At 71.1% G+C, this 55,576-nt stretch carries 60 protein-coding genes (2 of these 60 running past the window's edge); 23 read left to right on the top strand and 37 right to left on the bottom strand.

Annotation, left to right across the window (positions count from 1 at the left end; translation table 11 throughout):
- On the top strand, positions 1–750 hold the end of the coding sequence (locus PKF00_RS21205; RefSeq protein WP_271219323.1) for a bis-aminopropyl spermidine synthase family protein. It extends 807 nt beyond the left edge of the window; only the last 750 of its 1,557 coding nucleotides appear in the window; its start codon lies off the left edge, out of view; its stop codon occupies positions 748–750.
- Here the strand turns inward: PKF00_RS21205 and PKF00_RS21200 are convergent.
- The 15 genes from PKF00_RS21200 to PKF00_RS21130 form a co-directional block, all read right to left on the bottom strand.
- Positions 725–1,345, bottom strand: a complete 621-nt coding sequence (locus PKF00_RS21200; protein WP_271219322.1) for a hypothetical protein — start codon at positions 1,343–1,345, stop codon at positions 725–727. The two genes, PKF00_RS21205 and PKF00_RS21200, sit on opposite strands and share 26 nt — an antisense overlap.
- A 177-nt stretch (positions 1,346–1,522) precedes the next feature.
- On the bottom strand, positions 1,523–2,359 hold the full coding sequence (locus tag PKF00_RS21195) for a hypothetical protein (protein ID WP_271219321.1): 837 nt from the start codon (positions 2,357–2,359) through the stop codon (positions 1,523–1,525).
- Positions 2,356–3,075 (bottom strand): VIT1/CCC1 transporter family protein, encoded by a 720-nt coding sequence (locus tag PKF00_RS21190; protein ID WP_271219320.1) that lies wholly within the window; start codon positions 3,073–3,075, stop codon positions 2,356–2,358. The genes PKF00_RS21195 and PKF00_RS21190 overlap by 4 nt, the downstream gene beginning before the upstream one ends.
- Before the next feature lie 54 nt (positions 3,076–3,129).
- A complete protein-coding gene (gene lgt / locus PKF00_RS21185) occupies positions 3,130–4,194 on the bottom strand; it encodes a prolipoprotein diacylglyceryl transferase (protein ID WP_271219319.1) in 1,065 nt (354 codons plus the stop codon).
- A gap of 26 nt (positions 4,195–4,220) precedes the next feature.
- The gene (locus PKF00_RS21180; RefSeq protein WP_271219318.1) at positions 4,221–4,985 is read right to left on the bottom strand and encodes a DsbA family protein; all 765 of its coding nucleotides are present in this window, start codon (positions 4,983–4,985) and stop codon (positions 4,221–4,223) included.
- Positions 4,985–5,560: a DoxX family protein gene (locus PKF00_RS21175; protein WP_271219317.1), complete on the bottom strand. Its 576-nt coding sequence runs from the start codon at positions 5,558–5,560 to the stop codon at positions 4,985–4,987. Before PKF00_RS21175 ends, PKF00_RS21180 begins: the two co-directional genes overlap by 1 nt.
- 546 nt (positions 5,561–6,106) lie before the next feature.
- A complete protein-coding gene (gene trpA, locus PKF00_RS21170; RefSeq protein WP_271219316.1) occupies positions 6,107–6,901 on the bottom strand; it encodes a tryptophan synthase subunit alpha in 795 nt (264 codons plus the stop codon).
- A 68-nt stretch (positions 6,902–6,969) separates the two neighbouring features.
- Positions 6,970–8,190, bottom strand: coding sequence for a tryptophan synthase subunit beta (trpB, locus tag PKF00_RS21165; protein ID WP_271219446.1), 1,221 nt, complete (start codon positions 8,188–8,190; stop codon positions 6,970–6,972).
- A gap of 27 nt (positions 8,191–8,217) precedes the next feature.
- Positions 8,218–9,027, bottom strand: coding sequence for an indole-3-glycerol phosphate synthase TrpC (trpC, locus tag PKF00_RS21160; RefSeq protein WP_271219315.1), 810 nt, complete (start codon positions 9,025–9,027; stop codon positions 8,218–8,220).
- Between the two features lie 169 nt (positions 9,028–9,196).
- Entirely contained in the window at positions 9,197–9,637 is a 441-nt protein-coding gene (locus PKF00_RS21155; RefSeq protein ID WP_271219314.1) for a DUF2752 domain-containing protein, read from the bottom strand.
- A gap of 125 nt (positions 9,638–9,762) precedes the next feature.
- Positions 9,763–10,155: a DUF4190 domain-containing protein gene (locus PKF00_RS21150; RefSeq protein WP_271219313.1), complete on the bottom strand. Its 393-nt coding sequence runs from the start codon at positions 10,153–10,155 to the stop codon at positions 9,763–9,765.
- A gap of 136 nt (positions 10,156–10,291) precedes the next feature.
- Positions 10,292–10,951, bottom strand: coding sequence for a Trp biosynthesis-associated membrane protein (locus PKF00_RS21145; RefSeq protein WP_271219312.1), 660 nt, complete (start codon positions 10,949–10,951; stop codon positions 10,292–10,294).
- Positions 10,948–11,295 (bottom strand): phosphoribosyl-AMP cyclohydrolase, encoded by a 348-nt coding sequence (hisI, locus tag PKF00_RS21140; RefSeq protein ID WP_271219311.1) that lies wholly within the window; start codon positions 11,293–11,295, stop codon positions 10,948–10,950. The genes PKF00_RS21145 and hisI overlap by 4 nt, the downstream gene beginning before the upstream one ends.
- Before the next feature lie 130 nt (positions 11,296–11,425).
- Entirely contained in the window at positions 11,426–12,385 is a 960-nt protein-coding gene (ppk2, locus tag PKF00_RS21135) for a polyphosphate kinase 2 (RefSeq protein ID WP_271219310.1), read from the bottom strand.
- A gap of 140 nt (positions 12,386–12,525) precedes the next feature.
- On the bottom strand, positions 12,526–12,765 hold the full coding sequence (locus PKF00_RS21130) for a hypothetical protein (RefSeq protein WP_271219309.1): 240 nt from the start codon (positions 12,763–12,765) through the stop codon (positions 12,526–12,528).
- Here PKF00_RS21130 and PKF00_RS21125 point away from each other — a divergent pair.
- The 5 genes from PKF00_RS21125 (at position 12,764) to PKF00_RS21105 (ending at position 17,173) form a co-directional block, all read left to right on the top strand.
- Complete coding sequence (locus PKF00_RS21125) at positions 12,764–13,906, top strand: LLM class flavin-dependent oxidoreductase (protein WP_271219308.1); 1,143 nt, start codon at positions 12,764–12,766, stop codon at positions 13,904–13,906. The genes PKF00_RS21130 and PKF00_RS21125 overlap by 2 nt on opposite strands.
- Positions 13,903–14,826 (top strand): amino acid ABC transporter permease, encoded by a 924-nt coding sequence (locus PKF00_RS21120; protein ID WP_271219307.1) that lies wholly within the window; start codon positions 13,903–13,905, stop codon positions 14,824–14,826. Before PKF00_RS21125 ends, PKF00_RS21120 begins: the two co-directional genes overlap by 4 nt.
- 8 nt (positions 14,827–14,834) lie before the next feature.
- Entirely contained in the window at positions 14,835–15,587 is a 753-nt protein-coding gene (locus tag PKF00_RS21115; RefSeq protein ID WP_309298424.1) for an amino acid ABC transporter ATP-binding protein, read from the top strand.
- Positions 15,588–15,659: 72 nt separating this feature from the next.
- Positions 15,660–16,679: an ABC transporter substrate-binding protein gene (locus PKF00_RS21110; RefSeq protein WP_271219305.1), complete on the top strand. Its 1,020-nt coding sequence runs from the start codon at positions 15,660–15,662 to the stop codon at positions 16,677–16,679.
- Positions 16,676–17,173 carry a GNAT family N-acetyltransferase gene (locus PKF00_RS21105; protein ID WP_271219304.1) on the top strand — a complete coding sequence of 166 codons (498 nt, stop codon included), beginning with the start codon at positions 16,676–16,678 and terminating at the stop codon, positions 17,171–17,173. Before PKF00_RS21110 ends, PKF00_RS21105 begins: the two co-directional genes overlap by 4 nt.
- Positions 17,174–17,324: 151 nt before the next feature.
- On the opposite strand, the gene PKF00_RS21100 is transcribed toward PKF00_RS21105, so the two are convergent.
- Complete coding sequence (locus PKF00_RS21100) at positions 17,325–19,097, bottom strand: ABC transporter ATP-binding protein (RefSeq protein WP_271219303.1); 1,773 nt, start codon at positions 19,095–19,097, stop codon at positions 17,325–17,327.
- Positions 19,094–20,875 carry an ABC transporter ATP-binding protein gene (locus tag PKF00_RS21095; protein WP_271219445.1) on the bottom strand — a complete coding sequence of 594 codons (1,782 nt, stop codon included), beginning with the start codon at positions 20,873–20,875 and terminating at the stop codon, positions 19,094–19,096. Before PKF00_RS21095 ends, PKF00_RS21100 begins: the two co-directional genes overlap by 4 nt.
- A gap of 232 nt (positions 20,876–21,107) precedes the next feature.
- Between PKF00_RS21095 and PKF00_RS21090 the strand changes: the two genes are divergently transcribed.
- Positions 21,108–21,740, top strand: a complete 633-nt coding sequence (locus PKF00_RS21090) for a TIGR03085 family metal-binding protein (RefSeq protein ID WP_271219302.1) — start codon at positions 21,108–21,110, stop codon at positions 21,738–21,740.
- A gap of 73 nt (positions 21,741–21,813) precedes the next feature.
- Here PKF00_RS21090 and PKF00_RS21085 read toward each other — a convergent pair whose 3' ends face one another.
- Both PKF00_RS21085 and PKF00_RS21080 read right to left on the bottom strand, forming a co-directional pair.
- A complete protein-coding gene (locus PKF00_RS21085; protein WP_271219301.1) occupies positions 21,814–22,836 on the bottom strand; it encodes a hypothetical protein in 1,023 nt (340 codons plus the stop codon).
- A gap of 802 nt (positions 22,837–23,638) precedes the next feature.
- On the bottom strand, positions 23,639–24,352 hold the full coding sequence (locus PKF00_RS21080) for a MerR family transcriptional regulator (protein ID WP_271219300.1): 714 nt from the start codon (positions 24,350–24,352) through the stop codon (positions 23,639–23,641).
- A gap of 87 nt (positions 24,353–24,439) precedes the next feature.
- On the opposite strand from PKF00_RS21080, the gene PKF00_RS21075 reads away from it, so the two are divergent.
- The 4 genes from PKF00_RS21075 (at position 24,440) to PKF00_RS21060 (ending at position 27,698) form a co-directional block, all read left to right on the top strand.
- The gene (locus PKF00_RS21075) at positions 24,440–25,417 is read left to right on the top strand and encodes a hypothetical protein (protein ID WP_271219299.1); all 978 of its coding nucleotides are present in this window, start codon (positions 24,440–24,442) and stop codon (positions 25,415–25,417) included.
- Entirely contained in the window at positions 25,417–25,857 is a 441-nt protein-coding gene (locus PKF00_RS21070) for an ABA4-like family protein (RefSeq protein WP_271219298.1), read from the top strand. The genes PKF00_RS21075 and PKF00_RS21070 overlap by 1 nt, the downstream gene beginning before the upstream one ends.
- Before the next feature lie 144 nt (positions 25,858–26,001).
- Positions 26,002–26,163 carry a hypothetical protein gene (locus PKF00_RS21065; protein WP_184714415.1) on the top strand — a complete coding sequence of 54 codons (162 nt, stop codon included), beginning with the start codon at positions 26,002–26,004 and terminating at the stop codon, positions 26,161–26,163.
- A gap of 140 nt (positions 26,164–26,303) precedes the next feature.
- Positions 26,304–27,698 (top strand): glutamine synthetase family protein, encoded by a 1,395-nt coding sequence (locus PKF00_RS21060; RefSeq protein WP_271219297.1) that lies wholly within the window; start codon positions 26,304–26,306, stop codon positions 27,696–27,698.
- Positions 27,699–27,751: 53 nt separating this feature from the next.
- Here the strand turns inward: PKF00_RS21060 and PKF00_RS21055 are convergent, their stop codons facing one another.
- Together PKF00_RS21055 and PKF00_RS21050 are read right to left on the bottom strand one after the other, a co-directional pair.
- Positions 27,752–28,240, bottom strand: coding sequence for a MarR family winged helix-turn-helix transcriptional regulator (locus tag PKF00_RS21055; RefSeq protein WP_271219296.1), 489 nt, complete (start codon positions 28,238–28,240; stop codon positions 27,752–27,754).
- Between the two features lie 50 nt (positions 28,241–28,290).
- Entirely contained in the window at positions 28,291–28,683 is a 393-nt protein-coding gene (locus tag PKF00_RS21050) for an ArsR/SmtB family transcription factor (protein WP_271219295.1), read from the bottom strand.
- 76 nt (positions 28,684–28,759) lie between these two features.
- Between PKF00_RS21050 and PKF00_RS21045 the strand changes: the two genes are divergently transcribed.
- The 6 genes from PKF00_RS21045 (at position 28,760) to PKF00_RS21020 (ending at position 34,147) form a co-directional block, all read left to right on the top strand.
- Positions 28,760–29,917: an MFS transporter gene (locus PKF00_RS21045; protein WP_271219294.1), complete on the top strand. Its 1,158-nt coding sequence runs from the start codon at positions 28,760–28,762 to the stop codon at positions 29,915–29,917.
- Positions 29,918–30,391: 474 nt separating this feature from the next.
- A complete protein-coding gene (locus PKF00_RS21040; RefSeq protein ID WP_271219293.1) occupies positions 30,392–30,601 on the top strand; it encodes a hypothetical protein in 210 nt (69 codons plus the stop codon).
- A gap of 98 nt (positions 30,602–30,699) precedes the next feature.
- The gene (locus PKF00_RS21035) at positions 30,700–31,218 is read left to right on the top strand and encodes a MauE/DoxX family redox-associated membrane protein (protein WP_271219292.1); all 519 of its coding nucleotides are present in this window, start codon (positions 30,700–30,702) and stop codon (positions 31,216–31,218) included.
- 36 nt (positions 31,219–31,254) lie between these two features.
- A complete protein-coding gene (locus PKF00_RS21030; RefSeq protein ID WP_271219291.1) occupies positions 31,255–31,812 on the top strand; it encodes a TlpA family protein disulfide reductase in 558 nt (185 codons plus the stop codon).
- Entirely contained in the window at positions 31,809–33,683 is a 1,875-nt protein-coding gene (locus PKF00_RS21025) for an ABC transporter ATP-binding protein (protein WP_271219290.1), read from the top strand. Before PKF00_RS21030 ends, PKF00_RS21025 begins: the two co-directional genes overlap by 4 nt.
- Positions 33,680–34,147: a S26 family signal peptidase gene (locus PKF00_RS21020; protein ID WP_271219289.1), complete on the top strand. Its 468-nt coding sequence runs from the start codon at positions 33,680–33,682 to the stop codon at positions 34,145–34,147. The genes PKF00_RS21025 and PKF00_RS21020 overlap by 4 nt, the downstream gene beginning before the upstream one ends.
- Positions 34,148–34,213: 66 nt before the next feature.
- Here PKF00_RS21020 and PKF00_RS21015 read toward each other — a convergent pair whose 3' ends face one another.
- Positions 34,214–34,726: a DUF6010 family protein gene (locus PKF00_RS21015; protein WP_271219288.1), complete on the bottom strand. Its 513-nt coding sequence runs from the start codon at positions 34,724–34,726 to the stop codon at positions 34,214–34,216.
- Positions 34,727–35,214: 488 nt separating this feature from the next.
- Between PKF00_RS21015 and PKF00_RS21010 the strand changes: the two genes are divergently transcribed.
- On the top strand, positions 35,215–35,691 hold the full coding sequence (locus PKF00_RS21010) for a lamin tail domain-containing protein (RefSeq protein WP_271219287.1): 477 nt from the start codon (positions 35,215–35,217) through the stop codon (positions 35,689–35,691).
- 177 nt (positions 35,692–35,868) lie between these two features.
- On the opposite strand, the gene hisF is transcribed toward PKF00_RS21010, so the two are convergent.
- From hisF to hisD, 9 genes are all read right to left on the bottom strand, one after another.
- A complete protein-coding gene (hisF, locus tag PKF00_RS21005; protein WP_271219286.1) occupies positions 35,869–36,639 on the bottom strand; it encodes an imidazole glycerol phosphate synthase subunit HisF in 771 nt (256 codons plus the stop codon).
- A gap of 10 nt (positions 36,640–36,649) precedes the next feature.
- Positions 36,650–37,078, bottom strand: coding sequence for a RidA family protein (locus PKF00_RS21000; RefSeq protein WP_271219285.1), 429 nt, complete (start codon positions 37,076–37,078; stop codon positions 36,650–36,652).
- A gap of 26 nt (positions 37,079–37,104) precedes the next feature.
- A complete protein-coding gene (gene priA / locus PKF00_RS20995; protein ID WP_271219284.1) occupies positions 37,105–37,827 on the bottom strand; it encodes a bifunctional 1-(5-phosphoribosyl)-5-((5-phosphoribosylamino)methylideneamino)imidazole-4-carboxamide isomerase/phosphoribosylanthranilate isomerase PriA in 723 nt (240 codons plus the stop codon).
- A 4-nt stretch (positions 37,828–37,831) separates the two neighbouring features.
- Entirely contained in the window at positions 37,832–38,173 is a 342-nt protein-coding gene (locus PKF00_RS20990) for a hypothetical protein (RefSeq protein WP_271219283.1), read from the bottom strand.
- A 78-nt stretch (positions 38,174–38,251) separates the two neighbouring features.
- On the bottom strand, positions 38,252–38,887 hold the full coding sequence (gene hisH / locus PKF00_RS20985) for an imidazole glycerol phosphate synthase subunit HisH (RefSeq protein ID WP_271219444.1): 636 nt from the start codon (positions 38,885–38,887) through the stop codon (positions 38,252–38,254).
- Positions 38,878–39,033: a CG2302 family histidine operon protein gene (locus tag PKF00_RS20980; protein WP_271219282.1), complete on the bottom strand. Its 156-nt coding sequence runs from the start codon at positions 39,031–39,033 to the stop codon at positions 38,878–38,880. Before PKF00_RS20980 ends, hisH begins: the two co-directional genes overlap by 10 nt.
- Before the next feature lie 40 nt (positions 39,034–39,073).
- Complete coding sequence (hisB, locus tag PKF00_RS20975; RefSeq protein WP_271219281.1) at positions 39,074–39,694, bottom strand: imidazoleglycerol-phosphate dehydratase HisB; 621 nt, start codon at positions 39,692–39,694, stop codon at positions 39,074–39,076.
- On the bottom strand, positions 39,691–40,761 hold the full coding sequence (locus tag PKF00_RS20970) for a histidinol-phosphate transaminase (RefSeq protein ID WP_271219280.1): 1,071 nt from the start codon (positions 40,759–40,761) through the stop codon (positions 39,691–39,693). Before PKF00_RS20970 ends, hisB begins: the two co-directional genes overlap by 4 nt.
- A complete protein-coding gene (hisD, locus tag PKF00_RS20965) occupies positions 40,758–42,065 on the bottom strand; it encodes a histidinol dehydrogenase (protein WP_271219279.1) in 1,308 nt (435 codons plus the stop codon). Before hisD ends, PKF00_RS20970 begins: the two co-directional genes overlap by 4 nt.
- A 99-nt stretch (positions 42,066–42,164) precedes the next feature.
- Between hisD and ybaK the strand changes: the two genes are divergently transcribed.
- The 3 genes from ybaK to PKF00_RS20950 all read left to right on the top strand — a co-directional run bounded on the left by ybaK (position 42,165) and on the right by PKF00_RS20950 (position 44,631).
- Entirely contained in the window at positions 42,165–42,665 is a 501-nt protein-coding gene (gene ybaK, locus PKF00_RS20960) for a Cys-tRNA(Pro) deacylase (protein WP_271219278.1), read from the top strand.
- A gap of 94 nt (positions 42,666–42,759) precedes the next feature.
- On the top strand, positions 42,760–44,151 hold the full coding sequence (locus PKF00_RS20955) for an amidase (RefSeq protein WP_271219277.1): 1,392 nt from the start codon (positions 42,760–42,762) through the stop codon (positions 44,149–44,151).
- A 204-nt stretch (positions 44,152–44,355) separates the two neighbouring features.
- Positions 44,356–44,631, top strand: a complete 276-nt coding sequence (locus tag PKF00_RS20950; protein ID WP_271219276.1) for a hypothetical protein — start codon at positions 44,356–44,358, stop codon at positions 44,629–44,631.
- 53 nt (positions 44,632–44,684) lie between these two features.
- Here PKF00_RS20950 and PKF00_RS20945 read toward each other — a convergent pair whose 3' ends face one another.
- Positions 44,685–45,233: a hypothetical protein gene (locus PKF00_RS20945; RefSeq protein WP_271219275.1), complete on the bottom strand. Its 549-nt coding sequence runs from the start codon at positions 45,231–45,233 to the stop codon at positions 44,685–44,687.
- Between the two features lie 107 nt (positions 45,234–45,340).
- Between PKF00_RS20945 and murA the strand changes: the two genes are divergently transcribed.
- Positions 45,341–46,657, top strand: a complete 1,317-nt coding sequence (gene murA / locus PKF00_RS20940; protein ID WP_271219274.1) for a UDP-N-acetylglucosamine 1-carboxyvinyltransferase — start codon at positions 45,341–45,343, stop codon at positions 46,655–46,657.
- A gap of 52 nt (positions 46,658–46,709) precedes the next feature.
- Positions 46,710–48,977: a transglycosylase domain-containing protein gene (locus PKF00_RS20935; RefSeq protein WP_271219273.1), complete on the top strand. Its 2,268-nt coding sequence runs from the start codon at positions 46,710–46,712 to the stop codon at positions 48,975–48,977.
- Between the two features lie 47 nt (positions 48,978–49,024).
- On the opposite strand, the gene PKF00_RS20930 is transcribed toward PKF00_RS20935, so the two are convergent.
- The 5 genes from PKF00_RS20930 to dnaE form a co-directional block, all read right to left on the bottom strand.
- Positions 49,025–50,359, bottom strand: coding sequence for a serine hydrolase domain-containing protein (locus PKF00_RS20930; RefSeq protein WP_271219272.1), 1,335 nt, complete (start codon positions 50,357–50,359; stop codon positions 49,025–49,027).
- A 156-nt stretch (positions 50,360–50,515) separates the two neighbouring features.
- A complete protein-coding gene (locus tag PKF00_RS20925; protein WP_271219271.1) occupies positions 50,516–51,523 on the bottom strand; it encodes a TolB family protein in 1,008 nt (335 codons plus the stop codon).
- Between the two features lie 61 nt (positions 51,524–51,584).
- Positions 51,585–52,808, bottom strand: a complete 1,224-nt coding sequence (locus PKF00_RS20920; protein ID WP_271219270.1) for an MFS transporter — start codon at positions 52,806–52,808, stop codon at positions 51,585–51,587.
- On the bottom strand, positions 52,809–54,188 hold the full coding sequence (locus PKF00_RS20915; protein ID WP_271219269.1) for a galactose-binding domain-containing protein: 1,380 nt from the start codon (positions 54,186–54,188) through the stop codon (positions 52,809–52,811). It abuts the gene before it with no gap.
- Positions 54,189–54,677: 489 nt separating this feature from the next.
- Positions 54,678–55,576, bottom strand: partial view of a DNA polymerase III subunit alpha gene (dnaE, locus tag PKF00_RS20910; protein WP_271219268.1) — the end only. The gene runs 2,623 nt beyond the window's last position; only the last 899 of its 3,522 coding nucleotides appear in the window; its start codon lies beyond the right edge, outside the window — the gene reads right to left on this strand; it ends in the stop codon at positions 54,678–54,680.

The following is a 55,576-nucleotide window of genomic DNA, read 5'->3' as shown; positions in this document are numbered from 1 at the left end:
GCGATCTACCCGGACTTCAACCGCTACCTCGGAGCCGAGGCCATCGGGTCGGCCGCCGACCTGTACGTCCTACGACCCACGACGAAGACCTGGCCCGCCCTGAGCAGGCAGGCCGCCCGCGCCGACGGCCTGAACGCCGCCATCTACACCCAGGGCCCCCAGGCGGTCGAGTCGGCCGCCTCGGCCGAACCGGTCACCGCCCCCGGCGGCTCCCCGGAGGTGCTGGTCGGCGACTGGCCGAAGGAGGTGCTCCCCAGGACGCCGAGGGCCCGCCTGTCGACCTGGCTCGCCAAGCCCTACGCCAGCGACCCCGGCGAGGTCGCGATCGCCGTGCCCGCCGGGCTCGAGGCCGCACTCCCCCGGCTGCTGCTGGCCACCCGCGCCCGGCGCGTCCAGGTCACGCTGGCCGCCCCGCCGGCGAGCCTTCCCGCCGAGCCGCTCTCCTCGGTCTACGAGCTGACCGCCGAGGGGCGGACCGTGCACGCCGTACGGCTCCCGCTCCCCGAGACCGACGAGGCGCGGATCCTGCGCCGCATCCTGGACAACGCGCACGGCAAGGTCGCCAACACCTGGCGTGAGGCGCTCATCGGCGTCAGGGGAGACCTGACCAAGAAGCAGGCCAGGGCGGTCGTCTCCGCCGTCGCCCCCTGGGCGGACGACGTGACGGTCCTGGAGCTGCCCGCGGGCCGCCTCGGGCAGCTGGGGGAGGCTGTGGCGAGGTCCCTCAGCGCACCAGTCGCCGCTGGATGAGCAGGCTGGGGCTGTCGACGGCCAGCTGCGGGTAGGTGAGGTCCGTCGCGCCCCCGTCGCGGACCGGGCCGACCCAGCTGACGGTCACGTAGTGGCCGAGGGCACGGGCCTGCGCCCACCCTCGGGAGCCGTCGAAGTTCTCGGGGGTGCCGGGGGCGGGCCGTACGAACCCGCCGTCGCCGAGGGCCGTCACGAGCTTGTCGGCGGCGGCCGAGTCGGGCAGGTTGAAGATGACGAACTGGCCGAGGACCTTGCCGTCCCCGGTCGCGTAACGGGCGCGCAGCGCCTGGGTGCACCCGGCGACCGCCTGCTCGGCGCTCCCCCACACCGCGGAGGCGCAGTCGGTGAGCGCCTCGGTCCCCTGGCCGGCGAGCGTGACGCCGCCCGCGGTCACCGAACCCCTGGGGAACATCTCGGCGACGGTCAGGGGGGCGGGGTCGACGGCCCTGCTGGCGATCGGGGCGTAGTGCGCCGTGGTCGGCTCGGCTCTGAAGGTGGCGGGCCGCGGATTCTCCGCGCCGCCCCGCGACCACAGGAACGCCGCTGCCCCCACGACGACGAGGAGCACTGCGGCGACGACGATCCACTTGCGCATGACCGATGAGCCTACTGCGACCTGAGACTCCCGCGGGTCAGGGCGGGCGACACCGTCGCATCGCGACACCGTGACGCCGTGGCCTCGCGACACCGTGACGCCGTGACGCCGCGAGGCACGGCGGGCGTCAGGACGCGGGCCGGGGGCGGGACGGGTCTTGCGGGACGCGGGGCGGGGTCAGGACGCGGGGGCCGCGGAGGAGCCCGCCGCCACGACACGGCGGAAGACGGCCTTCTCCGCGCCGCGGACCGCCAGCGACAGGGAGACGAAGTCGTCCTTCTGGCCGGGCTCCGCGCCGTCCGCGCGGCCGATCCAGACCAGGCCGACATAGTGTCCCATGGCGTGGCCGCTGGCCTCGCTGTGACCGCCAGAGGGGAAGAGCCTCGCCGCGGAGTCCAGCACCTGGACCCAGCTGCCCCGGTGGGCGGCGGTCAGGGACTGCACGAGCCCGTCCGCCGAGGCGGTGTCGCGCAGGTTGAGCAGGGTGTACTGGGCGACGTAGCGGCCGTCGGCGCTGAGGTAGGCGGCCCGCAGGGCCTGGGTGCAGCCCGCCTGGGCGATCCGGTCGGCCAGTTCCTGCCCCCAGACCACCGTCGAGCAGTCGGCGTCCAGCTTGGGAGCCGTCAGCTTCAGCGTGATCCTGCCCTCCTTGAGGGTCTTTTCGGCGAAGACCTCCTTGAGGGTGAGCGGCGTGGGGTCGGCCTTGCTCTCCGCGATGGGCGCGAACAGCTTCGGCGAGATCCAGCCCCGGTAGGCGTCGGGCCTCGGCTGGGTGGCGACGGCCGCGGCCGTGGCGCGCTCGGGCACGAAGTCGTTGCCGATCGCGGAGATCGCGAAGGCGATGGCGACCGCGGCGACCAGCACGCCCGCCACGGCCCCGATGATCACCAGCAGCCGCTGCTGGACCTGGCTCAGCCCCCACGCCTCCAGCCTGTCGCTCTTCAGGGTCTGCGTTCTGGTGGGGGTACGGCGGCGCTTGCGGCCCGACAGGGACGGAGGGGACGGAGGGGTCACAGGGCGCCCCCTCCCAGCAGGTGGCCGAGGCCGAAGGTCAGACCCGCCGCGACCACCCCGACGAGGAGCTGGCGCAGCCCGCTGTACCACCAGCTGCGGGCGGTGACCCTGGAGACCAGCGCGCCCGCGCCGAACAGCGCCAGGCAGGACACGATCGCCGAGCCGACCAGGCTGGTGACCCCCAGGAGGTACGGCAGGAGCGGCAGGACCGCCCCCACGCTGAACGACAGGAACGAGGAGACCGCGGCGATCTTGGGCGAGGGCAGGTCCTGCATGGTGACGCCGAGCTCGGCCCTCGAGTGCACCTCGAGCGCCTTGTCGGGGTTCAGGGAGATCTGCCTGGCCACCTCGGCCGCCACGTCGGGCTGGACGCCGCGCGACTCGTAGAGCTGGGCGAGCTCCCGCTGTTCGGCCTCCGGGTGGCGTTCGAGCTCGCGCCGCTCGACGTCGATCTCGGCGATCGCGAGCTCCCTCTGGCTGGCCACGGAGACGTACTCGCCGCCCGCCATGGAGAACGCGCCCGCCGCCAGGCCCGCCATCCCGGCGAGCACGACGACCCTGGTGCTGGATGTGCCGCCCGCGACACCGGCGATCAGGGCGAAGTTCGAGACAAGCCCGTCCATCGCCCCGAACACCGAAGGTCGCAGCCACCCGCCGTTGACGTCACGGTGGGCATGGTGGATCTCGGCGCGCCCTTCGGCTCCGCCCTCACTCATCGTTTCTCTTTCTTCTCCGCGTTCACGGCCGGCGCCGCTTCCCCTCGGCACGGCTCACGCCGTGCCGTCCTCCCCGGGGGCTCCGCGCTCGCCCTTCACCGCGCTCCTGCCCGCACCCGCCTCGGCCTCGTCGGCCTGGTCGGACGAGTGCGCCGGGTCGATCGCCCCGTCGCCGTCTGGGACGAGTGCGGACACGACCGCTGTCTCCCCATCCTGCCCCTCGGACTCGTCGGCCTGGTCGGAAGGGTGCGCCGGGTCGGCCGCTTCCTCGACTTCCTCGACGTCGAGGACGGGCTCGGGAGTCACCCCCACCGACTCCTCGCCGGTCTTGTTCCTGGCGTACCAGAAGTAGGCGATCGCCGCGACGAAAAGCACGATCGAGGTCCACTGGTTGAGCCGCAGGCCCAGGATGTGGTGGGCGGTGTCGACCCGCAGGCCCTCGATCCAGAACCGGCCCACGGTGTAGCCGGCGACGTAGAGCGCGAAGACCCTGCCGTGCCGGAGCGCGAACCTGCGCCCCGCCCAGATCAGGAAGAGAGCCAGGCCAAGGTCCCAGATCGATTCGTACAGGAACGTGGGGTGGTAGGTGGACTCGCCCGGCACCGTCCCCGGCTTGTCCGGGTCGATCTCCAGGCCCCACGGCAGATCGGTCGGGCTGCCGAACAGCTCCTGGTTGAAGTAGTTGCCCCAGCGGCCGATGGCCTGGGCGACCGCGATGCCGGGGGCGACGGTGTCGGCGACCGCCGTCAGGGAGATCCCCCGGTTGCGGCAGCCGAACCACACGCCCAGGGCGCCCAGGGCGACCGCCCCCCAGATGCCCAGTCCCCCGTTCCAGATGTACAGCGCCTCGATCGGCGTGTGGGGGGCGTCAGGCCCGAAGTAGAGCTGCCAGTCGGTGATGACGTGGTAGAGGCGCCCGCCGACCAGGCCGAACGGCACGGCCCACACGGCGAGGTCCACGATCGTGCCCGGTGCGCCGCCGCGGGCGCGCCAGCGGCGTTCCCCGATGACGACGGCGACGACGACGCCGAGCACGATGCACAGTGCGTAAGCCCTGATGGGGATTACGCCGAGGTACCACACCCCCTGGGAGGGGCTGGGAATCGAGGCGAGGGGCATGTCAGGTGACGTTACCGTGTCACGGGCTACTTGGCGGCATTAAGCACGGCCTTGCGAAGCTCCGCCGGCTTGAACGCGACGTCGTTGCCGATCTCCGTGCCGTTGAGCTTGAGCGTCGGGGTGCCGCTGAGCTGGGCGCCCTGCAGGATCTTCGTGCTGTAGTCGACCTGCTCGGAAGCCTTCTGCTGACCGGTCACACAGGTCTCGAACCCCGCGCTCGTGACCCCCGCCTCCTTGCCCCAGGCGACCAGGTCCTCCAGCTTGAAGCCTTCGACGGTCTCCGCAGGCTGCTCCTTGAAGAGCCTGTCGTGGAACTTGACCCACGGAGTGCCTCCGGGGATGCAGCGGGAGGCGGCGCCCGCGCGCAGGGAGTTGGCCCGGGTGACGCCGCCGTTCACCTCCTGCGAGAAGATCGTGATCGGGTGGTAGACCACCTTGACCTTGCCCTCGGCGGCGAGGTTCTTGATGGTGGCCCCGCTGGTCTCCTCCATCGCCTTGCAGGCGGGGCACTGGAAGTCCTCGTAGACGTCCAGCACTGGCTTCTCGACGCCCGCCACGGACATCACGACGGAGCCGTCGGGCGAGGCGGTGACCGGCGCGAGCGCCTGGGTGACCTCCTCGGGCTTGCTGCCGTTGGCGGCGTACCACCAGCCCGCCCCGATGGCGCCGAGTGCGACGACCACCGCGGCCGTGATCGTCGCGACGCGCCTGAGCCGCTCCCTGTGCTGTTGCTCCTCGCGCTGTGCCTTGATCCGGTCACGCACCGACTGGTCCCGTGCGGCCTTGCCCATCAGTGGTTCTCCTGTTCCTGTGGCTCCCCGTCGTCGCCCTCGATGTCGTCGTGCGACTCCCGCTCGGGCGCCAGCCCGAGCGCGGAGTCCAGTGCGAGCCGTCCCGGACCGAACCAGGCGATGACCACGCCGAGGACGAAGAGGCCTGAGTCCCGCAGGATGTCGATGAGGTAGTCGGGCTCGACCCCCGGCTTGAGCTGTCCGCCCCCGCCGAAGCAACCGCAGTCGATTCGCAGTCCGCGCGCCCACACCGAGGCGATGCCGATGACGAACGCCAGCATGAGCAGCGCGGAGATGGCACCCGCGGCACGGGTGAGCAGCCCGACAATCAGCAACACCCCTATGACGATCTCCAGGATGGGCAGGCCGTAGCCGACCACCGTGGCAAGCGAGTCTGGAAGCAGTTTGTATGCCTTGACCGACTGGACGGAAAGCACAGGAGTGCCGATCTTGCCCCAACCCGCGACAATGAGCACGCACGCAAGCACCAATCGTGAGACGGTCGTCACCCAGGGTAGCGCCGAACCGGAGGTGCGCGACCTCGGGGGGGCCTGCTTTTCAGAAGTCACGAGCATCATCGTCTCCCATTCCGGGCCTCCGTCACGGCCGGCCTCAACGGATACGCGCGTTCCCAGGGGGAACCCCATCACGTGCTGGATAAGCGTCGAATAAGGCAGTCGACGGCACGGGATCCGCGAAGGCGCCCATCCGCCGCGCGCTCTCCGGCTCCGGCGACCGCCTCGACTCCGTCCATGGCCTCCCACCTGCGTGATCGGCCGGATCACGGCCTGCACGGCGTTCTCAGATCGGCGGGGGAACGGCGGACCTGACGGGATGGGGCGCCGCATGCCTCGGAAAGCGGCGCGCCCGTCTCACCAGGCGCTTGTCTCAGAGTACGCCTGCCCGCGGTGACGGTATCGGTCGCGGACGCCGCGCGTCACGGATTCGGCCACGTTCGCGCCCGGCGCACGCGGAGGCGGGCGGGATCACGCGCCCGCGAAAGCCACGAATCCGGGCGGATCATGGCGGAAAGCACAGATGCGGCCGCCCTACAGGACGACCGCATCTGGAATGGTTCGCGGAGAAACTCCGAAGGAGCGAAAGAAGACCGGGCGGGACGGTCAGCCGCGCACGCCCGCCGCCAGCTCCGCGCCCAGTTCGCGGACCGACGCCAGCCCCGAGGCCTCGTCCGGGGCGTCCAGCAGGCGGCGGATGAACGCCGAGCCCACGATGACGCCGTCGGCGTAGCGGGCCACCTCCGCGGCCTGCTTGCCGGTGCCGACCCCGAGGCCGACGCAGACCGGCAGCTTGGTCTGCGTGCGGGTCCGCTCGACCAGGCCCTCCGCCGCCTCGCCGACCGACTCGCGGGCGCCGGTGACGCCCATCAGCGAGGCGGCGTACACGAAGCCGGTGCAGCACTCGGCGACGGCCTTGATGCGGCTCTCCGGGGAGCTCGGCGCGACCAGGAAGACGGTGTCGATCCCGGCCGCGGCGCTGGCCTCACGCCAGGTCCCCGACTCCTCGGGAGTCAGGTCGGGGGTGATGGTGCCGACCCCGCCCGCGCCGGCCAGGTCGCGGGCGAACCGCTCCGCGCCGTAACGGTCGATCGGGTTCCAGTAGGTCATGACCAGGGTCGCGGCGCCCGTCTTGGCCACGCCCTCGACCGTGCGCAGCACGTCGGCGATGCGGGTGCCGTTGGTCAGCGACCGGTGCACGGCGTCCTGGATGGTCGGGCCGTCCATGAGCGGATCGGAGTACGGCAGGCCGATCTCGATCACATCGCAGCCCGCCTCGACCATGGCGGTGGCGGCCGCGATCGCGCCGTCCTTCGTGGGGAATCCGGCGGGAAGGTATCCGATGAGGGCGGCGCGATCGTCCGCCTTCGCCTTGGCGAACACCGTCTGAAGAGTCGTCATCGTGGGTTTCCGTTGCGGTTCGTGGCCTCCGTCCCCTCCGGCGGGCCGGAGGGGAAGCAAGTCGGTCGTCAGAGGTTGAAGTACTTCATGGCGGTGCCCATGTCCTTGTCGCCCCGGCCCGAGAGGTTGACCAGGATGGTCGCCTCAGGGCCGAGCTCGCGGCCGAGCTTGAGCGCTCCGGCGAGCGCGTGCGAGGACTCGATCGCCGGGATGATGCCCTCGGTGCGGGCGAGCAGCGCGAAGGCGTCCATGGCCTCGGCGTCGGTGATGCCGTGGTAGGTGGCGCGCCCGGTGTCCTTGAGCCAGGCGTGCTCGGGGCCGACACCGGGGTAGTCGAGGCCCGCGGAGATCGAGTGGGACTCGATCGTCTGGCCCTCGTCGTCCTGCAGGACGTAGGTGCGCGAGCCGTGCAGGACCCCGATGGAGCCCTCGGTGAGGGTCAGGGCGTGCTCGCCGGTCTCCACTCCCCGGCCGCCGGCCTCGTAGCCGTGGAGCTGGACGTCCTGGTCCTCGATGAAGGCGTGGAAGATGCCGATCGCGTTGGAGCCGCCGCCGACCGCCGCGGCCACCGCGTCGGGAAGCCTGCCGGTGAGCTCCAGCATCTGGCGGCGCGCCTCGACCCCGATGATCCGGGCGAAGTCACGGACGATCTCCGGGAACGGGTGCGGCCCCGCGATGGTGCCGAACAGGTAGTGCGTGCGGTCGACGTTGGCCACCCAGTCGCGGAAGGCCTCGTTGATGGCGTCCTTGAGGGTCTGACTGCCGTTGGTCACCGGGACGACGGTGGCGCCGAGCAGCTTCATGCGGGCCACGTTGAGCGCCTGGCGCTCGCAGTCGACGGCCCCCATGTAGATCACGCACTCCAGGCCCATCAGGGCCGCCGCCGTCGCGGTCGCGACGCCGTGCTGGCCCGCGCCCGTCTCGGCGATCACCCGGTTCTTGCCCAGGCGCTTGGTGAGCAGGGCCTGGCCGAGCACATTGTTGATCTTGTGTGCCCCGGTGTGGGTCAGGTCCTCGCGCTTCAGCACGATCCGGGCGCCGCCCGCCTGCTCGGAGAAGCGCGGCACCTCGGTGAGCGTGGTCGGCCGCCCGGCGTAGGTGCGCAGCAGGTGGTCGAACTCGCGCAGGAACGCGACGTCGTTCCTGGCCTTCTCGTACTCGGCCGCCACCTCGTCCAGCGCCGGGATGAGGGCCTCGGGCACGTAGCGGCCGCCGAAGACGCCGAACTTGCCGTGGACGTCCGGGTCGTCGCCGTGGACGCCGTTGCCCGCGAGGTCGGCGGGGGTCAGAAGGATGCCGTCTGTCGCTGTCACTGCTTACTGCCCCTCAGGTCGGGATGCGGGGTGGGCGCCGGCGGTGACGAGGTCGACCACTGCGGCCCTGGGGTCCTTGCCGGTGACCAGGCTCTCGCCGACCAGGACCGCGTCCGCGCCCGCCCTGGCGTAGGCGAGCAGGTCGTGCGGGCCGCGCACGCCGGACTCGGCGATCTTTATGATGCCCTCGGGGATCTTCGGGGCCAGCTTGGCGAACACGTCGCGGTCGACCTCGAGGGTCTTGAGGTTGCGCGCGTTGATGCCGATGATCTTCGCTCCGGCGGCCAGCGCGCGGTCGAGCTCCTCCTCGGTGTGCACCTCGACCAGCGGGGTCAGACCGATCGACTCGGCCCGCTCGATGAGCGAGACCAGGGCGTTCTGCTCCAGCGCGGCCACGATCAGCAGCACGAGGTCGGCGCCGTAGGCGCGGGCCTCCCACAGCTGGTAGGAGGTGACGACGAAGTCCTTGCGCAGCACCGGGATGTCGACGACGGCGCGCACCGCGGCCAGGTCGTCGAGGCTGCCGCCGAAGCGGCGCCGCTCGGTCAGCACGCTGATGACGTGGGCGCCGCCGGACTCGTAGTCACCGGCGAGCGCGGCGGGGTCGGCGATCGCGGCCAGCGCCCCCTTCGAGGGACTGGAACGCTTCACCTCCGCGATGACCGCCACCTGGTCGCCGCCGAGGGCGGCGTAGGCGTCGCGGGGCGCGGGCGCCCGCTCCGCGCGCTCCTTGAGCTCCGCCAGCGACACCGCCTGCTGCCTGTCGGCCAGGTCGGCGCGGACGCCTTCGAGGATCTCCTCCAGCACGCTCACTTGTCCTCCTCGCGAAACTCGGAGGTCACGTTCGCGAACACTGCCACACGCATGGTCCGCTCGCTCCACTCGCTCACGAGTAAGGCCCCTCCCGATCGATTGCCCTTGTCTCGCCGATGCTATCGGCCTTGCCGAGGTCACCCCGCCACCGGGTGACGCCTATAGGTGACTATGGGGCCAAGAATTCCCCAAATGGAACATTTCGCACTATCCAAAAAACGATCATTAAACCAAGAAATGTCCATACATAGGCAGGATGCATGCCTTTTCCGGCAAATCGCCTGCCCTGCCAGGACCTCAGCGCCCAGCGCCCCCACAGGAGGACGGCGACGGGGATCAGCACCACGACGAACGGGTTGAGCCCGAGCGCCGTGACGGGATCACCGTGGACGAGCGCGTGCACGGCCCGCAGGCCTCCGCACCCCGGGCAGTAGAGCCCGGTGAGCGCGAGGAACGGGCACGTGGGGTAGTGCCCCGGCTCGTTGGGGTCGACCAGTCCGACGAAGGCGGTCGCGGCGCCGGCCGCCAGGGCGACGGCGAGCGGCGCGAGCACGGCCCGCGTCCGCGACGCCCGTGGCCCCCGTGCCTCCACGGCCCTGTCGGTCACCATCGGCCCGCCCGAACCTCTCCACCGGCGACGACTGTCACCAGCCACGATACTCAAGACGACCCGTGAGGCCCGGCGACACCCCGTCTCGGCGGCCTGTCGCCGGGCGAACGGCTCGCGCCCCCGGTCTACCCCGAATAGCTTGTCGCCGGGACCGAACTCGCCAGGACGCCGATCGCGATCAGCCAGACCACCAGCACGATCAGCCAGCACAGGACGCCGAAGTAGGACAGCACCAGGCCGGCGATCGCCATGCCCCGTCCCTCCTCGCCCGTGCGCCTGATCTGGCCCAGCGAGATGTGGCCGAGCACGATGCCCACGATCGAGGTGACGCCGCACACGGCGAGCCCGGCGATGCCCAGGATCAGGGAGGCGATCGCCATGCCGTTGTTGCCGCGGGGCGGCTGCGCGCCGTAGCCGTAGGGGTCGTACCCGCCGCCGGGCGGCGTGCCGTAGCCGCCCGGGGGCCCGTAGCCGCCCTGCGGCGGTCCGTACCCACCGGACTGGTTGCCATAGCTCATGGATGACTCCCCTTTGAACGTGCTGCGGGCGAAATCCTAGCGAAACCAGATCATTCCCGAAGGTCGGCTCCGGCTCCGTGGGCAAGTTGTGACCGGAGAAGCCAGGCCGTGCCCCGGAGGGGGCGCGGCTCCACCGTCAACGCCCGCCGTCGTCCCCGTCGGGCCTGGCCCGCGGGGACTCGCCCTCGGTCTCGCCCTCGGGGTCGGCCGTGGGGTCGGCCGTGGGGTCGGCGCCGAGGTCGATGGCATCCCACAGGGCCCTGTCCGTCGGGGCGCCCCGGGCGGGAGCGCGGCCCGCGGCCTCCGCCCCGTGCCCGTGCCGGTCGTACCGCTCCGACATGCCGGGCCAGCGACCGCCCACGACCGCGGCGACCACTCCGCCCGCCAGCAGCAGCAGCCCGCCGGCCCCGGCGGTCAGCGGCCAGGCCAGGGCGTTGGCGATCCGCACCACGTCGGTCGTCCCCGCGGCCATGGGAGCGTGCTCGGCCGCGACGGCCAGCCCCGCGCCCGGCCTGCCGCCGCTCCAGGCGCCGACGATCACTCCCACGCCGCACAGCGCCATCACGACGCCGACGATCCTGCGCCACACTCCCCTGGTCGCGAGCACCGCGACCACCGCGGCCAGCGCCGCCCACGCCGCCGGGCCGAGCGCGGGCGCCAGTTCCGCCGCAGGGACGGGCACGGCGCGCGTGCCGTACGTCACGGTGGCCCAGTCGCGCCCCGCGGCGAGCAGCACGAGCCCCGCGCCCGCCCCGCACACGGCCACCCAGGTCCACAGCGCCCGCCCCGCCGTCACGCGGAGGTCACCGCCAGCTGGTCGGCGTCGAAGCAGGTCCGGTCCCCGGTGTGGCAGGCGGCCCCCACCTGGTCGACCTTGAGCAGGATCGTGTCGCCGTCGCAGTCGAGGGCGACGGACCTGACGTGCTGGGCGTGGCCGGAGGTCTCGCCCTTCACCCAGTAGGCCCTGCGGCTGCGCGACCAGTAGGTGGCACGCCCCGTGGTGAGCGTGCGGTGCAGCGCCTCGTCGTCCATCCAGGCGAGCATCAGCACCTCGCCGGTGTCGTGCTGCTGGACCACGGCGGGCACCAGCCCGTCGGCGGTGCGCTTCAGTCGGGCCGCGATGGCGGGGTCAAGGGACATGCGGCAATTGTGCCGCAACCAGGTGGAGGGGTGGCCTCCGGCATGCCCCGGCGCGCGTGGCGGGCCCGAGTGCGGCGGCAGGTCGTGGCTCCCGGAAGGGGGACGGGCCCTCCCCCGCGGCGGGACGGGTTCAGCGCGTGCGGTCGTCGTCGAACAGGTCGGCCGCGTGGACGACGATCCTGGGGTCGGGCTCGCCGACGATCTCACGGTCCTTGTTGGTGTAGTCGAACTGGCTGAGGAGGTGGCGCATCGCCTCGACCCTGGCCCGTTTCTTGTCGTTGCTCTTGATCACCGTCCACGGCGCCTCCTCCGTGTCGGTGTGCAGGAACATGTCCTCCTTGGCCTGGGTGTAGTCGTCCCACTTGTCCAGCGACTCCAGGTCCATGGGCGACAGCTTCCACTGCCGGACCGGGTCGACCTGGCGGATGATGAAGCGGGTGCGCTGCTCGGAGCGGGACACGGAGAACCAGAACTTCACCAGATGGATGCCGTCGCGGACGAGCATGCGCTCGAAGGCGGGGGCCTGCTCCATGAACTCCATGTACTCCTCGGGCGTGGCGAAGCCCATCACGCGCTCGACCCCGGCGCGGTTGTACCAGGAGCGGTCGAAGAAGACCATCTCCCCTGCGGCGGGCAGGTGGGAGACGTACCGCTGGAAGTACCACTGGGTGCTCTCGCGCTCGCTCGGCTTCTCCAGCGCGACCACGGTGGCCCCCCGGGGGTTGAGGTGCTCCATGAAGCGCTTGATCGTGCCGCCCTTGCCCGCCGCGTCACGTCCCTCGAACAGGACCAGGAGCCGCCCGCCGGTGTCCTTCATCCAGTACTGCAGCTTGAGCAGCTCGATCTGGAGCAGCCGTTTGGTCCGGTCGTACTCCGCGCGGTCCATCCGCTCCCCGTAGGGATACTTCTCCCGCCAGGTGTCCACCGGGGTTCCGTCGAGGCGCACCAGGACGGGATCGTCGTCGTCATCGTCGAGGACGCGCAGATTGGGCAGATCCTCGAGCAGATCACTGTGGGCCACGGCGGAGCGCACGTCGAGCACGGGATACTGCCGCCCGCGCATGGGCTCCTCTCCCAGTAGACCGGTCATGAACGTCCTTCCCCCCGGGGACGGATACCTCAACCCCTGCGACTGCCCTCTACCTCTATGTGAGCACGTTAATCCCCTCCAGAGGACCTCCGACAGCCCTTGTCATGACATGTCGACCAGTGTTCACTCCCTCACTGCGATCATGACAAAAACCTACTAAACCAGTAGGTCTTGACGGAATTGGTCTCCTGTGTTGAAGTGAAGGCCATGCAGGCCGAGTTCCCTTCGGCGATTCGCGGCCACATCGCGCCGTGCCGCGCGTCGTCCCCTTCGTGTCGCCACTGACCCAGCGCACCCGTGGCGGCGCGCTCGCCGCGCCGCCGTCCCCATGACCGGACGGCCTCCTCGCCCAGACGACCTGCCAGAAAGGCTTCAGCCATGCCCGTCGAGTTCTTAGGCATCGGTGCCACAAACGACGGATCGGAGACGAGACCCCGATCCGGGCCCGCGTTCGACAGACAGTTCACGCTACGGCTGGCTCGAGCGCACCAGGAGCACGGCTGGGACCGGGTCCTGTTCGCCTACGGCTCGGGCTCCGCGGACCCCGCGCAGGTGGCGGCCTTCGTCGCGGGGCAGGTCGAGCAGTTGCAGATCCTGCTGGCCCACCGGCCGAACGTCTCCTACCCGACGTTCGCCCTGAAGACCTTCGCGACGCTCGACCAGATCAGTGACGGCAGGCTGACCGTGCACTTCATCACCGGCGGCAACGGCCACGAGCAGGCCCGCGAGGGCGACTTCCTGAGCAAGGACCAGCGCTACTCGCGCACCAAGGAGTACATCCAGATCGTCAAGAAGGGCTGGACGTCCACGACCCCCTTCTCCCACGAGGGGGAGCACTACCGGTTCGAGGACTTCCTGGCCGACGTCTTCCCCGTGCAGCGGCCCCGGCCCCGTGTCTCCTTCGGCGGCTCCTCCCCCGCGGCGTACGCGGCGGGCGGCGCGGAGGCCGACATCTACTGCCTGTGGGGCGAGCCGCTGGCCCAGACCGCCGAGCAGATCGCGGCGGTCAGGGGAGCGGCGCTCGCGGCGGGGCGGGGCGACCTGCCCAGGTTCCAGGTGGCGTTCCGGCCCATCATCGCGCCGACGGAGGAACTGGCCTGGGAGAAGGCGGCCCGCACGCTGGAGGCCATCAAGGCCGTCAAGGCCGTCAAGCCCTCGGCGCGGCGTCTGCCCGCAGGCAGGGCGCCCGAGAACTCCGGCTCCCAGCGGCTCATCGCGGTCGCCGCCAAGGGCGACAGGTACGACCGCGCGCTGTGGACGCCGACGGCGGCGGCCACCGGCGGCGCGGGCAACTCCACCGCCCTGGTCGGCACGCCGGAGACCGTGGCCCAGGCCCTGCTCGACTACTACGACCTCGGTGTGGAGATCCTCTCGGCGCGCGGCTACGACCTGCTGGAGGACGCCGTCGACTTCGGCCGCCACGTCATCCCCATCGTCCGCGAGGAGGTGGCCAAGCGAGATCGCGAACGCGAGGCCTCCGAGACCCCGCAGCGGCCCGTCACCAGCCTGGCGGGACGATGAACCGCCCCGCCGTCAAGGCGCCCGCCGACGAGACGCCCGCCGTCAGGACCGAGACCCTCGAGGGCCCCGGCGGCCACGCGGGCGACGCCGCCCCGGCGCACGCGCTGAAGGTCGTCACCACCAAGCATCCCGGACGGTGGGCCGCCGCCGCCGTCGTCGGCGTGCTGCTCGCCATGGCGGCAAGCGCGCTGATCACCAACCCCGCCTGGGACTGGGACGTGGTCGGGGAGTACCTGTTCGCGCCCTCGGTGCTGCACGCGGTCCTGTTCACCCTGCAGCTGACCGCGCTGGGCATCGGCATCGGCTTCCTGCTCGGCACCGTGCTCGCGATCATGCGGCTGTCGAGGAACCCGCTGCTGTCCTCGGTCGCCTGGGGATACGTCGCACTGTTCCGGTCGATCCCGCTCATCCTGCAGCTGCTGTTCTGGTACAACCTGGCGCTGCTGTACCAGCGGATCTCCTTCGGCGTCCCGTTCGGCCCCTCGTTCTTCGACATCGGGACCATGGACCTGATCAGCCCGGTCACCGCCGCCGTGCTCGGGCTCGGGCTGCACCAGGCCGCCTACTGCTCCGAGATCGTCAGGGCGGGGCTGCTGTCGGTCGACCCCGGCCAGCGCGAGGCCGCCGCCGCGCTCGGCATCCCCTGGCGCAGGCAGCTGTTCAAAATCGTCCTCCCGCAGGCGATGCGGTCGATCGTGCCCACCGCGGGCAACGAGATCATCGGCCTGGTCAAGGGCACCTCGGTGGTCTACATCATGGCCCTGCCGGAGCTCTTCTACCAGATCCAGGTGATCTACAGCCGCAACGGCAGGGTCATCGCGCTGCTGCTGGTCGCCACCGTCTGGTACCTGCTCATCACCTCCGTGCTGTCCGTCGCGCAGTACTACGTCGAACGCCACTACGCGAAGGGCCGCAAATGAGCACCGCGATGGTCGATCTCCGGGACGTGCACAAGAGCTTCGGCTCGCTCGAGGTCCTGCGCGGCGTCGACCTGCGGGTCGCCCGCGGCGAGGTCACGGTGATCCTCGGCCCGTCCGGCTCCGGCAAGTCGACCCTGCTGCGCACCGTCAACCACCTGGAGAAGGTGGACAGCGGATCGGTGCGCGTCGACGGCGAACTGGTCGGATATCGGCAGTCCGGCGACAAACTGTACGAGCTGCGCGAGCGCGAGATCCTCAGACAGCGGACCAGGATCGGGTTCGTCTTCCAGAGCTTCAACCTCTTCCCGCACCTGACGGCGCTGGAGAACGTCGTCGAGGCGCCGGTCTCGGCGCAGCGAAGGCCGAAGGAGGAGGTGCGGGAGCTGGCCCTGCGGCTGCTCGACCGGGTCGGCCTCTCCGAGAAGAAGGACGCCTACCCCAGGCAGCTGTCCGGCGGCCAGCAGCAGCGGGTCGCCATCGCCCGCGCGCTCGCCCTCGAGCCGAAGGTCATCCTCTTCGACGAGCCGACCTCGGCGCTGGACCCCGAACTGGTCGGCGAGGTGCTCGACGTGGTGAAGGACCTCGCCAGGAGCGGCACCACCATGATCGTCGTCACCCATGAGATCGGGTTCGCCCGCGAGGTGGCGGACACCGTCGTCTTCATGGACGACGGGCGCGTCGTCGAGCAGGGACCGCCCTCCCAGGTGCTCGACTCCCCCAGGCACGAGCGGACTCGCGCCTTCCTCAGCAAGGTCCTCTGACAGGGCCCCGTGAAAACCCCGAGCAGGACTCCCAGAACCCCTCGCAAGGCTCCTTCGGAAACTAGGACTGAAATGTCGCTCCTCTCCAGGCTCACGCCTGCCCTCGTCGCCGCACCGCTCCTGCTCGCCGCCGCCTGCGGGTCGACCGGAACCTCCTCGACCACGTCAGAGGCCAGCACGAAACCCGCGGAGAAGACCGCCGCTCCCGCGGGGAACGCGGAGTCCGGCGCAGCGAAGATCAACACCTCTCCCGAGCAGAACCGCATCAAGGCCGACAAGGTGGACGCGATCGCCGCCCAGGTGCCCGAGGCGATCCGTACGAAGGGCGAGCTCGTCGTCGCCTTCAGCGGCGAGGGCGCGCCGCCGCTGGCCTTTCTCGCCGACGACGACAGCACCGTCATCGGCGTGGAGACCGACCTCGCCCACATCGTCGCCGACACCCTCGGCCTGAAGGTCAAGGAGGAGATCACCTCCTGGGAGAACCTGTTCCTGGGAGTGAAGTCCGGCAAGTACGACGTGGCCTTCAACAACGTCACGGTGACCGAGGAGCGCAAGGACATCTACGACTTCGCCACCTACCGGGTCGACCAGCTCGCCTGGCAGACGGCGAAGAACAGCCCGATCACCGAGATCAAACAGCCTTCCGACATCGCGGGCAGGCGGGTGGCGGTCGGCTCGGGCACCAACCAGGAGAAGATCCTGCTCGACTGGGACGCGCAGAACCAGAAGGCCGGCCTCAAGCCCGCGCAGATCCAGAACTACCAGAAGTACGTCGACGCCCTGCTCTCCCTGAAGTCCGGGCGCATCGAGGCCTACATCGGCCCCAACCCGTCCCTCGCGTACCAGAACGCCGTCGGCGGCGACACCAAGATCGTCGGAACGGTGTCGGGTGCGGGCCCCGACCTCCAAGGCCTGATCGCGGCCATGACCAAGAAGGACAGCGGACTTGTCAAGCCGCTCAACGCGGCGTTCAACGAGCTCATCAAGAACGGCAAGTACGGCGAGGTGCTCGAGCGCTGGAACCTCTCCAACGAGGCCCTCACCGAGTCGCAGATCAACCCGCCCGGCCTGCCCAGGCAGCCGGCGAAGTGACCGTCGAGTCCATCCGGGTGCGATACGTCGCGGTCCGCGACCCCGAGGTCAGGCCGCTCCTGGACGACCTGCACCTCGAGTACACCAGCCGCTACGGCCCCAACGACGAGATCAACCGCTACCCCGACGACGAGTTCTCCCCCGCCAGGGGAGGCGTGTTCCTGGTTCTCGTCGAGGGGGGCCGGACCGTCGCCGGTGGCGCGTTCCGCCGCTACGACGAGCGGACCGCCGAGCTCAAGCGGATCTGGACCCACCGGGACCACCGGCGGCGCGGGCTCGGGGCGGCCGTCGTGCGCGAGCTGGAACGGGAGGCCGTACGGCAGGGCTACCGCAGGATCTACCTGGCGACCGGTCCCCGCCAGCCCGAGGCCGCGGGCCTGTACCTGTCCACCGGTTACACCCCGCTCTACGATCTGCGGGCCGCTCCCGAGACGGTCGGCCCGCACCTGTTCGAGAAGGACCTCGGCCCCCTTGCCCAGGGGGCTCCGCGGTGATCCCGTCCCTCCAGGACAGGGGCGGCCGGGCGGTGCGTCGCATGGCGCCGAGGGGGCCGTGACCTTCGTCACGGACCTCCTCGGCAAGGCGGCGACGCGCCGCCCGGCCGGGCCCGTCCCGGTCCGTGCGCGGGGCGGGCGCGGCGGGACGCTAGGACCTTGCGGCGGAGACCCAGGAGGCGTGCAGGTCGGCGTAGACGCCCGGTTCGCCGACCAGGTCGGCGTGCGGGCCCCGCTGGACGATGCGCCCCCTGTCGAAGACCAGCACCTCGTCGGCCGCCTCGGCGGTGGACAGGCGGTGGGCGATGGAGATGGCGGTACGGCCCCGCGTGACCCCTTCGAGCGCGCGGGCCAGCCGTACCTCCGTGGCCGGGTCGACCGCGGAGGTGGCCTCGTCGAGCAGGAGCAGGTCGGGGTCGGCGAGGTAGGCGCGGACCAGGGCGACGAGCTGGCGTTCGCCCGCCGACAGCGACTCCCCCCGCTGACCGACCCCGGTGGCCAGGCCCGCGGGCAGGCCGTCGAGCCAGTCGGTGAGCCCCAGCTCGGTCAGGGCCAGCAGGATCTCGGCCTCGGACGCCGAGGGGCGGCCGAAGCGGATGTTCTCCTCCAGCGTGCCGTCGAACAGGAAGCCGTCCTGCGGCACCATGACGATCCGCTCGCGCAGCGAGGAGAAGCGGACCTCGCGCAGGTCCGCGCCGTCCACGGTGACCCGGCCCGTGATCGGGTCCATCAGGCGGGTGAGCAGCTTGGCGAAGGTCGTCTTGCCCGAGCCCGTCTCCCCGACCACCGCGATCCGCGAGCGCGGCGGGATGTGCACCGTGACCTCGCTCAGCACCGGCGCGCCGCCGGGGTAGGAGAATCCGACCTCCTCGAAGGAGACGGAGATCGGGCCGCGAGGCAGTTCGACGCCCTCGTGGCCCGGGTCGGCGACGTCGGGCGGGGTGTCGAGGACACCGAGGACCCGGCGCCAGCCCGCGATGGCGTTCTGCGCCTCGTTGAGCACCTCGGTGGCGATCTGCAGGGGGGAGACGAACAGCGTGATCAGGAACAGGAAGGCGACCAGGCGTCCCGGGGTGATCTCACCCGCGACGCCCAGCCGCACTCCGAGGAGCACCACGGCGGCGAGGGCCACCGCGGCGACGATCTCGGTCAGCGGGAACACCGTGGAGACGATCCGCTGGGCGCGGGCCTGCGCGGCCTTGTTGGCGTCGATCGCCACGTCCAGCCGCTCCGCGGTGCGGGCCTCCGAGCCGTGGGCCCTGATCACCGCCGCCCCGACGACCGACTCGCTGACGGCGGCGAGCATGTCGCCCGCGCGTTCGCGGACCTGCGTGTAGGCACCGGACAGCCAGCGCTGGAAGCGCGGCATCACGACCATGAGCGGCAGGAAGCACGCCCAGACCGTCAGGGCGAGCTGCCAGGAGTAGACGAACATCAGCACGGTCGCGACGAGGAGCTGCCCCATGGCGATGATGATGAACAGGCCGCCCGACTGCATGAAGGTGCTGATCTGGTCGACGTCGCCGGTGACCCTGGAGACCAGGGCGCCGCGCCGTTCCGAGTTCTGGGTGAGCACCGACAGGTCGTGCACGTGCCGGAACCCGCGCACCCTGAGCGTGGCGAGGGAGGCCTCGGTCGCCCGGTACAGGCGCACGTTCATCAGGTAGGAGGACAGCGCGGTGAGGATCACGGCCGCCGCGCACAGCAGCACGGCGGCGCGGATGTAGGGCAGGTCGGGAACCGAGCCCTTGAGCCCCCTGTCGATGGTCTGCTGGACGGCGATCGGGACGACGACCTTGCCGACCGTCGCCAGGACGGCCAGCGCGAGCGTCCCCGCCAGCCCCCTGCGGAACTCCGGTGTGAGCGACAGGCCGTGCCGTACGGTGGCCAGCCCCGATCTGTCGACCCCGTGCAGCGAGCTCACGCGCTGACCTCTTCCTCTTCCTCGGCGCCGAGCGCCTCGCGCTCGGCCTCCTCGCGTTCGTAGGCGGTGACCAGGTTGCGGTAGCCCTCGCAGCCGACGAGGAGCTTCTCGTGAGGGCCGCGGTCGACGACCTTGCCGTGTTCGAGGTAGACGACCTCGTCGGCCAGGGCGATGGTGGCCATCCGGTAGGCGACGACGACCACGGTCGAGGCCTGGGACGCCTCCCGCAGTCCTCCCAGGATCCGCGCCTCGACCTGCGGGTCGACACTGGAGGTCGCGTCGTCCAGGATGAGCAGCCGGGGGCGGCGGACCAGCGCGCGGGCCAGGGCCAGGCGCTGGCGCTGGCCTCCCGACAGAGTCGTGCCGCGTTCGCCGACCTTGGTGTCGAGGCCGCCGGGCAGCGCGCTGACGAAGCCGTCGGCCTGGGCCAGGCGCAGCGCCGCCCAGACCTCGTCGTCGCCGGCCGCCAGGCCGAGGGTGATGTTGCCGCGCACGGTGTCGTCGAACAGGAAGGTCTGCTGCGGCACCAGCGTCACCGCCTCGCTGACTCCGCCGCGGGCGACCTCGCGCAGGTCGACGCCGTCCACGAGGACGGCCCCCGCCGCCGGGTCGACCAGGCGCACGAAGGTCTGGGTGAGGGTGGACTTGCCCGAGCCCGTCGGGCCGACCAGGGCCACGGTGCGGCCCGCCTCGATCTCGAGGTCGACCCCGTGCAGCACCGGGGAGTCGCCGTAGGCGTAGTCCAGGCCGCGGACCTCGAGCCGGGCGGGGGCGGGGCCCGGCAGTGCGGCGGCGCCGTACTCCATGGAGCCCGTCGCCTCGAGCACGGCCCGCACCCGCTCGTAGCCGACGACGGCGCGGGGCAGCTCGGCCAGGACCCAGCCGAGGGCGCGGATGGGGAAGGCCAGCAGGGTGAACAGGTAGGCGACCTGGACCAGGACTCCCGGGCTGATCGCGCCGCTCTCGAGACGTCCCGCGCCGACCAGCAGCACGGCGAGCACGCCCAGGGTCGGCAGGGCCTCCAGCATCGGGTCGAACAGGCCGCGGACCCGTCCGACGGCGATGTTGGCGTCGCGCAGCTCCTCCGCCCTGACCCGGAACCTGGTCGTCTCCTCGTCCTCACGGCCGAGGGTCTTGACCACCAGGGCGCCGTCGAAGCTCTCGTGCGCGATCTCGCTCACCTCGGCGCGCAGCTGCTGGGCCCGGGTGGCCAGGGGGCTGAGCCTGCGCTGGTAGACGAAGTTGAGCACGGCGATCGCCGGGAAGATCAGGAAGCCGACCAGGGCGAGGACCGGGTCGGCGAGCATCATCGCGACGGCGGCGGTCACCAGCATGACGACCACGCCGACCGCCATCGGCAGCGGAGCCAGCGGCGCCCACGCGGCCTCGGCGTCGGCGCTGGCGTTGGACAGCAGCTGGCCCGTGGGGTGGCGGTGGTGCCAGGCGAGGGGAAGCCTGAGGTACTGACGGGTGACGGCCCTGCGGGAGCTGGCCTGCATCCGGTACTGCATGACTCCGGCGTAGTAGCGCCGTCCCGCGACGCCCAGTGCCTTGAGCAGTGCGACGCCGAGGATGAGGAGGGCCGCCGTCACGGACGTGCCGGTGGCCACTTCGCCCGCGGCGAAGGAGGGGAGCACGAGGTTCTCGGTGGCCCAGCCGAGGGCCCACGCGGACGCGACCGTCATGACGCCGTAGAGGGCGCTGGACAGAACCGCGACGGCGAAGACCGCCTTCTCTGCCCGGACGGCAACCCCGAGTACGCGGAGCCCCTGACGCATGACGGCGGAAGTCACCTTGCTCGCCACTCGGGGGGTGTCCTTTCGAAGAGAAATATTACTACCTATGTGACTATCACGCTTGATCAAGCGCTTATTCCCCTGTATCCCGAGATCCACCGTTTTCCCTGTTCAGGAGGGTGGAAGACGGAGGGCCCGACACCCGCGGGCCGGGGGGCGCCCCACGCCGTGGTCACCCCGATCGCCCGCGTGACGGCGTTGTTAGGATCACCGGATGACCCACGCCCGCGCCGAGCGCGCCGCGCTCGCCGACCTGCTCGTCCGGCTCGGCCAGGACGCCCCGACCCTCTGCGAGGGCTGGACCTCCTTCGATCTCGCCGCTCACCTCGTGCTGCGCGAAAGACGTCTGGACGCCGCGGGCGGCATCGCGCTCAGGCCGCTGGCCGGATACACCGCCTCGGTCCAGGAGTCGCTGAAGGCCAGGTACGGCTACGCGGGCCTGACCGGGCTCGTCGGCACCGGCCCCGGCGGCCTCTACGGCCTGCTCCCCGGCCTGGACGAGGCCGTCAACACCGTCGAGTTCTTCGTCCACCACGAGGACGTACGGCGCGCGCAGCCCGGCTGGGAGCCGCGCGAGCTCTCCCCCGGGCTCGACGAGGTCCTCTGGAGGCGGCTGCGTCCCCTGACGCGCCTGCTGCTGCGCAGGTCGCCGGTCGGCGTCGTGCTGCACCGCATCGGCGGCGGCGTCGCGCTCGGCGGACCGGGAGGCGGCCCCCGGGTCGAGGTCACCGGCCGTTCTGGCGAGCTGCTGCTGTTCTGTTTCGGCCGTCAGCGGCACGCCAGGGTCGAGGTCGCCGGCGGCGAGAAGGCCGTCGCCGAACTGATGCGAGCGCCGCTGGGCACCTGAGCCGCCCCGTACGGATCCGGGGCCGCGCGGGCCGGCGAAGGCCGCCTCGCGCCTCCGGCCGGGATCCCGTCGTTCAGATCTCGGCGACGCGCAGCAGCGGCTGCCGCGGGTCGGAGTAGTGCTCCAGGACCCCGTTGTGGAAGGCCGCGTACGCCTCCATGAACAGATGCGCCTTGGCGTGCCAGCGCCGCTCGGTCTCCTCGTCGATCCCCGCCGCCCCGGTGAACGGCTCCCGGCTGACGGATCCGTGGCCTCCGACCGCGTTGCCCCCGGTGTGCGCGCGCATCGACTCGACGAAGCCCGAGGCGAGCCCTGCCCTGTCGCACGCGGCCGGGAATGAGACGGAGGCGGTGTGCCCCCCGGCGCCGCCCGCGGGGCCGAGGGGCCTCTCGAGCACGCCGACCGCGGCGGCGAAGAACAGCGGGTCGGTCCGCGCCCACCAGGACAGCATCTTGGTCAGGGCGGTGGTCGTCGACAGCGGACGCGCCCGCGACAGGTCGTCGCGCGTGACGCCAACGGCCCCGAGGGCGCGGGCCGCGATCTCGCCGTGGCGGCGCTCCTGCCGGTGGAGGCCCTCGGGCGTCCGCCTGGGACCGGCGCTCCACGCGAGGCCGAGGACGGCGGGGCCTGGTCCGTTCTCCCCGAACAGGAGCAACCACCTCTCAAGCCAGAACCCGTAGAAGACGTTGTGAGACAGCCTCTCCGGACGCTGCAGGACCTCGCGCCAGAACGGGCCCGCGAGGACCAGGTCCTCCAGGAGCCGGCTGAGGACGGCGTCCAGGCGCGACAGGGCCGCCCGCTCCGAGGAGGCGACCGGGACGGCGCCCTCGTCGACCAGGCCCCAGACCACGGCGGGCTCGACGATCTCGCGAACCGCCTCGCCGTCGAGGCCGGTCTCGCGTTCCAGGTCCTCGATGGTTCTGCTGCCGTCGAGCAGCTTGAGAAGGTCGAGGAAATCGTCCCTGCTCATCCCCTCGGGGGCCTCGACCTCCAGAATCCCCGAGGAGGTGTGCAATTCCGCCTCACCCTTCTCGCCGATGCGCAGAGAGGCCCGGAGGCAGGGCTTTACCGGCAGGAAGCTCACAGGCACTGTCAATTCCCCTTGAGGTCGAAGAGCGGACACGGCCAGAGGCGACATACGGGAAGGGGGCGACAGCGGAAGCGCGGATCTCCCGCCGGCCGGCCAGATCACCGGCGAACAGCCGAAGGAGCGGTCACCTCGGCTCGACGCCTCCCCGCATGGCACACCTCGCCGTCTCTCTGCGATCGCGAAGAAAGATGTCAATCCTTACATACTCTGCGCTTTACAGATATACGCTGATTAAAGTCAGACACTAAGGCGACCACCTGCGGGAGTCAACCCTTACTGCCTGACCGATATAGCCCTCTATTGCTTTACGAATAACTACGGAGAGTGTCATCTAAGGCGATTTACTCCACGGGAACGAAAAGCCCCGTCGGCACGTTGGGATATGACCGCGACAGGCGCTCCTCCATCGACGGCCCACCGGTCCCGGTCACCGGGAAGCAGGTCATGGGCGGCGGAGAGAGCGCGGCCGGCGCCCCGGCCGCCGTCCGGAGGCACTCGGGGCAGCCCAGGCCTCGCGGGGGACGATCGCGCACGGCGGCGGCCGGAGAGGCCTCGGACCCGTTCCAGCCGCGCAGCCGGAGCCTCCGGCGAGACACCGGCGAGACAAGGTCGTCGCGCCCGCATGCGACACGCCGCAGGTCCCGTCAGAACGGCATCACCCCGAGCACGGCGAGCCGGGTGGAGCCCGCGGGCCGAGCGCTCTCTCAGCCCCGGCCGCCCCTCCCGGCGGGGCCCCTCAGCGCCCCCGGGCCCGTCCCCCGCCAAGCCCCCTCAGCCTCGCCCCCAGGCCCCCACGCACCCAACGCGCTCAGCACCCCTCAGTGCGCCCCTCAGCGCCCTCGGGGCCGCCTTCCCGACTCTCCCTCCTCCACTCGACGTTCTTGCGGTCCGCCTTCTCCCAGCCCTCGCCGAGCAGGCGGGCCGAGGCGTTGGCCTGCGCGATCCGGCGCAGCGCGGCGACCAGCGCGTCACCCAGGGAGGTCCCCACGACGACCACCTCGACCATCCTCTCCAGGTTCGACTCCTCAGCCATGGCGGCGACGTCGGCGTCGGCGATCCTGGCCGCCGCCTCCGCGTACTCGTCGAGCCGGGAGAGGACTGCGTCGTAGCCCAGCCCCTCAAGGGTGAGCAGCACTCCGGCGACGGTCCGCATCGCGGGCCCCTCGGGATCGTGCAGCCAGCCGTGCCGGGCGATCAGCTCGTCGGCTCTGCGCAGCGCCTCCGCCCACTCCTCGCCCTCGCCCGGCTCACGTTTGGGCGTGACGGTCTTCTGGGCGTAGCCGAGCCGGTCGTGCAGGCTGTGGCCGGGATCGTCGAGATGACCGAGCAACTCGCGAATGTCGGCGATCGACAGGCCCGCGTAGTCGGCCATGGCACGCACCAGCATGATCCGTCGCACATGCTCCTGGCCGTATCTCGCCTGGTTGGGGCTGGTCCGCTCCCCACTGGGGAGCAATCCCTCCCGCAGATAGAACTTGATCATCGGGACGGAGACACCCGTCACCCGGCTCAGATCCGCCATCCGCACAGCAGCCTCCTAGTTGTGGTCGGCCCCAAAGTTCAGCTATAGATAAGAGATAGATCCGTTATCTATATGAAAGTTCCCCTCATGATCCGCTGGCATCGCCCACTGCTCCTCATGTCCGCGACCATGGCCGTCCTGGCAATCATTTCGCTCGGCGGCCTCCTTCTCGACCAGCGCACGCTGGAGGGCATGCCCATCTGGGCCAAGCCGATGAAGTTCACCGTCTCGCTCGCAATCTACGGACTGACGTGGGCATGGCTGTTGTCCCTGCGGCGGCGGGCGCCCCGCTGGGGGTGGTGGCTGGGCACCGTACTGGCGGTCGCGAGCGTCGTCGAGGTGGTGGTGATCATCAGCCAGGTCGTCCGGGGGCGGCGCAGCCACTTCAACGTCTCCACCGCCCTGGACGCCTCGCTGTACTCGATCATGGCCACCACCATCGTGGTGCTCATGGTCGCCAACCTCGCCGCGGCGGTCCTGGTGTTACTGGAGCGCCAAGCCGACCCGGCCGCCACCTGGGCGATCCGCATCGGGCTGGTCATCTCCGCGGCCGGCATGGCGCTGGCGTACCTGATGACCCCGCCGACCGCCGCTCAGCTCGCCGACGTCGCGACCACCGCCATCGGCGCCCACAGCGTCGGCGTGCCCGACGGCGGCCCCGGCCTGCCCCTGCTCGGCTGGAGCACCACCGGCGGCGACCTGCGCATCCCGCACTTCGTCGGCATGCACGCCCTGCAGGTCATACCGCTGCTCGCCCTGGCGTCGCAGTGGATCCGCAGCCAGGCCGTCCGCCTGCGCCTGGTGTTCACCGCCGGAGCCGGTTACGCCGGGCTCGTCGCCCTGGTGACCTGGCAGGCGTTGCGCGGCCAGCCGCTCCTGCGTCCCGACGCCCTCACCCTGGGCGCGACGGCCCTGCTCGCGGCCGGGGTCGCGACGGCCGCGCTGCTGTCCCTGCTGTCGCGGCGCTCCCCCGCCACCCGCGCCACCGCCGCGGACACGGAGCCCGCCGCGACCGTGACACCCGTCGCCGCCGCTCAGGCCGAGCCCGCCACGCTGGAGGCGTGATGACCGAGGCGCTGTTCCAGCTGAGCTTCCTGGCCGCGGCGCCGTTCTGGGCGCTGATGATCGTGGCGCCCACCTGGTCGCGCACCCGGCGGATCGCCGGGTCACCGCTGATCGTGCTGCCCTCGCTCGCGGTGTGCCTGACCCTGCTCGTCCCGCTCCTGCCGGACTTCTGGCCCGTGGTCACCCGGCCGACCCTCGCCGGGCTCACCGCGCTGACCGCCGACCCGCGGGCGCTCGCCGCCCTGTGGGCGCAGATCATCGCCTGGGACCTGCTCGTGGGCCGCTGGATGTATCTCGACAGCCGGGAACGGGGGATCCACCCACTGCCCATGGCACCGCTCCTGGTCCTCACGATCTTGCTGTCCCCCCTAGCGTTACCGGTATATCTGGCACTCAGGATTGGACAGAACGGCCTCGCCACCGCACCATGGCGGAGGTGACCCATGCCAATCCCCCGACTGGCCATGGATTGTCGCCGCGCGACAGGTATGATCATCAAAATCCGGGAGCCACTCGGGCCGAAGATGCCAAAGATCATTAAAATCCGGGTATAACGGCTGGGACTGGAACAGCAGGAGGCCCCCATGCAGGTCAAGAAGGTCGCCACCTACGTAGCGGTGGCGTTCGTGGCCTTTTATCTGTTCACCAGACCCGCCGATGCGGCGAACGCGGTGAACGGAGTCTTCGACGGGATCGTGAGAGCGGCAGACCAACTGTCTCTGTTCTTCACACGAGTGCTGAGCTGACCACCGGTGGGGGTTTGCCCCACCTCCGACCTTTTTCTCCGGCGCTCCCGCACGCCTGACGCAGGAGCGTGTGCCCTCGTGACGCCAGGCCGCCACGCGATGTGCTTCCACTGCCCCCAGGGACGTGTTACGCAGAGAGCATGGCAGACCGCTACAGCGTCACCGGGGTTCATCCGCTCGACCCGGCGGAGCGGCGCGTTCTCGAACGCGCCGAGACGGAGGGCATCGAGCTCGTCCGTTTCATCTACGCCGACCACGGCGGCGTGATTCGTGGCAAGGCCACCTCACGTTCCCGGCTGGCGGAACGACTCGGTTCGGGCATCGGGCACACCGTGGCGATGATGGCGATGAACATGCTCGACCAGCTTCAGGAGGTCGAGGGGCTCGGTCCCGTCGGCGAGGTCCGCCTCGTCCCCGATCCGGCCACGTTCGTCGCCCTCCCCTATGCCCCGGGCGCGGCGGCCATGCTGTCGGATCTGCGTGAGGTCGACGGCTCCCCGTGGGCCGCCTGCCCGCGCACCTTCCTCCGCGAGGCCGTCGCCGCCCTCGCGAGCGAGGGACTCGTCGCGGTCGCCGCGTACGAGCCCGAGTTCACCCTCGGCCGCCGCGTGCCGGGCCAGGGCGGGGAACGGGACAGGCTCGCGCCGGTGGACGACAGCCTCTGCTACGCCACCTCCGGCTTCGACCTGGCCCACGACTACGCCATGAGCCTGGTCCGCGCCCTGCAGGCGCAGGGCCTGCGGGTCGAGCACTACCATCCGGAACTCGGCCACGGCCAGCAGGAGTTGTCCATCCGCCACGCCCAGGCCATGCGTGCCGCCGACAACCAGGTCATCTACCGGGAGACCGTGCGCGGCGTCGCCCACCGCATGTCCATGTGGGCCTCCCTCGCCCCGAAGCCGCTCGCCGACCAGGCGGGCAACGGCGCGCACCTGCACATCTCCCTGTGGGACCCCGAACTGCGGACCAACATGTTCAGCGCCCCCTCCGACCGCTACGGCCTGTCCACCACGGCCTACCGTTTCATCGGCGGCCTCATCGCGCACCTGCCCGCCCTCACCGCGTTGACCTGCGGTTCGGTCAACGGTTTCAGGCGTCTCGCGCCCAGGATGTGGTCGAGCGCCTACGCCTGCTACGGCATGGACAACAGGGAGGCCGCGGTGCGGATCTGCTCCCCCATGCGAGGAGCGGCCGAGGCTTCGGTGAACCTGGAGATCAAGCCCTCCGACTCCTCGGCCAACCCCTACCTGTCGCTCGGCGCCGTCATCCACGCCGGTCTGGACGGCATCCGCAGGGGACTCGACCCCGGCGAGGCCGTCAACGTCGATCCCGACACGCTCCCCGAGGGCAGCGTCCCCCGTCTGCCCCGCTCCCTGGACGAGGCGCTGGACGCCCTGGAGGCCGACGACGTCCTGATGGACGCCCTCGGTCCCCTGCGCGCATCCGCCTACCTCGCGGTCAAACGCTCAGAAGCCCGCGCCTTCGCCGCGGAGGACGCCTCCTACGAGCTCTTCCACCACTTCCGCGTCTTCTAGCGGGCCCTTCGGCCGTCGGCGGACGGCTTCGTCGCAGACGATCCTCGTCGGACCTATTTCGCCCGCTGGCGCGCCCGCCGTACCGGCTGGGGGTTCTCGACGGGAGTCGCGAGGTGTCCGGTCACCAGGCGGTTCATGGCCCTCAGGAAGATCTCGCGCTCATCGCCGGGCATCGCCGCCAGCGCCTCCCTGTGCACGCGATCGACGATCTCCTGGCTCCGCCCGGCGACCCGCGCGCCCTCCTCGGTGACCGCGATGATCCGGGCCCGTCTGTCCGTGCTCGAGGGACGGCGTTCGGCGAGCCCCGCCTTCTCCAGGGCGTCGACCGTCACCACCATCGTGGTCTTGTCCATGTCGCCGATCTCGGCGAGCTGGATCTGGGTGCGCTCCTCCTCCAGGGCGTGGACCAACACGCAGTGCATGCGCGCGGTGAGCCCGATCTCGGCGAGCGCCGCCGCCATCCGGGTCCGCAGGGCATGACTGGTGTGGTCCAGCAGGTACGACAGGTCCGGCGCGGTGCTGGTGGGGGCCATGGCGGTCATGTCCACCAGCATAACCATTCGATCCGCAGCGGATTATCCGCCAGAAAACCTCAAAGGGCGGGCTTCGGGTCAGGACCTCCGGCCGGCGAGTCGCCACCGTCCCGCGACGGCGGCGTCGCGCTCAGGATCGAGGCGAGAAGACCGGGGAAACGTCGTTCGAGGTCGTCGCGGCGCAGCCGGCTCGGCCGGGCGTTGCCGACCAGCCGGGTCGAGACCACGCCGCTCTCACGCAGGCTGCGCATGTGATGGGAGACCGTGGAGGCCTTGACCGGCACGTCGAGCGCGGTGCACGTGGACTCCCCCGCGGCGTCGAGGGCCCGCACGATCTGGAGCCTGACCGGGTCGGCCAGGGCCTGCAGGACCGTCCCGACGTCGATGCCGTCGAGGTCGGGCTGCGGCAGCCAGTAGTCCTGTCCGTTCATCCCCACCCCTTCGACGCGCACCGCTCTTACGATACTCGTCGAACATGTATTACGATCGCCATCGTAATTTACGATGTCAATCGTAAAGGATGTCCTGATGACTCTCGAAACCCCTCCGGCCGGGACCGGCACGCGCTGGCGTCCCCATGTCACGGTCCTGGCCTTCGGGACCTTCGCGGTAGGGACGGACGCCTTCGTCGTCGCCGGGCTGCTGCCCGAGATCGCCGACTCGCTGGACGTCGACGTCGCGGCCGCGGGCCAGCTCGTCACCGTGTTCTCGATCGCCTACGCGGTGCTGGCGCCGCTCCTCGCGACGCTGACCGCGGGCTGGTCCAGACGCGCCGTCCTGCTCACGGCACTGACGTTGTTCGCCGCGGGCAACGCGGCGACGGCCCTCGCACCGGCCTACGGGCCGGTGCTGGCCTCACGGGTCATCGCCGCGGGAGGCGCGGCGCTCTACACCGCGAGCGCGAGCGCCACCGCGGCCACGCTCGCGGGAGAAAGGCACCGTGGACGGGCGATCTCGATCGTCATGCTCGGAATCACGACCTCACTGGCCCTCGGAGCGCCGCTGGGCACCGCCGTCGGGGCGGCGCTGGGCTGGCGGACGACGATGTGGCTCGTCACCGCGCTCGCGGTGGCGGTCGTTCCGCCCGTCGCGCTCCGACTGCCGCACCTGCGACAGGACGTCGCCACAGGGCTGCGCCGCCGCCTGGCCCCGCTCGCCGACCGGCGGATCCTCACGGTGCTGGCCACCACCGTGGTGGTGTTCACCGGGATCTACATCCCGTACACCTACATCACCGCCGTCTACGCCCCGGCCGTCTCGGGCGACGGGAACCGTGCGGCGATCCTGCTGCTGGTGTTCGGGGTGGCGGGCACCGTCGGGAACCTCGTGGCCGGTCACCTCACCGACCGGCACGGGCCCCGCAAGGTGGTCCTCGTCGCCACCCTGGCTCTCACCGCCGTGTTCCTCGCACTGCCCGCGTTCCGGGAGCCGCTCGCGGCGGCGGCGCCCGCGGTGGCGGTCAGCGCCCTGTTCTCCTTCATGGTCACCACCCCGCAGCAGCACCGGATCATCGCCCTCGCCTCCCCCGGCGCACGGTCGATGGTCACCTCGCTCTACCAGTCGGCGCTCTACCTGGCGATCTCACTGTCCGGCGTCCTGGGGGCGGTCGGGCTGAGCGTGTCAGGAGCCGCGTCGCTCACGCTGCTCGCCGCGGGATTCACACTCACCGCCGCGGCCCTCACCTGAACGCCTCCCCTTCGCCTTCCCCGGCGCGATGCCCGCCCCTTGGCGAGACCGGGCCGGAGGACTCCGCCGGCACTCCAAGCGGACCTCGGGCCACCGCGCCGCCGCACTTCTGCGCCCTCTTACTTTGGCAGTAAAACGTCTATATGTGGCAGCATTCCATTGGAATGGTCCGGTCGCCCGCGGCTAAATTTACCAAAAGCCCCGACGAGCCAGAGGGACGCGCCATGATCCGTATGCTCAAAACCGTAGGCGACCGCATGCTCACAATGGCGGCTCCGCACGTCGAAGCGGCCGCCGATCCGACATACGTGGAGTGTTACTGCAACAACCTCTGCGCATTGTTCCAGCGAGTGTGCGGCCCCGGGGGCTGCACCGCCTGGACGCTCATCGGCGGCTGCATAAAGCCCACCGGCCCCTACCCGTGCTGAGGGAGACCAAGCGGCCTCGCCCAGGACCGAAACCAAGGAGGTTCACGTGACCCGACTGCTGAACAGGGTGGGAGACACACTCCTCGCCCTGGTCGCCCCCCGAGCCGAGGCGACCGCCGACCCGACGTACACGGAGTGCCGCTGCTTCCGCTGCTTCCTCCAGCAGCGCACCTGCGGCCCCGGCGGCTGCACCGCGTGGCAGACCATCGGAAATTGCTACGTCCAGTGCGACACGTCCCACACGTGGGGTTGCTGAACGGCGGCATCAGCGAACGGGCGGGTTTCCCCGGCGGGCCCGCCCGTTCGCGCCACCGCACCGATTCGGCAGAGGGAATCGAAATGACAATGGCCTGCATGAGCATTACCTGCCGCTTTTTACTCACCCTGGTGTTCTTCTCCGCGGCCGCGACGAAATTGCGCGGGCGAAGCGATCTCGCGCAGTTCCGCGCCACCGTTCGCGAATTCGGCGTCGGCCCGCGATGGAGCTCCGCCGCCGCCGGGGCCGTGATCGCGGGCGAGCTGGTCGCCGCGTCGCTGATGCTGTTCGACGCCGCCGCCCTCGCGGGCCTGGGGCTTGCCGCGGTGCTGCTGGCGGCCTTCACGGGAGCGATCGGCTCAGCCGTGCGGCGGGGCGCGACGACGAGCTGCCGATGCTTCGGCGCGTCCGACCAGCCCATGGGCATGCGGCACGTGGCGCGCAACGCGATCCTGCTGTTGATCACGGCGGCGGGCGTGACGGGAACCCTGCTGGCCCCCGGCGGAGCCGGCGGACTCGACGTGACCGCCCTGATCCTCTCCGGTTTCGTGGCCGTCGTCCTGGCCACGCTGGTCATCGCCTACGACGATCTCGTGGCGCTGGTCCTCGTCCGCTGACCCCTTCGGAAGTCCTCTCAGTCTGGGAGTGTGTCGATGAATGCCGTACTGAGCGCCGCCGTGGTCGTCGTTGGCCTTCTGGGCGTGCTCAACTTGTTGCTGCTGCTCGCCGTCCTGCGCCGGCTGCGGGATTACGGGGCGAAATGGGCGCTGGCCGGCCTCGACCGGATCGTGGAGCGCAAGTCGTCGCCCGAGTCCGGACACCGCGTCGCCGACTTCGAGGCCACGGCGCTCGACGGCGCCCCGGTGTCCCTTCGCGCTCCGGACGCTCCGCTGTTCACGGGTTTCTTCTCCACCGGCTGCCCGTCCTGCCGCGAGGAGGTTCCCCGTTTCGTCGAGTACGCCGCCGCCATGCCCGGCGGGCCGGAACGGAAACTGGCGGTGGTCTCCGGCACGGCGGAGCAGGGCGCGGACATCATCGACGCCGTGCGCCGGGTGGCGCGAGTGGTCGTGGAGCCGCAGGACGGTCCGGTGGCCGGCGCGTTCGGCGTGCAGGGCTCGCCCACGTTCGTCCTGCTCGACCAGGACGGCACCGTGCGCACGAGCGCGCCGAGCATCCGCGGACTGGCGTCATCCCAGGTCGCCGTACGGTGACGGGCGGACGCGCCCCCGCCGCCGACCTCGCCGGCGGCGAGACGACGTGGCGGGAGAGGGCCGTCGCCGCCCTGGGCATCGCGTGGTCCGCCAGACCGGCCCTGCTGCTGACCTATCTGACCACCGAGCTCGTCACGGGCGCCACGCCGGTCGGCGTCGCCTGGCTGACCAGACACGTGCTGGACGAGCTGCTGGCGGGCCGGGGGCCCGTCGGCTCGCTGGTGGCACACGCCGTCCTGCTGGCGTGCCTGGGATTGGTCATGGCGGCGCTGCCGTACCTTTCCCAGTACGTGCAGGCGGAGCTCGGCCGGGTCATCCGCCTCCACGCCCAGGACCGGCTGTATGAGGCGCTGTCCCGCTTCGGCGGGCTGGCCCGGTTCGAGGATCCCGCCTTCCACGACCGCATCGGCCTGGCACAGCAGGCGAGTGGAATGGCGCCGCAGACGGTCCTCGACGCGGTGCTGGGAGGCGTGCGCGCCACCGTCACCATGACCGGGTTCGCTGTGACGCTGCTGACGGTGCACCCCGCGATGGCGGGGCTCGTGCTTGTCTCCGCCGTGCCCGCCCTGGTCGCCGAGCTGGCCCTGAGCAGGAGACGCGGCCGGCTGCTCTGGACGACCAGCCCCAACGTGCGGCGACAGCTGTTCTACTCCCAGCTCATGACTGACCGAACGGCGGCCAAGGAGATCCGGCTGTTCGGTCTGGGCGGCTTCGTGCGGTCGCGGATGCTGTCCGAGCTGCGGCAGGTCAACGCCGCCGAGCGCGGGCTCGACCGGCGGATCCTCCGCACCCAGGCGGGCCTGGCCGCGCTCGCCGCCGTGGTGTCGGGCGGCGGGCTGGTCTGGACCGTCCTGCTGGCCCGGGCGGGCGAGCTGACCCCGGGCGACGTGGTCGTCTTCATCGCGGCGGTCGCGGGCACGCAGACCGGGCTGTCCGGGCTGGTCACGCTGCTGGCGAGCGGACACCAGGGGCTCCTGCAGTTCGGCCACTATCTCGCCGTCCTGAACGCCGGGCCCGACCTGGCGACGCCGGACTCCCCGCTGCCCGCCCGGCCGCTGCAGGGCGCGATCGAACTGAAGGACGTCTGGTTCCGCTACGACGCCGACAAGCCGTGGGTGCTGCGCGGCGTCGATCTGCGCATCCCGCGCGGCGCTCTGCTCGCCGTCGTCGGCGTGAACGGCGCGGGCAAGAGCACCCTGGTGAAGCTGCTGTGCCGGCTGTACGAGCCCACGCGCGGGTCGATCACCTGGGACGGGGTGGACATCCGCCTCATCCCGGTCGCGGAGCTGCGCGAACGGATCGGCACGGTCTTCCAGGACCACATGAACTACGACTTCACCGCCGCCGAGAACATCGGCATCGGCGACCTGGCCGCGCTGGAGGACCGCGACAGGATCCGCGTGGCCGCGACCGCCGCCGAGGCCCATGAGGCCGTCTCGGGCCTGCCGTACGGATATGACACTCTCCTGAGCAGGATCTTCTTCATGAACTCCCGGTCGGACGGCAGGACGGCGGGCGTGACGCTGTCCGGCGGCCAGTGGCAGCGGATCGCCCTCGCACGCGGCCTCATGCGGGGTCGGCGGGACCTGCTCGTCCTCGACGAGCCCAGCTCGGGCCTGGACGCCGAGGCCGAGCACACCATCCACCGGCGGCTGGTCGAGCACCGGCGCGGGGTCACCAGTGTGATCATCTCCCACCGGCTGAACGCCGTCCGGATGGCCGACCACATCGTCGTCCTCTCCGGCGGCCGCGTCACCGAGCAGGGCGCACACGAGGAGTTGATGGCCGTGAACGGGGACTACGCCCGGCTCTTCCGCCTGCAGGCGCTGGGATACGACACCGGGCAGGAGCCGCAGGCGGTCTCCTCGTGATCGCAGCCCTCGCCGCAGGCTCCGCCCTCGCCATGGCCGCCGTCCTGCTCGCCCTCCTGCGGCGGCGCTGGACGACGGTGACCGTGGTCGGCGTCAGCATGACGCCGACCCTCCTGCCGGGAGACCGGCTCCTGGTACGGCGGTGCGGCATCACCGAGTTGAAGGTCGGCGACATCGTGGTCCTGGAGCCGCCCCGCCCGGCCACCCCGTACGGCGTCGTCGTCACCGCCTCCCCGCTGACGCGTACACGTTGGAAGGTCAAGCGGGTGGCGGCGCTGCCCGGCGACCCGATCCCCGCACGGGCGCGCGCCGCGACAGGCGACCGGCAGACCGTCCCGGAGAACTCGCTGATCGTGTTCGGCGACGGCGTCGAGAGTCACGACTCCCGACAGGTCGGCCTGTACCCCGGCGACCGCATCCTCGGCGTGGCCGTCCGCAGCGCCGGCGGGAAGCGGCCGTCGTGATCGGTCAGGGGCAGGGCGACCACCGCCGAGCCCCCTGACCGATCACGACGGCCCGCAGCGGGCTGGTCACCGCGGCACTGACCGGCGATCCGCGTCCCGCCCGAAGGACACGAGGCAGCCGCGGTAGGCGCGATACGCCAGATAACCCGCCACCAGCAGGTCATACAGCACGCAGGCCGACGGAAGATCGGTCATCGGCGGTTCCAGCCGGCGAGGCACCGCGACATCCCACACCGGATGCAGCAGCCAGGCCGCCACCAGAAACCACGGCGACCGGAACATCCCCAGCAGGACCAGCGTCACCACCACCGCGAGCGCCGCGTACTCCATCCCGCCATGAGCGAGGTATGTCGGCGCGAGAATCCATACGGTGACAGCGCTCCAGGCCGCGAGTTCCACCCTGTCGGGCAGCCAGCACAGGGCGAGCACGATCGCCGCCCCGAACGGCAGCGCCGCCATCACGAGCCGATCGGCCTCGGCCGCGATCCCGATGGCGTACGACATCGCCACCACGACCACCACGACGTAGAGCGACTGTCCGGCGGTCAGCCACGACCGCCCGGTCATGCGGAAACCCATGTTCTCTCGCGCCTTTCTCACCCGCGCTCCGGATCTGTCGGCGCAGACGTCACCACAGCAGTCGTGCACGGCCGTGGTTCGGTTCCCGGAACGCGTCCACCGGAAGGCGCGGCGGTGGTGCTGGCTCTACCGCCGGATTCCCGTAGGCGGGATCGAGCACGACATGCTCCCGCCGACATGCTTGACGGCGTCACAGCCGAGTCATCAGGCGGGAAGTCCCCTGACGCCTCACCTCACCGTCAGCCTCCGTCGGCGGGGTCCGCCTGCGCCGGGCGGCGTGGCCCGCCGGCCCTGGCGCACGAGCCGGCCTTACGGACCGGGGGTGTCCGCCCGATCGGGGGTGCGGGCACCCCCTTCGGCCGGTTGGAGGGGGCCCGTACGCTGAAGCGCCGTCCTGATCGCTGGGATTCCCTTTGGCCTGGTTGTCAACCTCTCAGCATGATGGACCGTCTTTCAAACGTTTCATCCTTCATGCTTTCGGAGATTTGGTGCGTTTTCTGCCTCTGGCCCTGGCTGCCGCGTTGTCCGTCCCCCTGCTCGCCCCCGCTGTGCCCGTCCACGCCGCAGCGGCCCCGGCCATCCAGATCACTCGTATCTGGTATAACTCGCCCGGCTCACCCGACTTTGGTGCGAACAGCAGCTTGAACGGCGAGTATGTCCAGATCAAGAACACGACCCGCAAAGCGGTCAGCCTCAAGGGATGGACCGTCCGCGACAAGACGCGCCGAGACGATCACATCTACACCTTCGGCGCCTTCACCCTGAGCGGCGGCAAGACGGTCACCCTGCGGACCGGCAAGGGCAGGAACAGCGCCACCACCCGCTACTGGGGCAGGAGCGGGGGAACCCTCGCCTACATCTGGAACCAGAGCAAGGACACCGCCTACCTGCGCGACCCCTCGGGGACGCTGATCGACTCCTGCTCCTACAACTCCGCCAAGGTCGAATACGTCGACTGCGCGTAGCCCCGGCCGGCGCAGTCAGCCCCGCCCGGCCCCACGCCGGGCGGGGCTTCGCACGGCGCCGCACCCGACGGAAAGGCGACCGCGGGCGTTCGACGGCATGACGGCCGCGCGGACCCGCCCGCGCTATGCGCCCGCGGCGGGAGAAAAGGACGGTGACCGGCGCGCCGGTCACCGTCCTCAGCGAACCGGACGCCCCGCCTGACGCAGCGTCTCCTTCACTTCACCGATCTTGAGCTGCCCGAAGTGGAACACCGAGGCCGCCAGCACCGCGTCCGCGCCCGCCTCGATCGCCGGCGGGAAGTCCTCCAACGCCCCTGCCCCGCCACTGGCGATCACCGGCACCGAGACCGCCGCCCGCACGGCCCTGATCATCTCCAGGTCGTAGCCGTGGCGGGTGCCGTCGCCGTCCATGGAGTTGAGCAGGATCTCCCCCACCCCGAGCTCCTCACCGCGCCGGGCCCACTCGACGGCGTCGATGCCGGTGCCCCGGCGCCCTCCGTGGGTGGTGACCTCGAAGCCCGACGGGGTGGGCGGTCCGTCGACGACCCGGCGGGCGTCGACGGACAGCACGATGCACTGCGCGCCGTACCGCTGCGACGCCTCGGTCAGCAGTTCGGGCCTGGCGATCGCCGCCGTGTTCAGCCCGACCTTGTCGGCCCCCGCGCGCAGCAGCCTGTCCACGTCCTCGACGGCGCGCACTCCCCCGCCGACGGTCAGCGGGATGAAGACCTGCTCGGCCGTCCTGCGGACCACGTCGTACATCGTGGACCGGTCGGAGCTGGAGGCGGTGATGTCCAGGAACGTCAGCTCGTCGGCCCCTTCCGCGTCATAGCGGCGGGCCAGCTCGACCGGGTCTCCCGCGTCCCTGAGGTTCTCGAAGTTGACGCCCTTGACCACCCGCCCGGCGTCAACGTCCAGGCAGGGGATCACCCGCACCGCGACACTCATCAGAAACTCCTCACTGCGGGCATTCCCGGCCCGACTCGCGGTATGCCTCGATCTCGGCCTCGACCAGCATGCGCGGGTCGATCAGGCCTGCCACCCGCACGCCCGTGCAGGTGGGACGGACCTCGCCGAACACCTCCGCGTGCGCGCGGCCGACCTCGTCGTAGTGGTCGTCGTCGACGACGAAGTAACGGACCCGGACCACGTCCTCGCGGGACAGGCCCGCCTTCTCGATGGCGTCCAGCGCGACGCCGAAGGCCGTCAGCGACTGCCGGTAGGCGTCGCCGACGTGCACCACCTCACCCGCGACGGTGGCGGTGCACCCTGAGACGATCACCCACGGTCCCGCGACCACCGCGCGGGCGTAGCCGTAACGCTCCTCCCAGACGCCGCCGCTGAACACCCGGGAACCCGAGCGGCGGCTCACCGCGATCTCACCCACGTGACGCTCCTTTCCGCGGCGGGCGTCTAGGAGCTCACCGCGGCCAGGGCGTCCTCGAGCGTGAACTCCTGGGCGTAGAGGGCCTTGCCCACGATCGCGCCCTCGACCCCGATCGGGACCAGCGACGCCAGGGCGCGCAGGTCGTCCAGGGAGGAGACGCCGCCGCTGGCCACCACCGGCTTGTCGGTGCGGGCGCAGACCTCGCGGAGCAGGTCGAGGTTGGGACCGCGCAACGTGCCGTCCTTGGTCACGTCGGTGACGACGTAGCGGGGGCAGCCGTCGCGCTCCAGACGCTCGAGCACCTCCCACAGGTCACCGCCCTCCTCGGTCCAGCCCCGCGCGGCGAGGGTGGTGCCGCGGACGTCCAGGCCGATCGCGATGCGGTCGCCGTACTCAGCGATGATCTTGGAGCACCAGGCGGGGTTCTCCAGCGCCGCGGTGCCGATGTTGACCCGGCGGCAGCCGGTGGCAAGGGCCGCCTCGAGTGAGGCGTCGTCGCGGATGCCACCGGACATCTCGACCTTCACGTCGAGCGCGGCCACCACCGAGGCGAGCAGCTCGCGGTTCGAACCCCGGCCGAAGGCGGCGTCGAGGTCGACCAGGTGAATCCATTCGGCGCCCGCCTCCTGCCAGGCGAGGGCGGCGGAGAGGGGGTCGCCGTACGAGGTCTCGGTGCCTGCCGCACCCTGGACCAGGCGGACCGCCTGGCCGTCGGCGACGTCCACGGCGGGCAGCAACTCTAGCGACATCTGATCAGGACCTCCGGTCGAAGACAAGGGTGAGGAAAAGCGGCACGAACAGCGCCGAGAGCACGAAAACACCGAACCGCGCGGCCCAGGAGGACCACAGCAGCCAGGCGATGACCTGGACGACGAAGAACAGGACCACCACAAGACCGTTCTGCGTCCTGCGGCGGCGGGCCATGATGCCGCCCTGGACGGCGATCCTGACAGGCCTGCGGGGCAGGAGCGCGGTGACACGGCCGACGCGTGCGCGCCGCCGCGCCAGCCTGGCCTCCTGCTCGGCGCGCAGGGCGGCGAGGCGAGCCTGCTCCGCCTCGCGTGCCGCCCTGCGTCTGGCCCGCTCCTTGCTCACGGCCGGCTCACCGGAGACTCGCGCGACGGCCCGTCCGGCGCGCGGCTCCGCAGGCCGGACGACGGCTCATCCGGTCGTTCACTTGACGGTGCCCAGCCAGTTGGTGAGCAGCTGCGCTCCGGCGTCGCCGGACTTCTCCGGGTGGAACTGGGTGGCCGTCAGCGGGCCGTTCTCCACCGCGGCGACGAACGGGACCCCGTGCTCCGACCAGGTGACCAGGGGGTCGGTGAAGCCCGGGCCCGCTTCGAGCTCCCAGGAGCGCACGCCGTACGAGTGGACGAAGTAGAACCGCGTGTCGGGATCGAGCCCGGCGAACAGCACGGTGTCCTCGGGCGCCCTGACGGTGTTCCATCCCATGTGGGGCAGGACGGGCGCCTCAAGTCGCTCGACCGTGCCCGGCCACTCGCCGCAGCCCTCTGTCGTGACGCCGTGCTCCACACCCGTCTCGAACAGGATCTGCATGCCGACGCAGATGCCGAGCACCGGCCTGCCCGCCGACAGGCGCCGGTCGATGATCCGGTCACCGCGTACGGCCCGCAGCCCCGCCATGCAGGCGGCGAAGGCGCCGACGCCGGGAACGACGAGCCCGTCGGCCTCCATCGCCAGCGTGTAGTCGGAGGTCACCGTGACATCGGCGCCGACCCTGGCCAGCGCCCGCTCCGCGGAACGGAGGTTGCCGGATCCGTAGTCAAGAACCGTTACGTTCACCACCAGAGCACCGCCGCCGTAGTCGCCATGGCCGCGAGCACGGCGAGCACCACCGCACCCGTCTTGAGGCCTTGCTTGAAGAAGGACACGATCCCGCCGACCAGGAACAGGGCGATGAAGGCCATCGCGACGGCCGTCCAGTTGTCGCTCACGCCTCCTCCTCCCCTGGGCGCGGGCTCACGGGACGTCCGCTCACAGGACGCCCTTGGTGCTGGGCACCCCGGTCGCGCGGGGGTCGATCTCCGAGGCCTCGCGCAGCGCCCTGGCCAGCGCCTTGAACTGCGCCTCCACGATGTGGTGGGCGTTGCGGCCGTAGGGCACGTGGACGTGCAGGCAGATCGCGGCCTGCGCGACGAACGACTCCAGGATGTGCCTGGTCAGCGTCGTGTCGTACTCGGGGCCGATCATCGGGGCCATGCCCTCCGGCTCGCTGTGCACGAGGTACGGCCTGCCGGACAGGTCGACGGTGACCTGCGCGAGCGCCTCGTCCAGCGGGCAGGAGGCAGTGCCGAAACGCCTGATGCCCGACTTGTCACCCAAGGCCTCGCGGAACGCGGCGCCCAGCGCGAGCGCGGTGTCCTCGATCGTGTGGTGCGAGTCGATGTGCAGGTCGCCCTCGGTCTTCACCGTCAGGTCGAACAGGCCGTGCTTGCCCAGTTGGTTCAACATGTGGTCGTAGAACCCGACACCGGTGGACACGTCAACGTATCCGGTGCCGTCGAGGTTGACCTCGACCAGCACCGAGGTCTCCTTGGTCGCACGCTCCACGCGACCGAACCGCCGGTTGTGCTCGGCTCCGGCAAGACTGCTCACAGGGTTCCCTCCAGGGCGGCGCGGAAGGCCGCCATCTCCTCAGCCGTTCCGATGGACACTCGCAGCCATCCGGGCGGCCCGACCTCGCGGATCAGCACTCCGCGCTCGAGCATGCCCCGCCAGACGGCGTGCCTGTCGGGGAAGCGGCCGAACAACACGAAGTTGGCGTCCGAGTCGGCGACCTCCAGCCCCCTGGCCCGCAGCCACCCGACCGTCGCGTCACGCTCGGCGCGCAGCGCGTCGACGGTGCCGAGCAGCTCGGCCCGGTGGGCGAGCGCCACACGCGCCGCCGCCTGGGTGAGCGTCGACAGGTGGTACGGCAGCCGCACCAGCAGCAGCGCCTCGATCACCGCGGGATGGGCGGCGAGGTAGCCGAGCCGGGTGCCCGCCATGGCGAACGCCTTGGACATGGTCCGCGTGACGACGAGCCGGGGGTTGTCCGGCAGCAGGGTCAGCGCGGAGGGCGTGCCGGAGCGGGCGAACTCGAAGTACGCCTCGTCCACGATGACCATGCCGGGCGCGGCCTCGACGATCCTGGCGATCACCGCCGGGTCGAGCGCGGTGCCGGTCGGGTTGTTCGGCGAGGTCAGGAAGACGACGGAGGGCCGGTGCTCCGCTATCGCGGCGACGGCCTTCTCCGGGTCGATCCCGAAGTCGTCCTCGCGCGCCCCGGCGATCCACTCGGTCGAGGCGCCGGTGGTGATGATCGGGTGCATCGAGTAGGACGGCTCGAAGCCGAGCGCGGCGCGCCCCGGCCCGCCGAAGGCCTGCAGGATCTGCTGGAGCACCTCGTTGGAGCCGTTGGCGGCCCAGACCCGGTCGACGGTCAGCCCGTGCCCCAGGTAGTCGGCGAGATCCTGGCGCAGGGCCACGGCGTCACGGTCGGGGTAGCGGTTGAGCTCGCCCGAGTCCCGCCGTACGGCCTCGGCCAGGTCGGCGACCAGGGACGCCGACGGCCCGTACGGGTTCTCGTTGGTGTTGAGCCGCACCGGCACGTCGATCTGTGGCGCGCCGTACGGCGAACGCCCCCTCAGATCGTCGCGGATGGGCAGGTCCTCAAGCCTCATGAGGGAATCTCCCAGTCAAACCTGGCGCGGACGGCGGCGCCGTGCGCGGGCAGGTCCTCCGCGTCGGCCAGGACGCACACGTGGGCGGCGGCCTCCGCCAAGGCCTCGCGGCTGTAGTCGACGACGTGGATGCCGCGCAGGAAGGTCTGCACGGAAAGACCGGAGGAGTGACAGGCGCAGCCGCCGGTCGGCAGCACGTGGTTGGAGCCGGCGAGGTAGTCGCCGAGCGAGACCGGCGAGTAGGAGCCGACGAAGATCGCGCCGGCGTTGCGGACCCGGGCGGCGAGCGCGGCGGCGTCGGCGGTCTGGATCTCCAGGTGCTCGGCCGCGTAGGCGTCGACGATCCGCAGCCCGGCCTCCATGTCGTCGACCAGCAGGATGCCCGACTGACGCCCGGCCAGGGCCTCGGCGACGCGCTCGCTGTGCTTGGTCGCGGCGACCTGGCCGGACAGCTCGCGCTCGACGGCGTCGGCCAGCTCCACGGAGTCGGTGACCAGCACCGAGGCGGCGATCGTGTCGTGCTCGGCCTGGCTGATCAGGTCGGCGGCGACGTGCACGGGGTCGGCGGTCGCGTCGGCGAGGATCGCGATCTCGGTGGGACCGGCCTCGGAGTCGATGCCGATGACGCCCTTGAGCAGGCGCTTGGCGGCGGCGACCCAGATGTTGCCCGGACCGGTGACCATGGTGACCGGCTCGCACTCCTCGGTGCCGTAGGCGAACATCGCCACCGCCTGCGCGCCGCCGACGGCGTAGACCTCGTCGACTCCGAGCAGCGCGCACGCGGCCAGGATCGTCGGGTGCGGCAGCCCGCCGAACTCCTTCTGGGCCGGCGAGGTGACGGCCAGCGAGGAGACACCCGCCTCCTGGGCGGGGACGACGTTCATCACGACGCTGGAGGGATAGACCGCCCTGCCGCCGGGCACGTAGAGGCCCACGCGCTCGACGGGGACCCAGCGCTCGGTGACGGTGCCGCCCGGCACGACCTGGGTGGTGACGTCGGTGCGCCGCTGGTCGCGGTGGACGAGACGGGCGCGGCGGATCGACTCCTCCAGGGCGGCCCTGACCCTGGGGTCGAGCTCCTTCAGCGCCCGCTCGATCTCCTCGACCGGCACCCGGGTCGACTCGATCTCGACGCCGTCGAACCTGGCGGTGAGCTCTCGCACGGCCGCGACGCCACGATGACGCACGTCCTCGCAGATCGGCCGCACCTTGTCCAGGGCGGCTTCGACGTCGAGTTCGGCACGGGGCAGCACGTCGCGGAGGTCCTTCGGCAGGGCCCCTCGCAGGTCGGTACGAGAAATCACCCGTCCAGTCTACGGAGGTCCCGCACCCGCTCTCGTTCCGTCCACCATCCGGACACGCCCTTTACGTTGTAGATTTTATTCGGCCACTACAATTCCCCCGTGAGCAAGAGCAGGAACAAGGGCGGCCAGGGGACCCCGGCGACGGTGGCGCTGACCCAGGCCAAGGTCGACTTCACCCTCCACCCCTACGAGCACGACGCAGGCGCCCAGGCCTACGGCGAGGAGGCGGCCGACGCGCTCGGCGTGCCGTACGGGCAGATCTTCAAGACGCTCGTGGCCGAGGTGGAGAGCGGCCTCGCCGTCGCGGTCGTGCCGGTCGCCGGCAAGCTTGACCTCAAGGCCTTCGCCGCGGCGCTGAAGAGCAAGCGGGCGGCCATGGCGGACGCGGCCAAGGTCGAGCGGGTCACCGGCTACGTGGTCGGCGGGATCAGCCCGCTGGGCCAGCGCAGGCAGCTGCCCACCGTGGTCGACGCCTCCGCCCTCGACTTCGAGACGATCTACTTCTCCGCCGGGCGCAGGGGGCTGCAGATCGAGACGGCCCCCGCCGAGCTGGTACGGCTGACGCGGGCGGTCACCGCCCCCATCGGCAAGACGGGGTAGGCCCGCCCGGGACCGGGTGTCAGAGATCGCCGACGCGTCCCGGCACTCCGTCGGCGAGACTCGGGGCCGGGCCGTACGCGAATTCGGGGGACAGATGATTTACCTGACCGCTGTCGAGATGCTGGAGCTGCTGCGGACCGGACAGGTCGGCGCGGTCGAGCTGCTCCAGGCGCATCTGGACCGGATCGAAGAGGTCAACCCGCGCGTCAACGCGATCGTCACGCTGGTGGCGGAGCGGGCGCTCGCCGAGGCCCGGGAGGCCGACCGCGACCTGGCCCGGGGGCACTGGCGCGGGCCGCTCCACGGCCTGCCGGTCGCGCACAAGGACCTGGCCGACGTCGCGGGGGTCCGCACCACGTACGGCTCGCCGCTGTTCGCCGACCACGTGCCCCTCCAGGACTCCCCCGTCGTGCGGCGGATGCGCGAGGCGGGGGCGATCACGGTCGGCAAGACCAACACCCCGGAGTTCGGCACCGGCTCCCACACGGTGAACGAGCTGTTCGGCGCGACCCGCAACCCCTACGACCTGTCGAAGTCGGCGGGCGGCAGCAGCGGCGGGGCGGCGGCCGCGCTGGCGACCGGGATGGTGCCGCTCGCCGACGGCTCCGACATGGGCGGCTCGCTGCGCAACCCGGCCTCCTTCTGCAACGTGGTCGGGCTGCGCCCCACCCCGGGACGGGTGCCCTCCCCCTCGCCGACGACCGCGTGGTTCACCCTCGGCGTGCCGGGGCCGATGGCCCGCACCGTGGCGGACCTGGCGCTGCTGATGAGCGTGATCTCCGGCTTCGACGCCGCCTCCCCCCTGTCGATCACCGAGAGCGGCGCGGTGTTCGCCGGGCCGCTCGAGACGGGCCTGCGGGGGATGCGCGTGGCGTGGAGCCCCGACCTGGGCGGGCTGCCGGTCGACGTGGAGACGGCGCGGGTCACCGCGCGGGCCCCCGAGGTGCTCGCGGAGCTGGGCGCGAAGGTCGAGCAGGTCACGCTGAACCTCTCCGACGCCGAGGACGCCTTCCGGATCTACCGGGCGTGGTACTACGCGCTGTCCTACGGCGGCCTGCCGCAGGAGGAGCTCGGCGCGAACGTGCGCTGGAACGTCGAACAGGGCCTCGGCCTGACCGGGGCCGACCTTGCCAGGGCCGAACGGCTGCGCAGCGGCCTCTACCGGCGGATGAACGCCTTCTTCGACACCTACGACTTCCTGCTGGCCCCGGTCAGCCAGGTGCCGCCGTTCCCCGTCGACGCGCCGCACGTCTCGGAGATCAACGGCGAGCCGCTGCCCGACTACCTGGCCTGGATGCGCTCGGCCTACTGGATCAGCGTGCTGCACGCCCCCGCGGCCTCCGTGCCCTGCGGGTTCACCTCGGACGGGCTCCCGGTCGGCGTGCAGATCGTCGGACGCCCCTTCGACGACATGGGCGTGCTGCGCCTGGCCCACGCCTTCGAGCGGGCCACCGGCCACGGCGCCCGCAGACCCGCTCTCGGCTGACCCCTTTTCGCTGACCCCTTTTCCGGCCCGCACGAAAAAGGGCCGGGGGTTTCACCGGCGACCGGAAACCATGCGGCCCCTTTTTTGGGCCTACGCTTCGTCGCCCATTCATGTCAGAATGATTTTCGTTCTCGGTCATGTTCGCAGTGGAGAGGCGGGAAACAGCCGGCGACCGCCGGGACCTCCCGCCGGAGGGAGCATGAAATGGCAGGACGGAAAGCGCGCCTGGCGGCGCTGACAGTGGGCCTGATCAGCCTGTTCGCGATATCCGGCGGCATCGCGAACGCCGAATCCGGCCGTACGTACCGGGTCTCGTATCAAGGACCGTTCGAGGTTCAGAGCACCTGCAACGCCTCTAGCGCCGCCCTGCACGAACCACCGGACGCCTACACCGCGTCCTGCTTCTATTCCGCGACCGGCGTTCCCCGCTACAGCATTCTTCCGGGATGGTATTTCCGTTACGTTTATTCCATCGACTGAACATCCGGATTCCCGCCCCCGGCGTTTTCCGTCCCGGGGCGGAACGGCGCGGGCTACCGATCGCTGATGTCGTAGCTGGACAGCGGGCCGTAGGGGTCCTGGCCGCCGAACGGCCTGCGCAGCGGCGAGTCCCGGTAGCCCGCGATGCCCTCCAGCGCGAAGAAGAGGCCGACGGCGAGGGTCGGCCACGCGTACATCACGCCGTGGGCGGTCAGGTCGAGCGGGCCGGGGAACAGGGACATCGTCTTGCCGGAGGCCGTGACGTTCGCCGGGCCGAGGTTGACGACCCTGCCGACCAGCAGCGCGAGGTAGGACCCCAGCAGACCGCCTCCCGCCAGGCCGAGGACGACGGCCAGGGGTCGCCCGCTGCGCGACAGGCTGTAGCCGACGGCTCCGCAGGCCAGGCCGACCGCGCCGGTGACGGCCGCGAACCAGCCGTCCGCCGCGATCAGCGCCTGGGTCGAGGGGTCGGCCAGGAACGGCCCCTGGCCGGTCATGGCGTACGGCGGACGCGGCGCGAGAAGCGACCACAGGACACCCGCCACCACTCCGAGAAGACCCAGCACCAGCACGGTGACGGCGAAGTCGCGCGCGTGCCGCAAAGTGTTCCCCCTACCCGCTGTACTGATGTCTGTACTGATGTGCCCGATGTTACCGATCCCGGGTCGTGTTCCCGGAGAGTCAGGGCGAATCCCGTTACGCTGTCCGAGTGAACGAAGAGGTATGGCTGATCGAGCCTTCCGGGCCGCTCCGCGGCGACGTGGAGGTCCGCGGTTCGAAGAACGGCGTGTCCAAGCACATGGTCGCGGCGATGCTGGGCACCGGCGAGAGCACGATCCACAACGCCCCCGACGTGGGCGAGGTCGGAATCACCGCGCAGATGCTGCGGGCGCTCGGCATCAACGTGGAGATCACCCCCCGTGAGATCAGCCTCACCAGGGGCGATCAGATCAATCCGCACGTTCCCGCGGCGTTCACCGGCCTCAACCGGATCCCCATCCTGATGCTGGGACCGCTGCTGCACCTGGCGGGCGAGGCCTTCGTGCCGCTGGTCGGCGGCGACCCAATCGGGCGCAGGCCCGTCGACTTCCACGTCGAGGCGCTGCGCGCGATGGGCGCCGAGGTCGAGGTGAGCGACACGGGGGTCTACGCCAAGGCCAGGCGGCTGCGCGGCACCAGAATCGAGCTGCCCTACCCGAGTGTGGGCGCGACGGAGACGATCCTGATGTCGGCGGTGCTGGCCGAGGGCAAGACCGTGCTCAAGGGCGCGGCCATGGAGCCCGAGGTGGTGGAGCTCGCCCTGTTCCTGCAGCGCATGGGCGCGCGCATCGAGCTCAGCCCCGACCGGCGCATCGTGATCGAGGGGGTCGACCGGCTGCGCGGCGCCTCGACCTGGCTCAACGGCGACCGGATCGAGGCGTTCTCCTACCTCGCGGCGGGCCTGATCACCGGCGGCGAGGTGCGGGTGCACGGGTGCCCCCAGGACCGCCTGGTCACCGCCATCACCACGCTCGCCAGGATGGGCGCGGAGATGGACATCACCGACGACTACGTGTCGGCGTCGGCCCCGGACGGGCTGCGGGCCGCCGCGGTGCAGACCGACACGCACCCCGGGTTCATGACCGACTGGCAGACGCCGCTGATGGTGCTGTTCACGCAGGCCCAGGGCATGTCGGTGCTGCACGAGACGGTCTTCGAGAACCGCCTCGTCTACGTGCCCGCGCTGCAGAGGATGGGCTGTGAGATCGAGGTCTTCGACGTGTGCCTCGGCGGCCCCGCCTGCCGCTACCACGACACCAACGCCAAGCACTCGGCGGTCGTGCGGGGCGTGTCGAAGCTGCGCGGGGCCGACGTGACGCTGCCCGACATCCGGGCCGGGTTCTCCGCCGTGCTCGCGGCCGCCGCGGCCGAGGGCACCTCGACACTGCGCGGGGTGCACCACATCGAGCGGGGTTACCACCGCCCGTTCGAGCAGTTCGCCTCGCTGGGCCTGCAGATCAGCAGGGAAGAGGTCCAGGAAGGGTAAAGATTCACAGCCGGGTGTTTGTCCTCGGCCACCCGGCCGCACGTTACTATCCGTGACATCGCGATCATCCGAGGTGAGGCGCGGCCTCAGCGCGTGCCTGGCCGGGCTGACGGCCTGCGGCGTGCTCTGCGGCCTGCTGGTGGCCGCCGCCGCCCTGCCGGTGGTCGGCGGCGCCGGCATCACCACCAACCGGGTCGCGCGCACCTTCGTCGATCTGCCGCCGAGCCCGCGCGAGGACCCGCTCCCCGAGCGGACGGTGCTGCTGGACAGGAACGGCAGGCAGTTCGCGCAGTTCTACACCGAGAACCGGAAGATCGTGAAGCTCGACCAGGTCGCCCCCGTCATGCGCGAGGCGATCGTGGCGATCGAGGACTCCCGTTTCTACGAGCACGCGGGCCTGGACGTCAAGGGAACCCTGCGGGCGCTGGTGACCAACACGCAGGCGGGCGGGGTGCGGCAGGGCGGCTCCTCCCTCACCCAGCAGCTGGTGAAGAACATCCTGGTGGAGGGCGCGGAGACGGAGGCGGAGCGTGACAGGGCGCGCGAGCCGAGCATCAGGCGCAAGATCACCGAGCTGCGCTACGCGCTGGCGATGGAGAAGAAGTACAGCAAGGCCGAGATCCTCGAGCGCTACCTCAACATCGCCTACTTCGGCGCGGGGGCGTTCGGGGTGGAGGCCGCCGCCCAGCGGTTCTTCTCGGTCTCCGCCTCCGAGCTGACCCTGCGGCAGGCCGCGACGCTGGCGGGCGCGGTGCGAACGCCGTACGCCACGGACCCCTCGCTCGGCCCGCAGCGCAGGCAGCGGCTGCGGGAGCGCAGGGACATCGTGCTGGACCGGATGGCGCAGCTGGGGAACATCCCGGTGGCGCAGGCGGAGGCCGTCAAGCGTGAGCCGCTGAACATCCGTCTGAAGCCGGAGCCGGGCGGCTGTGCCGGGAGCGCCTACCCCTACTTCTGCCTCTACGTCCACCGGGAACTGGTGAACAACCCGGCGTTCGGCCACAACCGGGCGGCGCGGGAGCGTCTGCTGGCCAGGGGCGGCGTCGTCCTGCGCACCACTCTCGACCCGCGGGCCCAGCGGGCCGCGCAGCGGGCCATCTCCTCCCGGGTGTCCCAGGAGGACACCGAGGTGGCGGCGGAGGCGATGGTCGAGCCGGGAACCGGGCGGATCGTGGCGATGGCGGCGAGCAAGAGGTACGGCCGCAACTCCGGCGACCACAGGAACGGCCCCAGCACCACCTACAACCTGCCCGCCGACGTGGCGCACGGCGGCGGGCAGGGATTCCAGGCGGGGTCGACGTTCAAGGTGTTCACCCTGGCGACCGCGCTGGGCAGGGGCTGGCGGTTCGACGACGGTTTCATGACCCCGGGCCGGTTCGTGCCCTCCAGCGGCTACTTCGACTGCCACGGACACCGGGTGAACGCCCCGAACGCCGAGATCTTCAACGCCAGCGGGGAGGGCAGCGGCGGCCCGCAGAGCATCTCGACCGGCACCTGGAAGTCGGTGAACATCTTCTACATGATGCTGGAGCGCAGGGTCGGCCTGTGCCAGGTGGTCAGGACGGCCAAGGCGCTCGGCGTGACCCGCGCGGACGGCACGCCGCTCCACGAGGTGCCGACCTTCACCCTCGGGGTAAACGAGATGGACCCGGTGACGGTGGCGGCGGCGTTCGCCGCGTTCGGCGCGCGGGGCCGCTACTGCCGTCCGATGGCCATCGTCGACATGGTCGAACGGGACGGGACGCGCGTCGCGGTGCCGCCGAGCTGCGTGCAGGCGATCGAGCGCGGCGTGGCGGACGCGGTGAACCACGTGCTGTCCGGGGTGTTCACCAGGGGGACCATGACGGGCCAGGACATCGGGCGCGACGCGGCGGGCAAGACCGGCACGAACAACGGCTACACCTCGGCCTGGTTCGCCGGGTACACCCCGGATCTGGCCGCCGCGGTCAGTCTGGGAGACATCAGGGGCTCCTACCGCTACCCGCTGCGCGACGTGACGATCGGCGGCGAGTACTACGGCCAGGTGCAGGGCGCCTCCCTGCCCGGCCCCATCTGGGTGGCGTCCATGGAGGCCGCCCTGCGCGACGTCTCCCCCACCTCCTTCCACCACCCGGACATGGGCCGTTTCGGCGGCGGCTACACACCCGGCCTGGAGAAGGACGAGGAGAAGGAGAAGGACGGCGAGGACGGCCGAGCCGGCGACCGGGCGGACGGCTGGGCCGCCGAGCCCCAGAGGCGGCACGGCCTGCGCGGGGACCGCGGTCACCGGGAGTGGAAGTCACGCTGGAGGCAGTGGAAGCAGCGGCACCGCTACCGCTGAGCCCGGCGCGGGACCGCCTCGCGGCCGCCCGCGCCGGGCTCGGGCGGCTACCTCTTGACGAGGACCTGCTGGGTGGGGAAGGGCACGAAGGGGGCGCCCTTGGCCGCCGTCGCACCGGAGCCGCACAGTGCCCGCAGGACGTGCTCGCCGAGCGCGAAGTCGATCGGGTGCGGCTGGAGGACGCCGTTGTCGTCGAAGCGCTGGTACTTCATCAGGTTGTGCCCCAGGGAGATCTGGCGGTTGCCGTCCGGGCTGGACAGGGAGAGGGTGCCCATGCCGAACACCGCTCCGTCGTGGCCCCAGAACCTGCCGCAGGGCAGGTCCTGGGCGTAGATGCCGAGGCCGTAGTGAATCATGACCTCGCCCTGCTCGTTGGTGACCGGCACGGTGGTCCGCATCTGCTCGAGCTGGGCGGCGGGCAGGAGCCCGCCGCCCAGCAGCTGCCGGTAGAACCGGTCGAGGTCGGCCGTCGTCGAGACGATCGCGCCCGCCGTGCTTGCCCACGACATGTCGTAGACGCTGTAGTCGCGGGGCGGGTCGATGAACCCGTAGAACGACTCGTACGCCCTGGAGTGCCGTCCGGGGATGGTCGCCCCGCGCGGGAAGAAGGTGTCGCGCAGCCCGGCTCTGCGGATCACGTTCTCGGTGATGTACGTCTCGGCGTCGGCGCCGGTCACCGTCTCCAGCAGGAGCCCGAGGATGACGTAGTTGGTGTTGGAGTAGGACCAGCGCTCCCCGGGCGCCCCCGTCGGCTGGGCCTTCACGCCGAGCCGCACCAGCTCCCTGGGCGGGATGTCGCGGAAACGGTGCTCGTCCAGGCTCGCGGCGGACCCCGAGGCCAGGGAGGGGAAGGCGCTCAGGACGTAGTCGCCGATGCCGCTGGTGTGGTTGAGCAGCATCCGCACCGTGACCTTCTGGCCGAGCGAGGGCGGCAGCAGCGCGGGCCGGTAGCGCGCGACGGGCGCGTCCAGGTCGATGCGTCCCTTTTCCACCTGCTGGAGGATCGCGACCGCGGTGAAGGTCTTGGTGATGCTGCCGACCCGGTGCAGCGTCTTCGCCTTGACCGGCCGCCGGGTCTCCACGTCGGCCACTCCCGCCGCGCCGTCCCAGGACGCCCAGCGGTCCCGCACGCTGGAGTAGACGCCGTACATGCCCGCCTCGTGGACGGCTTCGAGGGTCCGGGCGAGCGCCTGCCGGTCGAGCGCGGACGACGCCGGGCCGGAGCCGGGTGACGCCGCCGTCTCCGCCACGGAGGACTGCCCCGTTCCCGGCCCTGTCGCCTCCGCCGTCGCGACCGGCGCGACGGCGCCCGTCGCGAACAGCGCGCTCAGCCCGAGTCCGGCGATCATGAGCCCCCGCCGGGAACGCCGCGTGTAGGTCATCGTCCCTTATCTCCTCTGATCGGAAACATGACACCGTTATCGTCGCAAGCGGAGGCCGTCCCTTCCTCGGCTCGGCGGAGGATCACCCGCTCCTTCGTGAGGACGACGGTTCGGCGGGCCGCGGATGTCAAAAGTCATATCCCGCCCGCCTCCCGCCTACCGGACCGCCACCGGGGACGAGGCTCCTCGCAGCAGTGGCTTCGGGGCGCCGGAGCCGTCCGCGGGGACCGACCAGACGTCCCCGCCCCTGGCGTACATCACCGTGCGGTCGTCGAGCCAGGCCGCCTGGTCGTCGACGTTCGCGGTCTCGGCCAGCGGCGTCTCGCGCATGGTGGCCAGGTCCAGCAGGTGCAGGCGCCACATCCGGCGCGGGTCGGAGGAGACCCGCTTCTTGAACACCAGGCGGGTGCCGTCGGGTGACAGCGAGGGGCACTCGACGTTCTCCCTGAGCGTCCGCGCCCGCCACGCCCCGTAGTCGCCCTCGACGAGGTAGGTCTTCCCCTTGGTGGCGACCGTGGCGTAGAACCGGTTGTCGTCGGCGGCGAAGGTGATGCCCCAGTAGTTCACGTCCGGCGCGTGGTAGCGGCGTCCGTCGAGGGTCAGCGGGATGTCCTCGATGTTGGTGACGACGTAGCCGGTGCGGGTGTCGAGGATCCCGCTCCAGGTGGAGAAGGCGCCGTCGCTGTAGGAGTCGCCGGTGACGAACACGGTCCACGACGCCATCCGGCCGCTCGGCGACACCCTGGCCCGGTTGGGGATGCCCGCCAGCTTGATCCTGCGGGTCTCCTTCATGGAGCGGTCGAGGATCACCGCGTCCGTGGTGACCAGCGCCCCCGGCTTGGCGACGAGGCAGATCGCCGTGCCGCCCGCGGTGGAGAACCTGTTGCAGGCCGGGCCCGAGGGAGCGGGCGGGGCCGAGGGGTCCTCCAGCGGGACCCCGGCGACCGTGCCGCCCGCGCTGCGGAACATCAGCCGCCCCGGGCGGAGCGCGCCGCCGTCCCGCGCCGGCCCTGAGGCGGACGCGGAGACGGGAGCGGAGACGGGGACGGAGACGGACGCGGAGGCGGCGGTGCGGCGCGCGGCCCACGCCGCGTATCCGGCCGCCGTGCCGCCGAGGAGGGCGACGGCGGCGACCAGCACCAGCAGGCGTCTGATCGGGGTCACGGGCGCCCGCCCGTCACGGAGCGGGCGTCGGCGACCCCGGGAACGGACGGCCTGAGCCAGATCATGAGTGCCTCCTCAGCACGAACCAGGCGCAGGGCACGCACAGCGCGAGCCCAGCCGCCATGACGGACAGTCCCTGGGCGCTGCCCCACACCGTCCACAGCGCGCCGAACAGCGTGGAGGACAGCAGCCTGGCCGTCGCCTGGCCCGTCTGCAGCAGGGCCATCCCGCTGGTGCGCAGGTGGGCGGGGAGCATCGGCCCCGCGACGGCCATCAGCACTCCGTCGGTCGCGGCGTAGAAGGCTCCGTGCAGCACCAGCACGGCGACGAGCCACCCCGGGCCGAGCAGCACGAGATAGGCGGCGACCAGCGCGAGGTGTCCCGCCAGGAAGACCGGCACCCGGCCGAGGCGGTCGGCGAGCCGTCCCACGGGCACGGCCAGCAGCAGGTAGGCGGCGGCGGTGCCGATCGACAGCAGCGGGAAGTACTCCGCGTCGACGACGCCGCGCTTCTGCAGCAGCAGGTAGACGAACGCGTCGCCGACCGTGACCAGGCCGAGGAGCGCGGCCACGACGCACACCCGCAGGAACGCCGCGTCGCGCAGCAGCCCGAGCGCGGCGCGCGGGGAGGCGTCCGGGCGCGGCCCCTGCGAGGGCGTGCGCCGGTCGCGGACGTACATGACCAGCAGCAGCACGCCGAGCACGGCCACGCAGAAGCTGACCATGAACACCGCGTCGTAGGCCCCGCCCGTGCCCGCCAGGACGGCGAACGCCACCAGCGGGCCGAGCAGCGCACCGAGGGTGTCCATGGCGCGGTGCGCGCCGAACGCCCGCCCGAGTTCGCCGGGCGGGACGCTCAGCGAGATCAGGGCGTCACGCGGAGCGGTCCGCAGTCCCTTGCCGGTCCGGTCGGCGGCGATCACCACGCCCAGCGCCGCGACCGAGCTTCCCACGGCGAGCAGCGCGGGTTTGCACAGTGCCGACAGGCCGTAGCCGATCCCGGCGACGAGCTTGCGCCGCTGCCACCGGTCGGCGAGGTTGCCTCCCGCGAGGCGGACCATCGCCGTCACGCCGAAGGACAGGCCGTCGAGCAGGCCGAACTGCAGGGGGCTGAGGCCCAGGAAGAGCGTCAGGTAGAGCGGCAGCACGGCGGTGACCATCTCGGAGGAGACGTCGGTGACCAGGCTGACCGCCCCGAGCGCGAGCACGTTCCCGGGAACCGTCCAGGAGAGCCGGGACCGCGGGCGTGCTCCGTCCGCGGTCCGGCCGTTAGCCGTGATGTACATCTAGTGGCAGGCGTAGGTGGGGCCGGTGTCCTTGACGGAGCCGTCCGTCCCGATCAGCTGCCAGGAGAACGCGGCGGGGGCGAGGTTCAGCTTCAGCACGCCGTAGGTGTTCACCAGTCGCTTCTGGCTGTTCGGCTGCACGTTCTCGATCTTGTACGGCGAGGCGCCGCCCATCCCGCCGAGGATCTCCACGATGCCCTTGGGGTCGGCCTTGGCGTCGGGGTTCTGCGGGGCGAAGCGCTCGTAGTGGTGGTCGTGGCCGTTGAGCACCAGGTCGGCCCCGGCGTCGTAGAGGATCTTCCAGACCGGCTTGCTCACCGGGTCGTTGCCGTGCTCGCCTGAGCTGAACAGCGGGTGGTGCCAGTAGGCGGCGATGCACCCCCTGGTGTTGGCGGCCAGGTCGGCCTTGAGCCAGTTGATCTGGGCCGACTGGTCGAAGTAGTTGGAGTCGAGGGCGATGAAGTGCCAGTTGCCCTGGTCGTAGCTGTAGTAGGTCTTGCCCTTCGGGGTGGCCAGGGAGCCGAAGTAGCCCTTGTATCCGGCGTAGACGCCCGCCGGGTCGTAGGTCTCGTGGTTGCCCGCCGCGGGGCGGGTCTTGCTCTTGAACTTGCCCCACGTCTTGTCGTAGTAGTTCTGGAAGTCGGACAGGCGGGCGTCGTCGTACTGGTTGTCGCCCATGGTGATGACGAACTCGGGGTTCATCTCCTGGACCCGCGCCGCGGTCTTGGGGTGGGCGCAGGAGCTCGAACTGGCCGTGCACTGCTCGGCGATGTCACCGGCCGCCGCGACGACGAAGCTGTCGCCCGCCGTCGGGGTCGGCGAGGGGGACGCGGTGGCCGTCGGCGTCGGGCTGGGCGTGGATCCGCCGCCGCCGAACACCTGGAACTCGTACAGGGAGTAGCCGTACTCGGTGCCTCTGGCGGTGCCGTACAGGCGGACGTAGCGCCCGGAGCCCGACAGGCCCGTCAGGTCGTCCTGACCGCCGTCGCCGTCGCTCGTGGAGTAGACGGTCGTCCAGGCGGCGGCGTCGTCGGAGACCTGGATCTTGTAGGCCTTGCCGTACGCGGACTCCCAGAACAGCTTGACGCGGGAGATCGAGGAGACCGCGCCGAGGTCGACACGGATCCACTGGGGGTCGCTGCCCTCCTGGGAGGCCCAGCGGGTCGAGGTGAGGTCGCCGTCGACCGCCTTGCCCGAGCTGTAGGAGGAGCTCTCCTTCGACGACGAGGCGGCGGGCCTGCCCTGCGACAGCAGGGTCTCGGCGGCGTCGGCTCGGCCCGTGGCGACCAGGGCGCTCACGAGGAGGACGATCACCGCGAACGGGGCCAGAAGACGGCTGTGGGGGAAACGGAGGACGGATTGATGCGTCGTTGATGACACGGACTTGTCTCCTGATGGGGGGAGAGACGACGGTCACGGCGTCGGCTGCGACGCCGTGCGACAGGCGGCCGGGACAGCACATCCATCGCTGAGCGCGTCACGTCCCCGCGGAGGACGCCGCGCCAAGCCGCTCTCCGGCATCGTGACAAGCGGCCCGGGAGCACGTCAATGGAAGTTAGGAAAGTTTCCTAACTTGAAATCCGACGTTCGTGAAACCCACCGTTTTCCACATGTTTTCCATGGAAATCGCCCAATGCCCGGAAAAGCACCGTTTTTCTGGAAATCAACGGCCGCAGGAACCCTCTCCCGGGAGGGCCGTCCCGGTCCCCGACCGACGACGCGGGCAGAGGCGACCGGAACCCGGAGCGACGACGGGGAGAGGGGTGACCGGAACCCGGACCGACGCGGACGGGCGGCCGGAACTCAGACCGGCCGCCCGCTTTCAGGACGTGGCGCTCCCCCGTCAGGGCCGGGAGCCCGCCCCCGGGGTCAGGCCCCCAGGCAGGCGGGGCCGAGCAGTTGCTTCAGGTCGCCCATCAGCGCCGGGGAGGGGGCCACCCGCAGGCGGTCGTCCAGGCGCACGATGGTGGTCTTGGGGCCGTTGTGGACCTGGAGGTGGACCTCGGTCGTGCCGGGGTGCGCGGTCAGGACCTCCTTCAGGCGTCCGATCACCGGAGGGGTGCAGCGGGCCAGCGGGAGGCTGACCGGCAGCGGGCCGCCGCTCTCCCTGGTCAGGTCCGGGGCCGTGACCTCCATCGCGATGATCTTTCCGACGTCCTCGCGCTTGTCCAGGCGGCCCTTGACGAAGACGATGGCGTCCTCGGCCAGGACCGTCGCGCAGAGCTGGTAGGCCGAGGGGAAGATCATCACCTCGATGGCGCCCTCCAGGTCCTCCAGCATGGTCAGCACCCAGGTGTCGCCCTTCTTGGTGACCTTGCGCTGAACGCCGGACAGGATGCCGCCGACGGTGACGACCTGGCCGTCGGGACGATGCTCGTCCTGCAGCGCGGCGACCGAGCAGTCCGCGCCCGAGGCGAGGATGTGCTCGACGCCGAAGAGCGGGTGGTCGGAGACGTACAGGCCCAGCATCTCCCGCTCGAACTGCAGCAGGGTGTTCTTGTCCCACTCCCCCGGCGGGATCTGCACGTCGAAGGTCTGGTCCTCGGCCCCCTCGATCGCCCCGAACAGCGAGTCCTGTCCCTGCGCCTCGTTCTTCTTGATGCCGATGATGCTGTCGACGGCCTGTTCGTGGACCATCACCAGGCCCTTGCGCTCGTGCGCGAACGAGTCGAAGGCGCCCGCCTTGATCAGCGACTCGATGACCCGCTTGTTGCAGACGATCATCGGGACCTTGCGCAGGAAGTCCTTGAAGTCCGCGAAGCGGCTTT

This window comes from Streptosporangium carneum (assembly GCF_027922005.1).
GTDB lineage: Bacteria > Actinomycetota > Actinomycetes > Streptosporangiales > Streptosporangiaceae > Streptosporangium > Streptosporangium carneum.
The sequence above is the reverse complement of the archived record's forward strand: the minus strand, read 5'-3'. Positions and strand labels throughout refer to the sequence as shown.

Coding starts and splice junctions, on each gene's coding strand:
- PKF00_RS21200 (WP_271219322.1), bottom strand. CDS start 1,345: ATGCGCAAGTGGATCGTCGTCGCCGCAGTGCTCCTCGTCGTCGTGGGG.
- PKF00_RS21190 (WP_271219320.1), bottom strand. CDS start 3,075: ATGAGTGAGGGCGGAGCCGAAGGGCGCGCCGAGATCCACCATGCCCAC.
- lgt (WP_271219319.1), bottom strand. CDS start 4,194: ATGCCCCTCGCCTCGATTCCCAGCCCCTCCCAGGGGGTGTGGTACCTC.
- PKF00_RS21180 (WP_271219318.1), bottom strand. CDS start 4,985: ATGGGCAAGGCCGCACGGGACCAGTCGGTGCGTGACCGGATCAAGGCA.
- PKF00_RS21175 (WP_271219317.1), bottom strand. CDS start 5,560: ATGCTCGTGACTTCTGAAAAGCAGGCCCCCCCGAGGTCGCGCACCTCC.
- trpA (WP_271219316.1), bottom strand. CDS start 6,901: ATGACGACTCTTCAGACGGTGTTCGCCAAGGCGAAGGCGGACGATCGC.
- PKF00_RS21155 (WP_271219314.1), bottom strand. CDS start 9,637: ATGGTGACCGACAGGGCCGTGGAGGCACGGGGGCCACGGGCGTCGCGG.
- PKF00_RS21150 (WP_271219313.1), bottom strand. CDS start 10,155: ATGAGCTATGGCAACCAGTCCGGTGGGTACGGACCGCCGCAGGGCGGC.
- hisI (WP_271219311.1), bottom strand. CDS start 11,295: ATGTCCCTTGACCCCGCCATCGCGGCCCGACTGAAGCGCACCGCCGAC.
- ppk2 (WP_271219310.1), bottom strand. CDS start 12,385: ATGACCGGTCTACTGGGAGAGGAGCCCATGCGCGGGCGGCAGTATCCC.
- PKF00_RS21125 (WP_271219308.1), top strand. CDS start 12,764: ATGCCCGTCGAGTTCTTAGGCATCGGTGCCACAAACGACGGATCGGAG.
- PKF00_RS21130 (WP_271219309.1), bottom strand. CDS start 12,765: ATGGCTGAAGCCTTTCTGGCAGGTCGTCTGGGCGAGGAGGCCGTCCGG.
- PKF00_RS21120 (WP_271219307.1), top strand. CDS start 13,903: ATGAACCGCCCCGCCGTCAAGGCGCCCGCCGACGAGACGCCCGCCGTC.
- PKF00_RS21115 (WP_309298424.1), top strand. CDS start 14,835: ATGGTCGATCTCCGGGACGTGCACAAGAGCTTCGGCTCGCTCGAGGTC.
- PKF00_RS21110 (WP_271219305.1), top strand. CDS start 15,660: ATGTCGCTCCTCTCCAGGCTCACGCCTGCCCTCGTCGCCGCACCGCTC.
- PKF00_RS21095 (WP_271219445.1), bottom strand. CDS start 20,875: ATGCGTCAGGGGCTCCGCGTACTCGGGGTTGCCGTCCGGGCAGAGAAG.
- PKF00_RS21090 (WP_271219302.1), top strand. CDS start 21,108: ATGACCCACGCCCGCGCCGAGCGCGCCGCGCTCGCCGACCTGCTCGTC.
- PKF00_RS21080 (WP_271219300.1), bottom strand. CDS start 24,352: ATGGCGGATCTGAGCCGGGTGACGGGTGTCTCCGTCCCGATGATCAAG.
- PKF00_RS21075 (WP_271219299.1), top strand. CDS start 24,440: ATGATCCGCTGGCATCGCCCACTGCTCCTCATGTCCGCGACCATGGCC.
- PKF00_RS21070 (WP_271219298.1), top strand. CDS start 25,417: ATGACCGAGGCGCTGTTCCAGCTGAGCTTCCTGGCCGCGGCGCCGTTC.
- PKF00_RS21065 (WP_184714415.1), top strand. CDS start 26,002: ATGCAGGTCAAGAAGGTCGCCACCTACGTAGCGGTGGCGTTCGTGGCC.
- PKF00_RS21060 (WP_271219297.1), top strand. CDS start 26,304: ATGGCAGACCGCTACAGCGTCACCGGGGTTCATCCGCTCGACCCGGCG.
- PKF00_RS21055 (WP_271219296.1), bottom strand. CDS start 28,240: ATGACCGCCATGGCCCCCACCAGCACCGCGCCGGACCTGTCGTACCTG.
- PKF00_RS21045 (WP_271219294.1), top strand. CDS start 28,760: ATGACTCTCGAAACCCCTCCGGCCGGGACCGGCACGCGCTGGCGTCCC.
- PKF00_RS21035 (WP_271219292.1), top strand. CDS start 30,700: ATGAGCATTACCTGCCGCTTTTTACTCACCCTGGTGTTCTTCTCCGCG.
- PKF00_RS21030 (WP_271219291.1), top strand. CDS start 31,255: ATGAATGCCGTACTGAGCGCCGCCGTGGTCGTCGTTGGCCTTCTGGGC.
- PKF00_RS21015 (WP_271219288.1), bottom strand. CDS start 34,726: ATGGGTTTCCGCATGACCGGGCGGTCGTGGCTGACCGCCGGACAGTCG.
- hisF (WP_271219286.1), bottom strand. CDS start 36,639: ATGAGTGTCGCGGTGCGGGTGATCCCCTGCCTGGACGTTGACGCCGGG.
- priA (WP_271219284.1), bottom strand. CDS start 37,827: ATGTCGCTAGAGTTGCTGCCCGCCGTGGACGTCGCCGACGGCCAGGCG.
- PKF00_RS20970 (WP_271219280.1), bottom strand. CDS start 40,761: ATGAGGCTTGAGGACCTGCCCATCCGCGACGATCTGAGGGGGCGTTCG.
- PKF00_RS20955 (WP_271219277.1), top strand. CDS start 42,760: ATGATTTACCTGACCGCTGTCGAGATGCTGGAGCTGCTGCGGACCGGA.
- PKF00_RS20950 (WP_271219276.1), top strand. CDS start 44,356: ATGGCAGGACGGAAAGCGCGCCTGGCGGCGCTGACAGTGGGCCTGATC.
- PKF00_RS20930 (WP_271219272.1), bottom strand. CDS start 50,359: ATGACCTACACGCGGCGTTCCCGGCGGGGGCTCATGATCGCCGGACTC.
- PKF00_RS20920 (WP_271219270.1), bottom strand. CDS start 52,808: ATGTACATCACGGCTAACGGCCGGACCGCGGACGGAGCACGCCCGCGG.